This window comes from Marinobacter sp. ATCH36, from assembly GCF_023555055.1.
GTDB lineage: Bacteria > Pseudomonadota > Gammaproteobacteria > Pseudomonadales > Oleiphilaceae > Marinobacter.
Genome location: NZ_JAMJPL010000002.1, coordinates 343,342 through 398,266, shown reverse-complemented (window position 1 = coordinate 398,266; position 54,925 = coordinate 343,342). Strand labels below are relative to the sequence as shown.

At 57.1% G+C, this 54,925-nt stretch carries 63 protein-coding genes and 1 pseudogene (2 of these 64 running past the window's edge); 45 read left to right on the top strand and 19 right to left on the bottom strand.

Annotated features, from left to right (window positions below; genetic code table 11):
• The 4 genes from M8010_RS09595 to M8010_RS09580 form a co-directional block, all read right to left on the bottom strand.
• Positions 1–342 carry the 5' portion of an ABC transporter substrate-binding protein gene (locus tag M8010_RS09595; protein ID WP_250090731.1) on the bottom strand. It extends 591 nt beyond the left edge of the window, so the window shows 342 of its 933 coding nt (coding positions 1–342); it begins with the start codon at positions 340–342; its stop codon lies off the left edge, out of view.
• A complete protein-coding gene (locus tag M8010_RS09590; RefSeq protein ID WP_250090729.1) occupies positions 332–1,105 on the bottom strand; it encodes an ABC transporter ATP-binding protein in 774 nt (257 codons plus the stop codon). The genes M8010_RS09595 and M8010_RS09590 overlap by 11 nt, the downstream gene beginning before the upstream one ends.
• A 94-nt stretch (positions 1,106–1,199) precedes the next feature.
• On the bottom strand, positions 1,200–2,990 hold the full coding sequence (locus M8010_RS09585) for an ABC transporter ATP-binding protein (protein WP_250090727.1): 1,791 nt from the start codon (positions 2,988–2,990) through the stop codon (positions 1,200–1,202).
• Positions 2,991–3,061: 71 nt separating this feature from the next.
• Positions 3,062–3,514, bottom strand: a complete 453-nt coding sequence (locus M8010_RS09580) for a YaiI/YqxD family protein (RefSeq protein ID WP_250090726.1) — start codon at positions 3,512–3,514, stop codon at positions 3,062–3,064.
• A gap of 121 nt (positions 3,515–3,635) precedes the next feature.
• Between M8010_RS09580 and M8010_RS09575 the strand changes: the two genes are divergently transcribed.
• Positions 3,636–4,208, top strand: a complete 573-nt coding sequence (locus M8010_RS09575) for a histidine phosphatase family protein (protein ID WP_250090724.1) — start codon at positions 3,636–3,638, stop codon at positions 4,206–4,208.
• On the opposite strand, the gene M8010_RS09570 is transcribed toward M8010_RS09575, so the two are convergent.
• Together M8010_RS09570 and M8010_RS09565 are read right to left on the bottom strand one after the other, a co-directional pair.
• Positions 4,205–4,939 carry a tellurite resistance TerB family protein gene (locus M8010_RS09570; protein ID WP_250090722.1) on the bottom strand — a complete coding sequence of 245 codons (735 nt, stop codon included), beginning with the start codon at positions 4,937–4,939 and terminating at the stop codon, positions 4,205–4,207. The genes M8010_RS09575 and M8010_RS09570 overlap by 4 nt on opposite strands.
• 223 nt (positions 4,940–5,162) lie before the next feature.
• Entirely contained in the window at positions 5,163–5,627 is a 465-nt protein-coding gene (locus M8010_RS09565) for a PepSY domain-containing protein (RefSeq protein WP_250090720.1), read from the bottom strand.
• 169 nt (positions 5,628–5,796) lie between these two features.
• Here M8010_RS09565 and M8010_RS09560 point away from each other — a divergent pair, with 169 nt between their 5' ends.
• Genes M8010_RS09560 through M8010_RS09540 form a run of 5 tightly spaced genes read left to right on the top strand, consistent with a single transcriptional unit; the run spans position 5,797 to position 9,275 of the window.
• Positions 5,797–6,144: a PepSY domain-containing protein gene (locus tag M8010_RS09560; protein WP_250090719.1), complete on the top strand. Its 348-nt coding sequence runs from the start codon at positions 5,797–5,799 to the stop codon at positions 6,142–6,144.
• Positions 6,141–6,809 carry a winged helix-turn-helix domain-containing protein gene (locus M8010_RS09555; RefSeq protein ID WP_250090717.1) on the top strand — a complete coding sequence of 223 codons (669 nt, stop codon included), beginning with the start codon at positions 6,141–6,143 and terminating at the stop codon, positions 6,807–6,809. The genes M8010_RS09560 and M8010_RS09555 overlap by 4 nt, the downstream gene beginning before the upstream one ends.
• Positions 6,809–8,155 (top strand): sensor histidine kinase, encoded by a 1,347-nt coding sequence (locus tag M8010_RS09550; protein ID WP_250090715.1) that lies wholly within the window; start codon positions 6,809–6,811, stop codon positions 8,153–8,155. Before M8010_RS09555 ends, M8010_RS09550 begins: the two co-directional genes overlap by 1 nt.
• On the top strand, positions 8,142–8,729 hold the full coding sequence (locus tag M8010_RS09545; RefSeq protein ID WP_250090714.1) for a class I SAM-dependent methyltransferase: 588 nt from the start codon (positions 8,142–8,144) through the stop codon (positions 8,727–8,729). Before M8010_RS09550 ends, M8010_RS09545 begins: the two co-directional genes overlap by 14 nt.
• 36 nt (positions 8,730–8,765) lie before the next feature.
• Positions 8,766–9,275 (top strand): DUF2062 domain-containing protein, encoded by a 510-nt coding sequence (locus M8010_RS09540; protein WP_284048046.1) that lies wholly within the window; start codon positions 8,766–8,768, stop codon positions 9,273–9,275.
• 28 nt (positions 9,276–9,303) lie between these two features.
• Here M8010_RS09540 and M8010_RS09535 read toward each other — a convergent pair whose 3' ends face one another.
• The 3 genes from M8010_RS09535 to M8010_RS09525 are packed head-to-tail and all read right to left on the bottom strand — an operon-like array spanning position 9,304 to position 12,303.
• Complete coding sequence (locus tag M8010_RS09535) at positions 9,304–10,578, bottom strand: sensor histidine kinase (RefSeq protein WP_250090711.1); 1,275 nt, start codon at positions 10,576–10,578, stop codon at positions 9,304–9,306.
• Complete coding sequence (locus tag M8010_RS09530) at positions 10,575–11,282, bottom strand: response regulator transcription factor (protein WP_250090709.1); 708 nt, start codon at positions 11,280–11,282, stop codon at positions 10,575–10,577. The genes M8010_RS09535 and M8010_RS09530 overlap by 4 nt, the downstream gene beginning before the upstream one ends.
• A gap of 16 nt (positions 11,283–11,298) precedes the next feature.
• Complete coding sequence (locus tag M8010_RS09525) at positions 11,299–12,303, bottom strand: glycosyl transferase family 90 (protein ID WP_250090707.1); 1,005 nt, start codon at positions 12,301–12,303, stop codon at positions 11,299–11,301.
• Between the two features lie 105 nt (positions 12,304–12,408).
• Here M8010_RS09525 and M8010_RS09520 point away from each other — a divergent pair, with 105 nt between their 5' ends.
• The 11 genes and pseudogenes from M8010_RS09520 (at position 12,409) to sugE (ending at position 18,622) form a co-directional block, all read left to right on the top strand.
• Positions 12,409–14,367, top strand: coding sequence for an alkaline phosphatase D family protein (locus M8010_RS09520; protein ID WP_250090706.1), 1,959 nt, complete (start codon positions 12,409–12,411; stop codon positions 14,365–14,367).
• Positions 14,368–14,414: 47 nt separating this feature from the next.
• Positions 14,415–14,933, top strand: coding sequence for a phosphate-starvation-inducible PsiE family protein (locus M8010_RS09515; protein ID WP_250090704.1), 519 nt, complete (start codon positions 14,415–14,417; stop codon positions 14,931–14,933).
• A gap of 39 nt (positions 14,934–14,972) precedes the next feature.
• Positions 14,973–15,485 (top strand): copper chaperone PCu(A)C, encoded by a 513-nt coding sequence (locus tag M8010_RS09510; protein ID WP_250090702.1) that lies wholly within the window; start codon positions 14,973–14,975, stop codon positions 15,483–15,485.
• Between the two features lie 252 nt (positions 15,486–15,737).
• Positions 15,738–16,010 carry a CopG family ribbon-helix-helix protein gene (locus M8010_RS09505; RefSeq protein ID WP_250090700.1) on the top strand — a complete coding sequence of 91 codons (273 nt, stop codon included), beginning with the start codon at positions 15,738–15,740 and terminating at the stop codon, positions 16,008–16,010.
• Positions 16,007–16,288, top strand: coding sequence for a type II toxin-antitoxin system RelE/ParE family toxin (locus M8010_RS09500; protein WP_250090699.1), 282 nt, complete (start codon positions 16,007–16,009; stop codon positions 16,286–16,288). Before M8010_RS09505 ends, M8010_RS09500 begins: the two co-directional genes overlap by 4 nt.
• Before the next feature lie 119 nt (positions 16,289–16,407).
• A complete protein-coding gene (locus M8010_RS09495) occupies positions 16,408–16,686 on the top strand; it encodes a type II toxin-antitoxin system RelE/ParE family toxin (protein WP_250090698.1) in 279 nt (92 codons plus the stop codon).
• Positions 16,686–16,979, top strand: a complete 294-nt coding sequence (locus M8010_RS09490; protein ID WP_250090697.1) for a HigA family addiction module antitoxin — start codon at positions 16,686–16,688, stop codon at positions 16,977–16,979. Before M8010_RS09495 ends, M8010_RS09490 begins: the two co-directional genes overlap by 1 nt.
• Before the next feature lie 138 nt (positions 16,980–17,117).
• Entirely contained in the window at positions 17,118–17,360 is a 243-nt protein-coding gene (locus M8010_RS09485) for a type II toxin-antitoxin system Phd/YefM family antitoxin (protein ID WP_250090695.1), read from the top strand.
• Positions 17,357–17,621 (top strand): annotated as a pseudogene (locus tag M8010_RS09480) (Txe/YoeB family addiction module toxin). Before M8010_RS09485 ends, M8010_RS09480 begins: the two are co-directional and overlap by 4 nt.
• A 258-nt stretch (positions 17,622–17,879) precedes the next feature.
• Positions 17,880–18,149 carry a hypothetical protein gene (locus M8010_RS09475; RefSeq protein WP_250090694.1) on the top strand — a complete coding sequence of 90 codons (270 nt, stop codon included), beginning with the start codon at positions 17,880–17,882 and terminating at the stop codon, positions 18,147–18,149.
• A 155-nt stretch (positions 18,150–18,304) separates the two neighbouring features.
• Positions 18,305–18,622: a quaternary ammonium compound efflux SMR transporter SugE gene (gene sugE, locus M8010_RS09470; RefSeq protein ID WP_250090693.1), complete on the top strand. Its 318-nt coding sequence runs from the start codon at positions 18,305–18,307 to the stop codon at positions 18,620–18,622.
• Positions 18,623–18,721: 99 nt separating this feature from the next.
• Here sugE and M8010_RS09465 read toward each other — a convergent pair whose 3' ends face one another.
• Positions 18,722–19,054 (bottom strand): SMR family transporter, encoded by a 333-nt coding sequence (locus tag M8010_RS09465; RefSeq protein WP_250090692.1) that lies wholly within the window; start codon positions 19,052–19,054, stop codon positions 18,722–18,724.
• Positions 19,055–19,260: 206 nt separating this feature from the next.
• Between M8010_RS09465 and M8010_RS09460 the strand changes: the two genes are divergently transcribed.
• From M8010_RS09460 to M8010_RS09450, 3 genes are read left to right on the top strand one after another with little or no spacing between them, the layout of a single operon-like run.
• Entirely contained in the window at positions 19,261–20,271 is a 1,011-nt protein-coding gene (locus M8010_RS09460) for a DctP family TRAP transporter solute-binding subunit (protein ID WP_250090690.1), read from the top strand.
• A 60-nt stretch (positions 20,272–20,331) separates the two neighbouring features.
• A complete protein-coding gene (locus M8010_RS09455) occupies positions 20,332–20,826 on the top strand; it encodes a TRAP transporter small permease (RefSeq protein WP_250090689.1) in 495 nt (164 codons plus the stop codon).
• On the top strand, positions 20,816–22,120 hold the full coding sequence (locus M8010_RS09450) for a TRAP transporter large permease (RefSeq protein WP_250090687.1): 1,305 nt from the start codon (positions 20,816–20,818) through the stop codon (positions 22,118–22,120). Before M8010_RS09455 ends, M8010_RS09450 begins: the two co-directional genes overlap by 11 nt.
• A 71-nt stretch (positions 22,121–22,191) precedes the next feature.
• On the opposite strand, the gene M8010_RS09445 is transcribed toward M8010_RS09450, so the two are convergent.
• On the bottom strand, positions 22,192–22,674 hold the full coding sequence (locus M8010_RS09445) for a universal stress protein (protein WP_250090686.1): 483 nt from the start codon (positions 22,672–22,674) through the stop codon (positions 22,192–22,194).
• Positions 22,675–22,798: 124 nt separating this feature from the next.
• Here M8010_RS09445 and M8010_RS09440 point away from each other — a divergent pair, with 124 nt between their 5' ends.
• Positions 22,799–23,149, top strand: a complete 351-nt coding sequence (locus M8010_RS09440) for a DUF1622 domain-containing protein (RefSeq protein WP_250090684.1) — start codon at positions 22,799–22,801, stop codon at positions 23,147–23,149.
• A 35-nt stretch (positions 23,150–23,184) separates the two neighbouring features.
• On the opposite strand, the gene M8010_RS09435 is transcribed toward M8010_RS09440, so the two are convergent.
• Entirely contained in the window at positions 23,185–24,039 is an 855-nt protein-coding gene (locus M8010_RS09435; protein WP_250090683.1) for a M90 family metallopeptidase, read from the bottom strand.
• 141 nt (positions 24,040–24,180) lie between these two features.
• On the opposite strand from M8010_RS09435, the gene M8010_RS09430 reads away from it, so the two are divergent.
• From M8010_RS09430 to M8010_RS09415, 4 genes are all read left to right on the top strand, one after another.
• A complete protein-coding gene (locus M8010_RS09430) occupies positions 24,181–24,636 on the top strand; it encodes an MgtC/SapB family protein (protein ID WP_250090681.1) in 456 nt (151 codons plus the stop codon).
• 30 nt (positions 24,637–24,666) lie between these two features.
• Positions 24,667–25,338: an SDR family oxidoreductase gene (locus tag M8010_RS09425; RefSeq protein WP_250090680.1), complete on the top strand. Its 672-nt coding sequence runs from the start codon at positions 24,667–24,669 to the stop codon at positions 25,336–25,338.
• 47 nt (positions 25,339–25,385) lie between these two features.
• Positions 25,386–26,054 (top strand): thiaminase II, encoded by a 669-nt coding sequence (tenA, locus tag M8010_RS09420; protein WP_250090679.1) that lies wholly within the window; start codon positions 25,386–25,388, stop codon positions 26,052–26,054.
• A gap of 76 nt (positions 26,055–26,130) precedes the next feature.
• Positions 26,131–26,325 carry an SPOR domain-containing protein gene (locus tag M8010_RS09415; RefSeq protein ID WP_250090677.1) on the top strand — a complete coding sequence of 65 codons (195 nt, stop codon included), beginning with the start codon at positions 26,131–26,133 and terminating at the stop codon, positions 26,323–26,325.
• 73 nt (positions 26,326–26,398) lie between these two features.
• Here M8010_RS09415 and M8010_RS09410 read toward each other — a convergent pair whose 3' ends face one another.
• Positions 26,399–26,605, bottom strand: coding sequence for a cold-shock protein (locus M8010_RS09410; RefSeq protein WP_027831301.1), 207 nt, complete (start codon positions 26,603–26,605; stop codon positions 26,399–26,401).
• 260 nt (positions 26,606–26,865) lie between these two features.
• On the opposite strand from M8010_RS09410, the gene M8010_RS09405 reads away from it, so the two are divergent.
• The 8 genes from M8010_RS09405 (at position 26,866) to M8010_RS09370 (ending at position 31,567) form a co-directional block, all read left to right on the top strand.
• Positions 26,866–27,792, top strand: coding sequence for a M23 family metallopeptidase (locus M8010_RS09405; protein ID WP_250090676.1), 927 nt, complete (start codon positions 26,866–26,868; stop codon positions 27,790–27,792).
• A gap of 30 nt (positions 27,793–27,822) precedes the next feature.
• Positions 27,823–28,146: an antibiotic biosynthesis monooxygenase family protein gene (locus tag M8010_RS09400; protein ID WP_250090675.1), complete on the top strand. Its 324-nt coding sequence runs from the start codon at positions 27,823–27,825 to the stop codon at positions 28,144–28,146.
• Between the two features lie 6 nt (positions 28,147–28,152).
• A complete protein-coding gene (locus M8010_RS09395) occupies positions 28,153–28,737 on the top strand; it encodes a CPBP family intramembrane glutamic endopeptidase (RefSeq protein WP_250090674.1) in 585 nt (194 codons plus the stop codon).
• A complete protein-coding gene (gene thpR / locus M8010_RS09390) occupies positions 28,730–29,287 on the top strand; it encodes an RNA 2',3'-cyclic phosphodiesterase (protein WP_250090672.1) in 558 nt (185 codons plus the stop codon). Before M8010_RS09395 ends, thpR begins: the two co-directional genes overlap by 8 nt.
• 71 nt (positions 29,288–29,358) lie before the next feature.
• Positions 29,359–29,754, top strand: a complete 396-nt coding sequence (locus tag M8010_RS09385) for an acyl-CoA thioesterase (RefSeq protein WP_250090671.1) — start codon at positions 29,359–29,361, stop codon at positions 29,752–29,754.
• Positions 29,755–29,776: 22 nt separating this feature from the next.
• Positions 29,777–30,208, top strand: coding sequence for a PaaI family thioesterase (locus M8010_RS09380; RefSeq protein WP_250090669.1), 432 nt, complete (start codon positions 29,777–29,779; stop codon positions 30,206–30,208).
• Between the two features lie 10 nt (positions 30,209–30,218).
• Entirely contained in the window at positions 30,219–30,497 is a 279-nt protein-coding gene (locus M8010_RS09375; protein ID WP_250090668.1) for a hypothetical protein, read from the top strand.
• Complete coding sequence (locus M8010_RS09370; protein ID WP_250090666.1) at positions 30,482–31,567, top strand: serine hydrolase domain-containing protein; 1,086 nt, start codon at positions 30,482–30,484, stop codon at positions 31,565–31,567. Before M8010_RS09375 ends, M8010_RS09370 begins: the two co-directional genes overlap by 16 nt.
• Here the strand turns inward: M8010_RS09370 and M8010_RS09365 are convergent.
• A complete protein-coding gene (locus tag M8010_RS09365) occupies positions 31,506–31,919 on the bottom strand; it encodes a DUF2721 domain-containing protein (protein WP_250090664.1) in 414 nt (137 codons plus the stop codon). The two genes, M8010_RS09370 and M8010_RS09365, sit on opposite strands and share 62 nt — an antisense overlap.
• Positions 31,920–32,123: 204 nt before the next feature.
• Between M8010_RS09365 and M8010_RS09360 the strand changes: the two genes are divergently transcribed.
• From M8010_RS09360 to M8010_RS09345, 4 genes are all read left to right on the top strand, one after another.
• Positions 32,124–33,473: a hypothetical protein gene (locus M8010_RS09360; RefSeq protein WP_250090662.1), complete on the top strand. Its 1,350-nt coding sequence runs from the start codon at positions 32,124–32,126 to the stop codon at positions 33,471–33,473.
• A gap of 137 nt (positions 33,474–33,610) precedes the next feature.
• Complete coding sequence (locus tag M8010_RS09355; RefSeq protein WP_250090659.1) at positions 33,611–34,972, top strand: glycine cleavage T C-terminal barrel domain-containing protein; 1,362 nt, start codon at positions 33,611–33,613, stop codon at positions 34,970–34,972.
• A gap of 70 nt (positions 34,973–35,042) precedes the next feature.
• Entirely contained in the window at positions 35,043–35,972 is a 930-nt protein-coding gene (locus M8010_RS09350; protein WP_250090658.1) for a methylenetetrahydrofolate reductase, read from the top strand.
• Positions 35,953–37,689 (top strand): formate--tetrahydrofolate ligase, encoded by a 1,737-nt coding sequence (locus tag M8010_RS09345; protein WP_250090655.1) that lies wholly within the window; start codon positions 35,953–35,955, stop codon positions 37,687–37,689. The genes M8010_RS09350 and M8010_RS09345 overlap by 20 nt, the downstream gene beginning before the upstream one ends.
• On the opposite strand, the gene gbdR is transcribed toward M8010_RS09345, so the two are convergent.
• Positions 37,681–38,793, bottom strand: coding sequence for a choline metabolism transcriptional regulator GbdR (gene gbdR, locus M8010_RS09340; protein WP_250090654.1), 1,113 nt, complete (start codon positions 38,791–38,793; stop codon positions 37,681–37,683). The two genes, M8010_RS09345 and gbdR, sit on opposite strands and share 9 nt — an antisense overlap.
• 279 nt (positions 38,794–39,072) lie before the next feature.
• On the opposite strand from gbdR, the gene M8010_RS09335 reads away from it, so the two are divergent.
• Entirely contained in the window at positions 39,073–40,455 is a 1,383-nt protein-coding gene (locus M8010_RS09335; RefSeq protein ID WP_250090652.1) for an L-serine ammonia-lyase, read from the top strand.
• A gap of 30 nt (positions 40,456–40,485) precedes the next feature.
• Here the strand turns inward: M8010_RS09335 and M8010_RS09330 are convergent, their stop codons facing one another.
• Both M8010_RS09330 and M8010_RS09325 read right to left on the bottom strand, forming a co-directional pair.
• A complete protein-coding gene (locus tag M8010_RS09330; RefSeq protein WP_250090650.1) occupies positions 40,486–43,056 on the bottom strand; it encodes a GcvT family protein in 2,571 nt (856 codons plus the stop codon).
• A gap of 139 nt (positions 43,057–43,195) precedes the next feature.
• Positions 43,196–44,251, bottom strand: a complete 1,056-nt coding sequence (locus M8010_RS09325; protein ID WP_250090648.1) for an alpha/beta hydrolase — start codon at positions 44,249–44,251, stop codon at positions 43,196–43,198.
• 54 nt (positions 44,252–44,305) lie between these two features.
• On the opposite strand from M8010_RS09325, the gene M8010_RS09320 reads away from it, so the two are divergent.
• Both M8010_RS09320 and M8010_RS09315 read left to right on the top strand, forming a co-directional pair.
• Complete coding sequence (locus tag M8010_RS09320; protein WP_250090645.1) at positions 44,306–46,087, top strand: chloride channel protein; 1,782 nt, start codon at positions 44,306–44,308, stop codon at positions 46,085–46,087.
• Positions 46,074–47,183, top strand: coding sequence for an ABC transporter substrate-binding protein (locus M8010_RS09315; RefSeq protein ID WP_250090643.1), 1,110 nt, complete (start codon positions 46,074–46,076; stop codon positions 47,181–47,183). The genes M8010_RS09320 and M8010_RS09315 overlap by 14 nt, the downstream gene beginning before the upstream one ends.
• Positions 47,184–47,249: 66 nt before the next feature.
• On the opposite strand, the gene ftsH is transcribed toward M8010_RS09315, so the two are convergent.
• A complete protein-coding gene (gene ftsH, locus M8010_RS09310; RefSeq protein WP_250090642.1) occupies positions 47,250–49,136 on the bottom strand; it encodes an ATP-dependent zinc metalloprotease FtsH in 1,887 nt (628 codons plus the stop codon).
• Positions 49,137–49,217: 81 nt separating this feature from the next.
• Between ftsH and M8010_RS09305 the strand changes: the two genes are divergently transcribed.
• Entirely contained in the window at positions 49,218–50,258 is a 1,041-nt protein-coding gene (locus M8010_RS09305) for a sodium:calcium antiporter (protein ID WP_250090640.1), read from the top strand.
• Here the strand turns inward: M8010_RS09305 and M8010_RS09300 are convergent.
• Complete coding sequence (locus tag M8010_RS09300) at positions 50,255–50,734, bottom strand: C40 family peptidase (RefSeq protein ID WP_284048065.1); 480 nt, start codon at positions 50,732–50,734, stop codon at positions 50,255–50,257. The genes M8010_RS09305 and M8010_RS09300 overlap by 4 nt on opposite strands.
• 176 nt (positions 50,735–50,910) lie before the next feature.
• Between M8010_RS09300 and M8010_RS09295 the strand changes: the two genes are divergently transcribed.
• The 4 genes in view from M8010_RS09295 to M8010_RS09280 are tightly spaced (at most 60 nt apart) and all read left to right on the top strand, a layout consistent with a single transcriptional unit that may run on beyond the window.
• Entirely contained in the window at positions 50,911–52,479 is a 1,569-nt protein-coding gene (locus M8010_RS09295) for a bifunctional GNAT family N-acetyltransferase/carbon-nitrogen hydrolase family protein (RefSeq protein ID WP_250090637.1), read from the top strand.
• A 6-nt stretch (positions 52,480–52,485) separates the two neighbouring features.
• Positions 52,486–54,414, top strand: coding sequence for an intermembrane phospholipid transport YdbH family protein (locus M8010_RS09290; RefSeq protein WP_250090635.1), 1,929 nt, complete (start codon positions 52,486–52,488; stop codon positions 54,412–54,414).
• A 60-nt stretch (positions 54,415–54,474) separates the two neighbouring features.
• On the top strand, positions 54,475–54,648 hold the full coding sequence (locus tag M8010_RS09285) for a YnbE family lipoprotein (RefSeq protein ID WP_250091155.1): 174 nt from the start codon (positions 54,475–54,477) through the stop codon (positions 54,646–54,648).
• 29 nt (positions 54,649–54,677) lie between these two features.
• Positions 54,678–54,925: the 5' portion of a YdbL family probable chaperone protein gene (locus M8010_RS09280; RefSeq protein WP_250090633.1), read on the top strand. Its footprint extends 97 nt past the window's final position; only the first 248 of its 345 coding nucleotides appear in the window; it begins with the start codon at positions 54,678–54,680; the stop codon falls past the right edge of the window.

The window sequence follows — 54,925 nt, the reverse complement described above, 5'->3', positions numbered from 1 at the left end:
AGGCGCCATTTCCGAACTGGTGACGATCAGATCCGGCTGGAGCTCGGCAATGGCTTCCAGGCTCGGCGCTACCCGGGTTCCGATATTGGGAACGTCTGCTGGAAGCTTCGGCTCATTCACCCACACGTCGTATCCATCGCGGTCAGCCACTCCCACCGGCGTTACGCCGAGCAGCAGAAGGGCTTCGGTGGCAGCCCAGTTCAGCGCGATGATTCTTTTTGGGGGGGCATCCAGGTTGATGGTGCCGTACTCGTGTTGCCAGGTCTCGGCGCTGGCCGTTAACGCGACCAGGCCGGTGAACAGCAATGCCAGAAAGGTTCTGACGGAAACTTCAATGGACATAGGAGACCCATTGGCCTGGCGCACGCTCCATCACACCCATGGGGACGCCGTAGATGGTCTCCAGTATTCCGGAATCCATAATCTCCCGGGGGCTGCCGTCTGCAATCAGTTGTCCGGTTTTCAGTGCCACCAGCCGGTCGCAAAAGCGCGCCGCCAGGTCCACATCGTGCAGAACCACAATGACTGTCAGTTCCCTCTCTTCCGCCAGGCGATGTACCAGGCGCAGGGTTTCTACCTGGTGCTTTACATCCAGGGCGGAAATGGGCTCATCCAGCAGCAGGCAACGGGTCTGTTGCGCCAGTAACATGGCGATCCAGGCGCGCTGGCGTTCGCCCCCGGAGAGGGTGTCGACGGAACGATGTTGAAAATGATCAAGCCCGGTATCGGCAATGGCCTGGTCGATTAGTCGATGGTCCTCGTCGTTGTAGCGGCCAAGTGGCCCGCGCCAGGGGTATCGCCCAAGTGCGACGAGTTCCCGCACTGTCAGGCCGTCGGTACCTGGTGGATGCTGGGGCAGGTAGCCAACGGTACGGGCAAATTCACGCGCTCCGGTGGTTCGGAAGGAGCTGCCAAGCAGGCTGACATCGCCCGAGGAGGGTGACATCTGCCGCGCCAGAACTTTCAACAAGGTGGACTTGCCGGAGCCGTTGTGCCCGAGAAGAGCGGTAACCTCCCCCTCCCGGAACTCGAGGTTGATTTTCCGGAGGATAGAGGCCTCGCCAATGCTCACATCCAGGCTGGATACTTCGAAGAACGCAGACATGCAGGCTCCCATGGTTCTGAAGGCCTGCAGAATAATCTAAATGCGAATTACTATCAATGAGTCTCTTGTGTTTCTTCCGCGCTGATGCCTGGCTTTATGCCTGGCCGGTTTGTACCCGCCATTGGGCGGCATAGGCGCCGCCGGTTGCCAGCAGATCCTCGTGGCGACCGGACTCCACAATCCGACCTCCATCCACCACGGCGATGGTGTCGGCATCCACGATCGTGGACAGCCGGTGCGCAATCATGATGACGGTGCGATTGTGCCCGATGCGTTTCAGGGACCGCTGGATGGCGGCCTCGGTTTCATTGTCGACCGCGCTTGTAGCCTCGTCGAGTACCAGAATAGGCGGGTCTTTCAGCAATGCACGGGCCAGTGAAAGCCGCTGGCGCTGGCCACCGGAAAGCCTTACACCACGCTCGCCCACGGCCGTGGCAAGCCCTTCTGGCAACGCCTCGATGAACGACCAGGCTTCTGCCGTTTTGGCGGCTTCGATGATCTTTTCGTCGCTCGCCTCCGGGTAGCCATAGGCGAGATTGTCACGGATGCTACCCTCAAACAGGTAAACATCCTGGCTGACCAGCCCGATGGCTTGCCTCAGGGATTTGAGGCTGACCGACTGAATGGGTTGCCTGTCGATACGAATCTGGCCTCCGGTTGGGTCGTAGAAACGCAACAATAGCTTGATCAGTGTCGACTTGCCGGAGCCGGTGGCACCCACAAGCGCCAGGGTATTCCCGGCAGGGACCTGAACAGAGATGTCGTCGATACCGGCGCCGCTGGAGGGGTAGTGAAAGTTCACTCCCTCAAAAGTGACTTCACCTTTCACGGGTTGTTCCAGCGTGTCCTCCGAGTTGTCCCGAACATGCACCGGCTCGGCCAGCAGGTCCAGAATGCGGCGGGTGCTGGCCATGGCGCGCTCGAACAGATCGATCACTTCCGCAAGGCCGGTCAATGGCCAGAGCAGCCGTTGGGTGAGGAACACCAGGACACCGTAAGCGCCCACGTTCAGGGAACCTTCCAGCGCCATCATGCCGCCAACGGTAAAGGTGGCCAGGAAACCCGCCAGAATCGCCATGCGGATAACCGGGATAAACGCCGAACTGATACGAATGGCTTTGCGGTTGGCATCAACATAGGCTTCGCTACTGGCCTTGAGGCGTTCGGCTTCACGCTGTTCCGAGGTAAAGCTCTTGATAGTGGCAATGCCGCCCAGGTTGTTGGCCAGGCGGCTGGACAGGTCGCCGACCTTTTCCCGCACATCTGCGTACAGTGGGCCAGCCTTGCGCTGGAAATAGAAGGCGCCCCAGATAATCAGCGGAATGGGCGTGAATGCCAGCAGGGCGATCAGCGGTGACAGCACGAAGAACACCGCACCCACGGCGACGACGGTCACCACTACCTGGATCATGGCGTTAGCGCCGCCATCCAGGAAACGCTCAAGCTGATTGACATCGTCGTTCATGGTGGCGACCAGCTGGCCGGAACTGCGTGCTTCGAAAAAGCTCATATCCAGCTTCTGAGCGTGTTCGTAGGCGTCTTGCCGCAGATCGGATTGCAGCCGCTGGGCCAGATTGCGCCAGAGAATCTGGAACAGGTACTCGAATATGGATTCGCCAGCCCAGATGAAGAAGGTGAGGACGGCGAGAATGGTGATCTGTTCCTGGGCGGTCTCGAACCCCAGGCCAGCGACGAAGCTTTCTTCCTTGTTAACCACCACATCGATGGCGATACCGATCAGGATTTCCGGCGCAATGTCGAACAGCTTGTTGATAATGGAGCAGGTGGTTGCGGCAATGATCTGGCGCCGGTAGCCCCGGGCATACCTAAGCAGGCGGCCGAGCGCGGCAAAGCTGCTGGTGGTGTGAGGGGAAGACTCTGTCATGGTTCGCTCCGCTTGCGCCAGAAAAGCAGCAAGGGTAGCGGATTTGCCCGGCCATTAAAACAGAATCATTATCACCTGCGGGTGTTCCGTTGCAGCCAGCGGTCCAGTTTGTCGGCGAACTCCTTGCGGTCGGTCTGGCTGAAGGGGGCAGGGCCGCCGGTGACCTGGCCGGCATTTCGCATTTCTTCCATGAAGTTGCGCATGGCCAGGCGCTGACGAATATTTTCCTTGGTGAAGGCCTGGCCGCGGGGGTTAAAGACGTCTGCGCCTTTTTCGATGGCTTCGGCGGCCAGGGGGATGTCCTGAGTGATGACAAGGTCGCCTTTCTCCATCTGATCCATAATGTCGTTGTCGGCCACATCAAAACCCTGGGGGACCTGCCGGCGTTTGATGTAAGGGCTCGGGGGCAGGGTGATGGCGTGGTTGGCGATGAACGTGGTGTCGACCTGCCAGCGGGTGGCGGCGCGGCAGAGAATTTCCCGGATGGGAACGGGGCAGGCGTCGGCGTCGACCCAGATCGGCATGGTTTGGTTCCTTCGTTGGTTTGGCTCTGAGTGAAGTTTACCTTCTGTTGCGGTGAGCCCGGTAGGTGTCAATCACGTATGAATTAACATGTGACTGGATTGGATGGGGGAGTCATTGATCATGACCGGTCGGGTAATTCTGATAGCGATGCTGAGTGTGTTCCTGTCGTCATCGGCAATCGCTGCAGGTGGCGAGTCAGAGGCCTGGAATGCCCTCCGGGAGGGGCGGGCGGTTCTGATGTTGCGCCATGCCCTTGCTCCGGGCACGGGCGATCCCGCCAACTTTAAAGTCGACGATTGCAGCACTCAGCGAAACCTGAACGAAACCGGCCGCGAGCAGGCGAGGGCGTGGAGGCCGTTGTTAGCGGAGAACGGTATTGATGAGGCGAGGGTGTTCAGCAGCCAATGGTGTCGTTGCCTGGAGACGGCGCGGGAAATGGATGTGGGGCCGGTGAAGGAGATGGAATCACTGAACTCTTTTTTCCGTAATCGCGGCGACGGGCCGATGCAGACGCGGCAGACGATTGCGATTGCGAACGAACTGGAACCCGGCCCGCCGATTGTGCTGGTGTCTCATCAGGTCAATGTGACAGCGCTGGCGGATGTGTTCCCCTCGTCTAACGAGGGGGTGATTATGGCACTGCCGCTGTCTGACAACCCGACCGTGCTGGCGCGGGTTTTTCCCGAGAACTAGCGGGTTGCGTTCAGCACCTGGTGCTCCAATTCGGCAGCAAGAGGCGGCTCCAGTTTAAGGGCTTCGGCTAGCTGATTCAGCCAGGCACGTTCCATGGGGTTTTGTTCGTCGACCATCGCCACGCTGACCACATAGATTTCCCGGCTGGCCTGGGGTGAGTCGGCGCTTCGGGCCAGGGCATTGGCGTCCAGTGGGGCGTTAAACTGCTGCTGAATCCAGGCATGAAGCTCGTCGTCCGGGCCCAGGCTTTCGATTTCGCTGGTGAGCATGGCGCGTTCTTCACCATCAACATGGCCGTCGGCGCGGGCAGCCATAATCATGGCCTGAAGTATTTCCAGCCCGCGCTGTTCCTGGGCGCTGCCCTGAAGCTGTTCCAGGGGCTGACCTTCCTGAAGCTGGTTAGCCGGTGCTGCAGCCTGATTGGACGATTGCGATTGGTAATTCTGGTAGGCCTTCCAGGCCAACACACCTACACCGGCCAGGGCCCCATACTTCAGTGCGGTACCACCCATTTTCCGGCCGCGCTTGGAACCCACCATCATCCCCAGCGCGCCCCCGCCAAGAAGACTTTTGATATCAATGCCACCAGAACCACCGCCCTTGGAGCTGCCGCCCTTGAATTGGGATGCAAACTCTCCAACCATGCGATTTACGTCGGTTCCGCCACCCGTGCGGCTCTGGCTGCCAGAGGCCTGGTTCATCAGTTGGTTCAGTATTTTCATGGCATTCATCGGTTTGCTCCTGGTCCGTCATTGCGGGTTGGTAGCTGTGTGGCTGATGCAATAGGGCTTTGCGAGCCTGGCTATAGCCAGGCATCATTTTGCATATTATCATCACAACGACTCATCGCGTACGAGTCTCGCTCTAGAGTAGTATTCACCGCGGGTACCCTCGCATGACGGGCATGCTAAGTACCCGGAGATTGCGTTGATTTCCAGATCACTGATTCGAATCTCAGCTATCCTGCTCCACACTCACCGGCTGGGTGTTACCGCGGCGAAAATCCACTTCCAGCTCCAGGCCGTTTTTGTCATAGCCCTCAACTTCGATATAGCCGCTGGTATCAATCTTGATTTCTTCAACCCGGGTCATACCCTCCGAAAGCGATGCCTCCATAAACTGTCGGACTTCGTCTGCGGTCATTCCCCAGGGGCCGTCGATACGTCTGCGACGTTCCTCCTTGGTAATGGCGTTTTCCTGGCCGATGTTCAATTCAACCAGCCAGTCGCCGTCGACCCAACCTTCAACTTCGGCGCGTCCGTTATCGTCGGAGTCCCGCTCGATTTCAACGAAATGCGTTATGCCGTAGTTTGTACCATGATCAAGTACCTGGCTGAGACCGGTTCCATCGTCAGCCGCGTGAGCCGTTGGCGCCAGAGCCAAGCTGGTCACCAGAGTCGTCGTTAAGATCAGTTTCATGGCGTTTCTCCTTTGTACTGCTTTAATTGAATACAAGCTGGCGGTTAACGTCGGAACCTTTCCCGCCACTGCAATTTCAGACTAACGATAAGCGTATTGCCCGGGAGTGATCAGGTTGTTCATGAACCATTCATCTGGATTCGGGCAAACTGTACCTATGAAAAAATCAATGCTGCAAAGACGCGAACATGCGATTCCGTTGGCCGCGCTCCTGATGATGGGTATGCTGGTGCCGGCGTTTCTTCCGGCACTGGCGGATGATGATGACTGGCGAGGTCTGCACGAAGAAGTGCAGGCGGGTCGTATCACACCACTGACAGAGATTCTGGATCGCCTGTCCCGTGACTACCGGGGGCAGGTAGTCGATGTGGACCTCGAAGACGATGGCAGTGCCCGTTATTACGAAATCGAACTGTTGGGCCCTCAGGGACAGGTTGTGGAATTCGAGGTGGATGCCGTGACCGGTGAGTTGATCGGCATTGAGGGCAACAACATTGAAGAGATGAAGCGCCCATGAAGGTCCTGCTGGTGGAGGACGATCATACCCTGGCCAAGGCGCTGACCTCTTCGTTGGAGTCAGCCGGGGTGCTAGTTGAGGCGGTAGGAGAAGGCCAGGCTGCGGATCTTCTGCTATCGACCGAGCGCTACGATGCTGTGGTGCTGGATCTGGGGCTTCCGGACGGCAGCGGCACTCACTGGCTCTCCGGCTGGCGTGAGCGTGGCCTGGACGTGCCGGTGCTGATTCTTACAGCCAGGGAGCGCTGGTCCGACAAGGCAGCGGGGTTCACCGCCGGCGCCGATGACTATGTCACCAAGCCTTTCCACACCGCGGAAATCCTGTTCCGTCTGCGGGCCCTGGTCAGACGCAGTCATGGTCATGCCCATCCGGTGATTGCCGTCGGCGACATTTCGCTCGATACCCATAGCGGGCAGGTGACTCTGGCGGGAATGCCGGTTTCGCTGACTGCCCAGGAACTCAGGTTACTGTCCCATCTGGTGCAATCGGCTCCCAGGGTGGTGAGCCGGACCGAACTGTCCGAATATGTGTATGACCGTGATCAGGAACCGGACTCGAACGTGATTGATGTGCAGATCAGCCGATTGCGGCGCAAACTCGGCAGCGACTCTATTGAAACGGTCCGGGGCCAGGGTTATCGCATGTGGGAGGTTACGGGCAAGTGATGACCCGTTCTTCCCTGCGTCATCTGCCCATTGCCACCCGTTTACGGGTATCAGCCCTGGTATTGGTGCTGGTGGTGCTGCCTGTCGCCGGTTCCATACTCGCGTGGAATTTCCGTGAAGCGGTCAACAGCGCCTTTGAACAGCGCCTGGAATCCCTGCTGAACGTGGTGCTGGCAAGTGTTCGTTATGACCCGGAGACGGACACCCTGGTCAGCAACCGGCAGCTTGGCGATGCGCGCTTCGAGCAGGTGTTTTCCGGCTGGTACTGGCAGGTGCGCAGCGAGGGCTCCTACGCCATCACGTCGCGCTCCCTGTGGGATCAGAGGTTACCGGTCACCAAAACCAGGGGAATGGATGTGCGCACTATCGCCGGACCAAGAGATGAGTCGCTGCGGTTGGTTGAGCGGGACGTCACATTGCCCAACCTGGACGCCAGGCTCCATATAACTGTGGCGGCGGACCTGAGTGAGGTTCATACCGAAGTTGCCCGGTTCTGGGGACTGCTGGTGGCATCACTGGTTATCCTCGGCTTGCTGCTGGTCGGGCTCACCGCACTGCAGATACGCTGGGGGCTGGAGCCCCTGCGGCGATTGGAGCGCAGTCTAGACGCTGTCAAACAGGGCCGCCTGAGCGCTCTGGATACCGACCTGCCCGCCGAACTGGCGAGGTTATCGAAAGCCATCAACACGGTGCTGAAACGGGATCAGACGTTGATAGAGCGCGGCCGAAGTGCGGCCGGTAATCTCGCACATGCGATGAAAACGCCGGTGTCGGTACTGATGACCACGACCGAGCAACTGCCGGAACCGCAAAGATCCGACATGCAGGTGGAACTTCAGCGGCTGGATGAAGCTGTCAGGCACCACCTGGCCCGAGCATCCGCGGCCGGGCCGGTAACACTGGGTGCCGAACAGGACGTGGACAAGGTGCTGGTACCGGTAATCACTGGTATTGAGCAGCTCAGTCGCCGTCGCGGGCTTGCATTCAGTCACGATGTGAAGCCAGGAATTCGTGCGTGGATAGAACCCCAGGATCTGCAGGAGTTGGCGGGCAATCTTCTGGAAAATGCCACCCAGTGGGCACGAACCAGATTTTGGATGCAGGTTCGCTTTAATACCAATGGGCTTGAATTTTCCATTGACGACGATGGTCCTGGAATGTCTGAACAACAACGTAGCCAGGCACTGGAGCGCGGCGGACGTCTGGATCAGACCCGGCCGGGATCAGGCCTGGGTCTGGCCATCGTGCGGGAGCTGGTCGATCTCTACGGTGGCGAACTGGCGCTGTCCGAGTCACCGCTGGGAGGGCTCAAGGTTACTGTCACACTGCCCAATGACGGCCAATGATTATTTGCGAATGGGAGAAAAATGGATGTCGCAAACCTTACGATTTCTGAGGCGCTTTATCTCGGCGCCGCAAGCGATTGGCAGCATCGTGCCCAGCTCACCTGCCCTCGTCGACGCTATGCTGGAAAAAATCGTCTGGAGCAGAGTAAATACAGTGGCGGAGCTCGGTGGCGGAACCGGTGTGATAACAGCCCAGATTAATGGACTTAGATCGCAAGATTCACGATTTCTGTGTTTCGAGAATGATTCAGATATGCATCTGGACCTGCAGCAAAAATTTTCAGATGTGATTCTTGAGGAGGATGCGATTCAGTTAAAACATACGCTGGAAAGACACCGAATACCGGGCCTGGATTGTGTGGTGTCGGGGCTTCCATTGCTCAATTTTTCCTCGACAGTGCGGCGCCGCCTACTTTCGGATATTCACGAATCGTTGAATCCTGGCGGTCTTTTCGTTGCGTTCCAGTACACCCGGCAACTCCAGGCCTTTCTTCTGTCAACGTATGATCAGATCGAACGCCATTATGTATGGGCCAATGTGCCGCCGGCATTCGTCTTCCTTTGCCGGAAGTAATTCACTGGTGGGCGTTTGCGTTCTGGAAAGAATAACATGAAAAATTCGCTTACTCGGGTTCAGCCGTGGTTTCGCACCAGATTCAGGCAGTGGTTGCGGCAGAATCCCAAGTCCCTGAGGCTACTGCGCAGATTTCGATGTTTCGGCACGGATACGGAATCAATGAGTCGCGGCCTGGCAGTTGGTCTGTTTTTTGGACTGACCCCGACGGTCGGGTTCCAGACTCCGCTGGTACTGGCGTGTTGTCTGATGCTTCGTGCCAATTTTCTGATTGCCTTTGCCAGCACCTGGATCAGTAATCCTTTAACCGTTGCACCACTGTATCTGGCATTCAACTGGTTGGGGGACAGCATTATCGGGCCGATTACCCTGTCAGAAAGTACCACCAGCAGCTATCCGTGGCTCAATCTGTTTTTGGAAGAGGGGCTTCAGATGACCATTGGCAGTCTTGTGCTTGCAATACCTGCAGCCTTCCTGGGCTACTTGTTGGCAAAGTATTGGGGACCAAGAATCTCAAGCTCTTTCCCTACCGCTGAAAAGCCGTGAAACGGAAGCCGGAACCGCCAGGTTGCAGTCACCCAAGCTGGAACAGAATGTCGATCTGTGTGCCAGTTGCGCCACTGCGTTGAACGCGAGTTTGCCAATTCAGCCGCTCACAGATCAGGCGCACAATGAATAAGCCTAGCCCTTCCTCCGGTACTGTAAGCTCGTCTGCGTCACTGTCCAGCTTTGCCCGAACATGTGAGGGCAGGCCCTCTCCGGTGTCTGATACGCTCAGTCTGTCGTTATCAATACTGACGTAAACGCAGCCCCGGGTATGCCGCAGTGCGTTCTGGACAAGGTTTCGCAACAGCATGTGCACCAGTGTCTGATCTGCCTCAATAGTCGCTGGCTCCCTGGTAACTGTGTGCTCCACTCTTCCTGCATACTCCGGCGTACTGTTCTCCAGCTCTTGTTTCACTCGATGCACACAAAGCCCCAGGTCAACAACGCCGGGTTTGTCCTGGCCCGATGAACGATGCGCCAGTTTCAGCAAGGCATCGACATCTGCATGCATCTTATCTGTTGCCTGCCGAATCCTGTCCAGTGTTCTGCGGTTTGCCGGGTTGTCCGGGGCACGTTGATCAATGACATCCAGCGCGCCGGATATGACAGCAATGGGCGTACGTAGTTCATGGCTGGCCAGGCTTACCAGGGCTTTTTCCCGGCGCACATAGGTGTCAAGCTCCTTGAGCATCTCGTTCAGTACACGGGCAATTTCATTGAGTTCCTCATCGGCGTATTGCGCAGGGATGCGTTTTAACGAGCTGTCTGGCCGAATCGTCTTTATCTGCTCGGAGAGGGTTTGCAATGGACGGATGATGCGTGCAGAACCAAGCTTGGCGAGAGCCAGACTGATGGCAAGCATGCTCAGGGCGAACAGGATGAAAGTGACTTGCTGGAAGCTCTCTTCCTGTCTTTCCAATAATGTAATGTCCTGGGCCAGGTAAAGCACGCCCGGGGCGCTCTCGGTACGGGCAATGGAGATGAGATAGGTTTTATCCTCAATATCCACTTCGTCGGCATAGGGAATGGGTCTGCCACGGAACAGGCTGGGAATTTCCACGTCTGTCGCAGCCTCTGGCACGAAAAGCACGATTACAAGTGCCGATGTCCATGAGCTTACCTGGTCTCCGGCGATTCGTTCCTCAAAATAGGCGCGCTCAGCGGCCAAGCCAATGTTCAGGCTTGCCTCCTCGAGATCCTCATAGATGATTTCGCTGACGAACAGTGTGATGGCTACGTTAATGACGCCGATGAGTAGCATGGCGCGAAATAGTCGCCGGGACAGCGAGCTCTTACGGCTCATTTTGTCATTTCTCTGCCGTCTGATTCCCGTAACTCCAGACGGTACCCGCGGCCGTGGATGGATCGCACCATAGAGTGGCCAAACTCTCTCTGCAGAGTCTTGCGCAGGGTGTATACGTGAGTGCGTAACGTGTGTGTGTCGCCTTCGTCGATTCCCCAGATCACGTTACTCAATTCCTCATGGGAGACAAACTTCGGATAGCTCCGAATCAGTGCCTCTAGGATACGGCATGGGGCGCCTGACAGTTCAACGGCATGCAGGCCCCGGTAGCTGACCTGAAGCGTATCGGGATCAAAAGAAAGGTTTCCTGCAGTGAGTTCGGCGTTGCCACTGGCGGCGCGGCGGCGGGATAATGCGTCTATCCGCAGTTGCAGTTCACGAAGTGCAAAGGGTTTGACAAGGTAATCATCGCCCCCGAGCTCAAAGCCCTCCTCTTTGTCCGGCATTGCGCTTTTTGCGGTCATGAAAATGACCGGGGTGTCGCATCTCAGATCCTGGCGCATGCGTTTGCAAAGCTCGAAGCCGGACAAACCGGGCAGCATGACATCCAGGACAACCACGTCATAGCTCCGGCTGGAGAGCAGGTGCAAGGCAGTCAGCCCATCGGCCGCAAAATCGAGGGAGTAGCGGCTTTCGCCCAGAAACTCGAACAGGTTCTCCGCCAGGGCGGTTTGGTCTTCAACAATCAATAGTCGGGTTTGCACGCAACCGTTTACCTTTTCAACTGACCTTTAGACTGGGAAGGTTATAAACCTCCTGTCCGCTCAGTTGAAGGTATTTCTGTATCACCAACAGTGCAATGGTTTGTTCCATTTGCTGGTCAAAAAACTTCTCCACATAACGGTTGGCGTTGGCAATGATGGCTTCGGCCTCGTCGGGATGATCCTGGTAGTATCGGACTTTTTCCGGTAGGTCGGAATGGTCATCGGCCAGTTCCACGTAGTGGTAACCGGGCACCAGCGCACCCTCCATAAACCAGGTTTCAAAGCGCGGCCGGCGCATCAGGCACAGGGAATTGGAGGCCATAATCCACTTGAGGTTGGTGGCCACATCAATGCCCTCCACGCTGACCACGAACTGATACCGCAGCTGCTCCTCAACACTCAGGAAGTCCTTGTGGTAGGGCTGGGGCTCGGCTTCCTTGTGCTGGGTGCAGCCAATGTCGCAAAGGGGGTGGTCGATAAAGCGGGTGGCAAAATCGATGCGGTGCTGCCGGTTGGACTTGCCCCGCCATACCGCCAGAGGCTTTTTCTGGCGAAACGGCGTCGGGTCCTCAACAAACTGGTAATGCCGAACCGAGTTGAGTTTGAGTAATACTGAGTTACGGTTAGACCCATCCCGGCGAACGGGACGGCTTTTCACAAAACGCGGGCTGTTCGGGATTTCGGTAACGTCGCCGAACTGGTAATCCACTTTACGGTCCCGGGGGAAACATTGGATGAGGTTGCGAAAATCGTAGCAGTAAGCGCTACTCTTGCCGGCGAAGGTAAAGTCTCCGGTGGGTTCTGCACTTGAAGACAACGTGAACGTTGCCGACAGGCGATTGTAATAGGCAACCCTGGCGTCGATGGCTGCCTTGCGTTCTGGTGTTTCGGCTTCGTATGCTGCCATCAGCAGGTCACACTGCCGTTGCCAGTAAGCCCGGGGAACCAGGGAGCGTATCGCGTTACCGGAGTAGTAACCCAGTTTGTGAAAGTTCTTGGATAAATTGTCACCGAATCGCATTGTTGTCGCCAGACGTTGGTTGAGTCGCTTTCACCGTAACGGGCAACGCTCAAGGAAATGTCAGATAAACATCAATGAAACATCAAAGTGTGTCAGGAGTATTAAATGGTTGAGCGGTCTTCGAAGTCCCTGCCGCCAGTATTGGCCGGGCCGATTCTCCGGCACACCACATTCAACCGGCTGACGCTCTGGCTGGTCGGGTCCTGCTCGCTCACACTGAGGCTGCGCCTGCATCTGCCTCAATCCAGTGAACCGTGGTTGGACCGCGTACTGACGGAAGAAGATGTTGCAAGGGTGAGGTTTGGAGCCTTTGCCTACCTGTATCTGATCGACGTTAAACTCAGCGAGGCATTACCGGCAAACACCCGTATTGGCTACGACCTGGGTGTGTCGGTGGCCGATTCGGATTCCGATGGAAGCGGAGAATCCTGGATACGGGACTGGGCGCCCCACCTGTGCCTGCCGGAAGCGGACCGCCCCGATTTTACGATTCGTGAACGGCTGGACCGCCTGGCCCATGGCTCCTGCCGGCGGCCCCATTCCACCGCCGCCGATGGGCTGGTAAGGGTCGACCAATTGCTGATTGAAGCCCAGGGTGATATTGCAGAACGGCCAGGGTTGCTGATGATGACCGGCGACCAGATCTACGCCGATGATGTGGCTGGCCCCATGCTGCGGGCCATACACCACCTGATTGACCGCCTGGGCCTTTATGACGAAGCCCTCACCGGGGGTTCGATCAGCGACAGCAAGGCGTTGCGGGAGAACGCAGACACCTACTTCCACCGGGAAAAACTGCTCCCGGACGTGCGAAGCAACGAAGCACTGATCGAACGGTTCTTCGGCGGCGTGCGCAAACCGGTGTTCACCACCGCCAGTGCCCACAACCATCTGATCTCCCTGGGCGAAGTCATGGCCATGTACCTGCTAGTGTGGTCGCCGGTCTGCTGGGAACTGGTGGAGCAGGACCAACCCGAGCTGAGCTCAGAGGATGCAACGGCCTACCAGGGTCAGCAAGCCATCATAGACGATTTCGTGGCTGGTTTGCCTCGCGCGGCACGGGCACTGGCGCACCTGCCCACCTATATGATATTCGACGACCACGATGTGACCGACGACTGGAACCTGTCCGCCCTGTGGGAGACCACCACCTACGAGCATCCGTTCTCCCGGCGCATCGTCGGCAACGCCCTGGTGGCCTACCTGCTGTGCCAGGGCTGGGGCAACAACCCCGACGCGTTCGACGACATCATGCCCGCGATCAGGGAACTGGCTGCGTCGGCAGAGCAGGGTGGCGTGTACGATCAAACCGGGCAGGACCAGCTGATCGAAACCCTGCTGCAGTTCCAGCGATGGCACTACACGCTGCAGACCTCGCCCAGAATCGTGGTGCTGGACACCCGCACCCGCCGCTGGCGTAGCGAACTCAACCGCGCCCGGCCCTCCGGACTGCTCGATTGGGAAGGCCTGACCGAATTCCAGCAGGATGTGATGGGCGAAAAGGCGGTGATTGTGGTGTCGCCCGCGCCCATGTTCGGGGTGAAACTGATCGAAGCCATCCAGAACGTGTTCACCTTCTTCGGCAAACCATTGCTGGTGGACGCTGAAAACTGGATGGCCCACCGGGGTGCCGCCAGCGTGCTGCTGAACATCTTCCGCCACTCCCGTACCCCGGAAACCTTTGTGATTCTCTCAGGCGACGTTCACTACTCCTTCGCTTATGATGTTCGGCTTCGCCACAGGCCAGACCGGCCCAGAATCTGGCAGATCACCAGCAGCGGTATCAAGAACGAATTCCCCCATACTCTTATGGAGTGGCTGGACCGGATCAACCGCTGGCTCTACGCACCCTGGTCGCCATTAAACTGGTTTACCAAGCGCCGGCGCATGAGGGTAACCCCCCGGGAGCCTGAAGGCCGAGAAGCAGGGGAGCGGCTATGGAACAATGCTGGAATTGGTATGGTCGAGCTGGATGAAGAAGGGGCACCCACCAGCATTCGTCAGTTGAACTCACGTTCTGGTGGAACACGATTTTTAAAGTCTGAGCCCCCGAATGGCCGCTAGCAGATTCCTGTTTTCTGGTACCATCGCTGTCTCAAGGGAGAGATTGAATGGCCGATCACGATAAAGATGTAACTCCTGCTCAGTCACCACCGCCAGACAGGCGGCATGAACTGCACCAGGAGCTTCCGGTTGATTTTCCTGATCCGTTTTTCCGCAGCCTGCACCGGGTTATCCGCTTTGCGATCCGGGTGCTTGCAGTACTGATGGTCGCGGTCATTCTCTGGGGTGTTGGTGATGTTATTTACATCATTTACGACAGGCTGATCACACCACCTTTTCTGCTTTTGAATATCAACGATATTTTCTACACCTTCGGCGCCTTCATGGCGGTGCTGATCGCGGTGGAAATCTTCATTAACATACGGCTATACCTGGGTACCAATGTCTTCCCAGTGCAGTTGGTTGTTGCGACTGCCCTCATGGCCATCGCCCGGAAAGTCATCGTGCTGGATTTCGATACGCTGACGCCCATGTACCTGATCGGAATCGCTGCAACTACACTGGCGCTCGGAGTTACCTATTGGCTGCTGAGGCAGGGTAACCAGTACCACGAATGGGATGACTGATTTCACCCTACTGATCACAAACCTATAAAGAGAGACTCCATGAAAACACTATCTACGCTGGCCGCCAATGTACTGCTAGGCCTAAGCATCCTTGCAGGCACGCTTTCCACCAATGCGTTTGCCCGGGAGTACACCGAAGGCAAGGTCACCATTGATCACCCCTGGAGCCGCCCCACACCGCCCGGCGTACCCATGGGCGTTGGCTATATGAACATCACCAACGATGGCGACAGCGATATCACCCTCATCAGCGCAGCTACCGCCAGGGCGGAAAATGTATCCATCCACGAAAGCACCATGAAAGACGGCAACATGAGCATGCGTCCGTTAAAAGATGGCTTGGCCATTCCCGCTGGCGAAACCGTGGAGCTCAAACCCCACGGTTACCACCTGATGCTTGAAAAGCTGAAAGGCCCGTTGAAAGAAGGGGAAAGCATTCCGCTGACTGTGATCTTTGACGGCGCTGAAACCATGGAGGTGGAACTGGATGTTGAGCCATTGGATGGAGGGATGAAAATGGAAGGGCAGGGAATGGATCACTCCGGGCATTGATTGGTGTTGGCTGGGGTTATACGAACACGTTCGCAAAACCGCATATTCTGCATTCGGGGTGCGCGCTCTAACGTTATGAACTATATTGGTTTTTTGGTGCAGGATTCGTCAGGGTGCCTGGAGTTATACAAATGCTGGATATACGACCGGAGTTATACGAACGCGTTCGTATAATATGCTGTTAAATTTTTTGCCGCACCCTCATCGACTATGCTGTAATACATTGTAGTTATCCAATTTGAGGGTATGGTCATGAGTGTCACGACAGTTCGCCTTCAGGCAGAAGTTGAGCAGAACCTGGAAGCAATCGCCAGCAGGCTCCACCGGAGTAAAGGCTGGGTAATCAATCAGGCCTTGTCGGAATACATAGAAAAGCAGCAGCTTGAGCAAGAGCGGTGGAAGCAAACTTTGGAAGCAATGGAGTCCGCCGCCCAAGGCAAGGTGGTTGATTCCAGCGAGGTTCATAGCTGGCTTAATAGTTGGGGAACCGAAAATGAGCAGGATGCACCGAGGTCAGGTAAGTGAAACTGGTTTACACGGACGAAGCCATTGAAGACTTGAAGCGCCTCAGGGAGTTCATTGCCGTTCACAACCCGTCGGCGGCAACCAGGATCGCCACCGAACTGGTTGGCAAAATTGAACTGCTTCCAGATTTTCCCAAAATGGGCACACCGGTTGAAATGGCGCCGGTGCCTGATTCTGTTCGAGATATGGTGTTCGGAAAATACGTCGTTCGATATTCGGTTCATGCCAGTGCCATCATTATTCTCCGGGTATGGCATGGCCTTGAGGGTGAACGATAGCAATTTAACCAGGCGCGGCACTCGGATGCCTTTGTCTCCGCTTCGCTGCGTCAAAGTCACCGGTGCGCTCAGCGTTAAGCTTGGTTGTTGCGTGATGCGCAACATGCTAGCATCCTCTCATGATTAAATCAGTCCGTCACAAAGGACTGAAGCGGTTCTACTCGACCGGTAGCACGTCTGACATACAGCCGGATCATGCCAAGAAACTGCGCATGCAGCTGGCTGCTTTGGATACCGCCACTTCGGTGGAAGACATGGACATCCCTGGTTTTAGGCTTCATCCATTGAAGGGTAGAGATAAAGGTCGGTGGTCAATTCGGGTTAACGGAAATTGGCGCATGACGTTCGAATTTCAGGACGGCAACGCCTACATTCTTGATTATGAGGATTATCACTAATGACTATGCATAATCCGCCGCATCCAGGTGAATTCATTCGGGAGGTGTACCTGGAGCCTTTCGGTATCAGTTCCCGTCAGCTTGCGTCCAGTCTTGGGGTCTCACCCTCCACTTTGTCTCGGCTGCTCAAAGGGGATAGTGGTATTAGCCCGGAAATGGCGCTTCGGCTATCCAAGGTTCTCGGGCGTACTCCTGAGAGCTGGTTGGCGATGCAGGACATGTACGATCTTTGGGTGGCCCGCAACACGGTCAACCTGGATGGAATACATCCCCTGGACTTCGAAGCAGCTTAACCAGGGGCTGTTGTCGGACGCGCCTACGCTGGCGCTCCGGCACGCCGAAAAGCCAGGGCGTTATCCATAACGTTCGTCTTGACGTACGTACCTATAGGCGTACACTTGGTGGAAATTCGAACACGCAAGAGGTGCGTCATGACCCGAATCACAGCAACTGAGGCGCGCAGCAACCTTTATCGATTGATTGACGAGACCGCCGAGTCCCACCAACCAATCGTCATCATGGGTAAGCGGAACAAAGCCGTTCTAGTTTCCGAGGAAGACTGGTCTGCAATTCAGGAAACACTTTACCTGCTCTCCGTACCCGGTATGCGGGAGTCTATTCGTGAGGGGATGGATGCCCCCGTGGATGAATGCGATGAGGAGCTGGACTGGTGACATGGAAGTTGGTTTCCGCCAAGCAAGCCCAGAAGGATGCAAAGAAGTTGGCCTCCAGCGGCCTCAAACCAAAAGCCCAGGAACTGTTAGCGCTGATAGCGGAAGATCCATACCGCAAGCCGCCTCCGTTTGAGAAGCTCATTGGTGACCTTGGGGGGGGGCTATTCACGCCGCATCAATATTCAGCATCGTCTGGTTTACCAGGTGCTCGACGACGAGCGTATGGTGAAAGTTCTCAGGCTCTGGAGCCACTACGAATAATGCATGACCAGCCGCTGTTGCCGGACAATTTTTCCACCGCTTCAAGCACTACAACTACGATCATGACCCTTGTGTGTTAAAAGAGCCACCCGTTGATATTGCTGACTCATTGCGGCGACGTCATTTGGCAAGTGCCAAGGCCTTTGCTAGGTTAAAAAACGTTACGTAATTCACTGAATCAGTGAATTCGGACATTGATAGCGTCTAGCTAGATACCGCCCGTAGTGCATATTCGCCACGGGCGTTCACAGGAGTGACTTGATACAGGAGTCCGACAATGCAGGCTTCGACGGCGTTGAATACGAAGTTCACATGGAAATGACTCGGGACGAGTTGAAAAAACTGCCAGAGTACAACGAGGATTGGTGGAACGAGACTAGCCAGAGCTTGCAGCAGGCCTGGGAAAATACCAAGGAAGTCAGTGAGAGCGCCTGGGAGAATACAAAACAGGCCACTTCTTCAGCTTGGTATAACGCAAAGGAAGGCATGGAAGAGATGGGTGACGAGGTCGAGCAAGCGACGGAGTAAGCACGCTGCTCTTGTAAGCGCCCTTCGGGGCGCTTCCTGGGTCATTGATGCTCACGCTGTACAGTAAGTCAGAGCGCACCAGCATTCTGAAGTGAGGACGACCTCACCTCTCGGTTTCGTTAGGGGACGGCCCCAAAACAAATCGAGAGATGTGTATGAATTGGATCATTTTGTTTGTAGCCGGCCTTTTGGAGATTGGTTGGGCCATCGGGTTGAAGTACACGGATGGCTTTACGAAACTCTGGCCTACTGTCGGAACGGTATTTTCGTTGATTGCAAGTTTTCTGTTGCTAGGTTTGGCTCTGAAAACATTGCCCGTCGGTACAGCTTATGCAATATGGGTGGGTATTGGTGCTGTAGGTACGGCTCTTCTGGGCATATTATTGTTCGGCGAGTCAGCTGACATTTTTAAGCTAGTAAGTTTAGGTCTGATTTGCGCGGGTATTGTTGGTCTTAAATTGGCCCATGCCTAACATGTGGCTTTTGGCGGACGCGCCTCCTGCCTGCACGCTTCTCCCTATTACCACCAGAATGGGAGCTGTATCAGGAGGGGCTCCGGATTTGCCGACAGGTTAGTGAACGGTTGCCTTGGAAAACAGGTTGATTACCGCAACGCCGGCGATGATCAGCGCCATACCAAGCACACTGGCGGCATCCAGCGTTTGCCCGTAAACCAGCCAGCCGATAAACGCCACCAGCACAACACCCAACCCCGCCCAGATGGCATAGGCCAGGCCGACCGGGATTTCCTTCAGCGTTATTGAGAGGAAATAGAATGCAACCGCGTAGCCTGCAATAACCAGCAGACTGGGCCAGAGCCTGGTAAACCCTTCACTGGCTTTCAGGCCGCTGGTTGCAACCACTTCTGCAACAATGGCAATGCCAAGAAATAACCAACTTTTCACTGCGATTCTCCGATTCCATACGAGATGGGGGCAGACGATACCAGCCCTCGGCGCTGTCTGACAGACCGTTGGGAAAGGTATTTCAAGGTGTTTCGCCTCTGGCTGCGTTTATTGCCTTCCCGAAGCTCCATTCCTATACTCGCGTAGCGGGCCGCTGCCTGATCGCCGCAGCAATCCGTCTGATTCCAATAAAAAAGGAAAACACCATGTTGAAACGTTGCACATTTCTGGCTGCTGCGGCGGCAACGCTGCTGTTCAGTGCCACTTCTCATGCCCAGTACAAAGACGAATACACCGTCTCCACCGTTCTTCCGTCCGCCTTTCCCTGGGGCCAGGCCGCCGACAAATGGGTAGAGCTGGTGAAAGAGCGCTCAGACGGGCGCATCAACATGAAGATCTACAGCAATTCCCAGTTGGTCTCCGGCGACCAGACCAAGGAGTTTTCGGCCATGCGTTCCGGGCTGATTGATATGTCGGTGGGCTCCACCATTAACTGGTCGCCGCAGGTGCCTGAACTGAACCTGTTCTCCCTGCCTTTCCTGATGCCTGACTATGCAGCCATCGATGCAATCACTCAGGGTGAAGCCGGCGAGGCCATCTTCGCGGCGATCAAGAAGCGCGGTGTCACACCGCTGGCCTGGGGCGAGAACGGCTTCCGCGAACTGTCCAATTCCAAGCTGACCATCGACGAGCCGGCCGATCTGGATGGCCTGAAAATCCGCGTGGTCGGTTCGCCGCTGTTCCAGGATACCTTCACCGCCCTGGGCGCCAACCCGACCCAGATGAGTTGGGCCGATGCCAAGCCAGCGCTGACCACCGGCGCTGTTGATGGCCAGGAGAACCCGCTGTCGGTCTTCGATGTGGCCCGCATCGATCAGGTTGGTCAGCAATACCTGACGCGCTGGCACTATATGGCGGACCCACTGGTGTTCGCAGTCAGTAACTCTGTATGGGATCAGTTCAGCGAGGAGGATCAGGCATTGCTGAAGCAGGCGGCGATTGATGCTGGTCAGTGGGAGATCGAGAAATCCCGCAGCGAAATCGATGCGACCCTGGCGGCCATCAAGGAGCGCGGCGTGGAGGTCACTGAGCTGACCGATGAGCAGCGCGATGCCTTCATGGAAGCCACTCAGCCCGTATACGGGAAATGGACTCCGCGCATTGGCGAGGATCTGGTGAAGCAGGCACAGGACGCGGTCGCCAACCGTAACCAGTAACAGCGACCTGCCCAGGCGCCCGTCATGACCGGCGGGCGCTCTTTCCGAACCGGAGTCTCCATGCCGTCCCGTCCCCCCAAGTTCCGGCCCGACGCTTGGCTGGCCACCATTGCCCTCGTTGCCATCTGCGTGATCAGCCTGGGAAATGTGATTGTTCGCTACGCGACCGATGCTTCTTTCGCCTTTACTGAGGAATTTTCTGTATTCCTCCTGGTGGTGCTCACCTTTGCCGGCGCTGCCGTGGCCGCGCGACACAACCAGCACATCCGCATCGAGTTGATAGAGCACTACCTGCCGCCCTGGGGGCAAAAGGTGGTCTTTGTGTTGCAGTGGCTGGGCGGTGTGACGGTTCTGGGCATTATGACCTGGTACGGCAGTACCTTCGCCTTTCAGGAATACCAGTGGGAATCGTTGTCGCCGGGGCTGGGCCTGCCCAACTGGATCTATGTGATCTGGCTGCCGCTGTTGTCCCTCGTCATCATTATTCGCATGACTCAGAACCTCGCCGACCGTCTACGCGGCAAGCAGGACCCGGAGGTGATCCATGAGTCCTGACTTATTGATGATCGCGAGCTTCCTGCTGGCGTTACTGCTGGGGATACCGGTGGCGATTGCCCTTGGGCTGGGCGGAGTGGTCGGCATTGTCGCGGGGCTGCCTCCAGCCATGTTGGGTACGTTCGGCACCAACACGTACAACAGTGTGGCCAAGTATCCGCTAATTGCGATTCCCCTGTTTATCCTGACCGGCCTGATTTTCGAGCGTGCGGGTGTTGCCGCCGCCCTGGTGCGTTTTGCCCAGTCGATTATCGGCCCCCGCCATGGCGGGCTGACTGTTGTCGCGGTGCTTGTGTGCCTGATCATGGGTGGCATGAGTGGATCTGGCCCTGCCGATGCCGCAGCTGTCGCGATGGTGATGCTGCCGAGCATGCAGAAAGCCGGCTACCCGAAGCCGTTCTCGGCGTCACTCATTGCCGCTTCATCATCTACAGCGATCCTGATTCCGCCGTCGATTGCGCTGATTCTCTATTCCATCGTGGTACCGGGCGTGGACCTGCGGGCTCTGTTTGCGGCGGGCATTTTTCCCGGCATTCTGGCGGGCGTGTCCCTGCTGGCGCCGGCCTTATATTTTGCCAGGAAATACCGCTGGGAAGACCCGGAAGCGGTCGAGCGCCCGCCATTCTGGCCGAGCTTCAAGGCCGCTTTGCCGGCTTTGTTTGCGCCCGTGATCATCCTTGGTGGCCTGCGCTCAGGCCTGTTCACGCCCACCGAGGCTGCAGTGGTTGCTGTAGCCTACGGGGTGCTGGTCGGTTGCGTGCTTTATCGCAATCTGAGCCTGCGTAACCTGTGGGGCCTGATGACAGACGCCGCCGTTACCTCCGGCGTGGTGATGTTCATCATCGCGCTGGCTGGTATCTTTGCCTGGGCCGGCACCACGCTCGGGACCTTCCAGCATCTTGCCGATGCCCTGCTGTCCCTCTCCGAAAATGGCTGGGTCCTGCTAGGTCTGGTAATGGTGCTGGTGCTGATTGCCGGGATGCTGCTGGATGCGATTTCTATCTACCTGATCCTGATCCCGATTGTGCTGCCATTGATGAACCATTTTGGCTGGAACCCGATCTGGTTTGGCATCCTGTTGGCAATGAACATCGCCATCGGCCAATTCACACCGCCGGTCGCCGTTAACCTGATGGTCACCACCCGGATCGCCAATATCCGCCTGGAACACACCATTGGCTGGGCAATGGTTTTTGTGGCCGCCATGGCTCTCAGTTTGGTGTTGGTGATGCTGATGCCGGGTATTGCGCTGTGGTTGCCGGAGAAGCTGGGATATGTGGTGGGGCCCTGGTAGGTGGGTCGGGGGCGGACGAAGACCAAAAAACCGCGAACAAAGTCGCGGTTTTTCGGGGTACTGATTTTGCGTTACTCGCTGACAACGGTAACCGGCCCGGTAGCGTGCCTGACGACCCTCTCGCTGATGCTGCCCAGAGTAAGACTACGCAAGGTTGAATGACCGCGCCTACCCAAAACCATGTGAGAGCCCGGATGTTCTTGCAAGTATTCAATAATTTCGTGGGCCGGGTCGCCTTTTAGCAGGATCTCCTCGCTTGGATCAGCGATGCCACTCACGGCTTCTTTTGCGGCATCAAAAACTTTGCGCCCGTAGTTCTTTTGCTCTTCCTCAAGGTCGCTAGGCCACACGCCACTGATGATCAGCCGCTCTGCCTTTGAGCCGGGAAACACGGTTAGCAGTTTTAGAGGGTGACCGGTGGCTTTCGCCAGGTCGGCCGCCATTTTTGCCGCATGAGAGGACTGCTCTGAACCGTCGCAAGCGACCACGATGTTTTTAGTAACGTTGGTCATGATGCTTTTTCCTTCCTGTTGGATGTGTTCCCAACGTAACATTGACCGGTGCACCCTGTGGTTGACTCAGGTCATGCCGACGAACGGTTTGCCTTCGCTGGCTCGAAGAAGACAAGAGCCGTAAACAAAAGTTTTCGGTTCATTGCGTGATTAACAAGGAGTGAGCGTGAATGACTTCATTGCACCCATAGCAGCCTGGTGCGCCGTAATTATTGAAACCATCGGCATTGCCACAATTACATGGTTTGCGTTGTATGCCCTCTACAACGCGTTGTCCAGATTGCTGAAAAAAGAGGATAAGGATTCCGTTTTCCAGGAGTTACGCCAATCGCTTGGTCGGGGCATCTTGGTCGGGCTGGAGTTTCTTATTGCCTCGGATATTATTTATACCGTTGCGGTTGAGCTGACGTTTGAGACGATAGGCGTTCTGGCTATCGTCGTGCTTATCCGTACGTTCCTGAGTTTTACGCTTGAAGTAGAGATGTATGGTAAATGGCCCTGGCAGCATAAACCCTAGTTTCTGAGTTTGGGCGGGAGTTGGATACGTCAATATCAGCGAGGCGGAGCTGCATGTTTATCTGGATCGTTTGGGTGTGAGAGGAGATTGATTGGGTCAAACCTGTAGAACCCGCGAAGCGCCTCAAACACTTCTGGCTGTTCCTCTTGCAGATGGCCCGGTTGCTGAAAGAAGGCCTCCGTCAGCACGGCAAAAAACTCGGCCGGTTCCGTTGCACCGTAAGGATCAAGCCAGGGTTTCTGGTGATGGCGAAGAGACTGGCGCAGGTGTTCGTAGGCTCGGGTCATGGTTTGCTGCCAGTGGCGGGCCTGTTCTCCGCTGAGCGGCGGCGCGCCATCGGCAGTGCCGTCCAGGTAATCAAGTTGGTGGGCGAACTCGTGAAGGATCACGTTGTGGTGTCCCGCAGGATTGACCGCACCTTCCTCGCATTCGGCCCACGCCAGAACTACCTGGCCGCGGCTGGAGGCTTCGCCCGCGCGGATCTGATTGCTCTCGCTCACTACTATGCCGTCGCTTTCCACTTCCCTGACATGATAGGCGTCCGGATATACCAGAATGCTGCTTACGTCGTCGAAGTCGGAGAAGTTGCGAGCAACAATTAACAGACACGCGTGGCCTGCAATAGTAAGGCGCACGGTGTCGTCCACCTCAAAACCGTCGCAGCCGTAAAAAGACTTTTCTGCCAGAAATAACTGCACGTGCTGTTCAAGCTGGTGCCTGAGCTCAGAGGGAAGCTTGCTATAAACAGGTACCTGGGCCTGGAGCTTCTCTTGCCAATACTCTGGGAACGGCTTCTGAAGCCGCTTTTCCCGCCGCCAGCCACGATAGAAAAACAGGTAGAAAACAGAAGCGCCGATAACGGCCAACGCGCAGAGGGTGTAGGTCAGCATTGGCGGGGCTCCGGTACCTGTTAATGGCCTGACAGTGTAATTCGTATCCATTGCCTTCACCAGATTCTGCAATGGCGCTACGATGTTTTCCCTGAGTTTGACTGGTATCGTTTATTAACTACATCTTCTGCAGGGCAAATTATGGAAACTGAAATTGCTCCCCTGGATATGCTACTGCGGCTCTCCGTTGCAGCCGGCCTGGCGTTGTTTCTGGGACTTGAGCGGGAACTGCGAGGTAAACCAGCGGGGCTGCGCTCTCACATGCTTGTATCACTGGGGTCGGCTACGTTCATTATCATCGGTATGAGCGTTCTTTTTGCCACAGCCGAGGGCGACCCTTCTGCCCGTATCGATCCTACCCGGGTGGTGCAGGGCGTCGTTGGCGGTATCGGATTCCTGGGTGCTGGCAGCATTATCCGTAGTGGCGGGCAGATCCAGGGAATAACCACAGGCGCCTCAATCTGGCTTGCAGGGGCCATTGGGGTTGCTGCCGGTATCAATAACTTCTACCTGGCGGGGATGGTGACTGTTCTGGCTTTGGTGATCATGGTTGCGCTGGGCCGCTTCGAACGTGAGCTGGTTTCCGAGGACAAGTAGTAAATCTTTCATAAAGTTCAGGAGTATTTCATGTCTGCTAGCAAAACCGCCGTTATCACCGGCGCCAATCGTGGTATCGGCCTTGAACTTGCCCGTCATTATGCCGGTGAGGGTTGTGATGTAATTGGAGTCTGCCGAGAAGCCTCCGCAGAATTGAAGGAAGTGGCGACCCGGGTCATTGAAGGGGTGGATGTAACCACCAATAGCGGTATCCAGAAAATGACGGACGAGTTGAAGGGCCAGCCGATCGATTTGCTGATCAACAACGCCGGGCTGCTGCAGGATGAGAAGCTGGGCAGTATCGACTTTGATTCCATCCGCACCCAGATGGAAATCAATGCCTACGCGCCGCTTCGCGTGGCAGAGGCGTTGGTCTCCCAGATTCCTTCCGGCGGCAAGATCGCCAACATCACCAGCCGCATGGGCTCGATTGCCGATAACGATTCTGGCGGTCGCTATGGTTACCGCGCTTCCAAGGCTGCGTTGAACGCCTTTGGCAAGTCTCTGGCCATGGACCTGAAGCCGAAGGGTATAGCAGTAGCTCAGCTGCATCCGGGCTATGTGCAAACCCGCATGGTGAACTTTGGCGGGCTGATTACGCCTGAGGAGTCCGCGAAGGGCCTTGCGGCGAGAATCGAGGGGCTTAACCTGGAGAATACGGGGTCGTTCTGGCATAGCAATGGGGAAGAGTTGCCCTGGTAAATTTTTCCTCGCCCACACCCGGCTCATTGTCAGACCACGGAGTTTTAATGAACTATAGATTTGAAGACCTGAAAAACAGCTGCCAGAAGGAGTGGCAAGCCTACATTGAGCACAGTTTTGTGCGTCAGTTGGGGGAAGCGACCCTTGCTCCCGAGGCTTTTCGTCACTATCTGAAGCAGGACTATCTGTTCCTGATCCAGTTCGCCCGTGCGTTTGCACTTGCCGCCTACAAAAGCCCGACGCTGCAAGACTTGAAGCAGGCAAAAGCCGGGCTCGAAGCCATTGTGGATGTGGAGCTGGGGTTGCACGTGAGCTATTGCCGGGAGTGGGGCATCAGCGAGGAAGAACTGTCGGACCTGCCGGAAGCACGCGCGACCCTGGCGTATACTCGTTATGTGCTCGACACTGGAAACCGGGGCGATCTGCTCGATCTGCATGTAGCCTTGTCACCCTGCATGGTGGGCTACGGCGAAATTGCCAACTGGCTGAACGCCAGGGCGGAAACGGTTCGCGGCGACAGCAATCCATATGACGCCTGGATTGCCATGTACGAGAGCGAAGAGTTCCAGGAAGCCATGCAGGTGGAGATCGACTGGCTGAATGACAGGCTGGCGGATGTAACGCCAGCTCGCTTCAGCCAGTTGGCCCGGATATTTAGTGAGGCCACCCGGCTGGAAATTGATTTCTGGGAAATGGGGCTAGAGCAGCGGCTTTAATCGCAGACAATTTACACGCGCTAGTCCGTCAACTAATCTTTTAGATGAGTAGGTGAACTATCTGGAGGATAGTCTCATGAGCAAAGCACTGAACGGAAACTTCACTACAAAAGAACAGGCCAGAAATGTAAAAGACGACCTGATTGCGATGGGTTTTCCCCAGGAAAATATTTATATCGAGGAGCAGGAAAACATCATCAGGGTTATGATCCCGTCAGAAGAGCGGCGGGAGGTAGAGGAAGTCTTTGATCGTCACCGTGTGACGTATTAGCGGGGCGGGCTTTTTCTCATAGCAATAAAAAAGGCAGCCGAGGCTGCCTTTTCTGAAACGTGCTGACTGTTATTTAAACAGCAACTACGTTTTCTGCCTGCGGGCCTTTCTGGCCTTCAGTAACGGTGAAGTCGACTTGCTGGCCTTCAGCCAGAGTCTTGAAACCGCCACCTTGAATTGCGCTGTAGTGAACGAAGACGTCCGGGCCGCTTTCGCGAGTGATAAAGCCGAAACCTTTTGCTTCGTTGAAAAACTTAACAGTACCGGTAGTTGTAGACATAATCATAATCCTGAATTCGATAATTTAATGTGCTGTCAGACCATCTGAAACGATGACTGATCAGCGTTGTGCGGAAACAAAAAACGCGCGGAATCAAAAACAGGACGGGCAACTACCAAAACAACTGAGATGCGTCTTATTCGTGAACTGCTGTGCTAAATCTTTCCTACGAAGCGCACTGTACGCTATCTTCCACGGATTACCAAATTTATTTTGCGATTTGTAACCGGGTGCGGATATGACCGCGGGCGATACCACCCATGACCTTACTTCTCCTTGTTCTTTCACATATTTTTGTTCCTCTGGTGTTTATTTTCACCGTTGGTTTCGGAGCGGCCGCATCCAGAATTCACTGGCTGAGTCATCTGGCACTGGCTGCCGTTTATCTCTTGCTGATCCATTACGCCGGTGCCTGGGCCTGGCTTGGCGGGTTCTGGCCCTGGCTGTTCTGGGTGGGCCTGCTGCTGAGCGCGGCCCGGTTTCTGGTGCGTCGTATGCCGGCGTTACCGCTAAAGCCGGTATGGCGGCCGTTGGTGATTGTGTCGCTGGGCTTTAACCTGGCTGTGCTGGCGGCCATAGCCGTGCCGGCCTGGTCGGCACTGGGTGCCGGGATTGTTCGCGAGGAGCCGGTCGTCCTGGAGTGGCCACTTGTGCAGGGCCAGTACCGCGTTGGGCAGGGAGGGAACTCTCACGTGATGAATCATCATTACGGAATCGACGCTCAGCATCATGCGATCGATGTGGTGCGCATCGGTCGCCTGGGTCTCCGTGCTCATCGGGTATTTCCACAGGCGCTCGAGGATTATGGAATCTGGAATAGTCCCGTGACGGCGCCCTGTAGCGGTGAGGTAACCAATGCCGCTGTTAATCTTCCCGACCAGAACCCGCCTGTAAGTGATCGGGATAACCCTGCCGGCAACTTTGTAGCCATATACTGTCGAGATGTAACGGTGGTTCTTGCCCACCTGCGCAATGGATCGGTTTCTCTGCAACCGGGCGACTGGCTGGAAGCTGGAGAGATGATCGGGCAAGTAGGCAATTCAGGAAATACCAGTGAGCCACACCTGCATATGCATGCAGTAAAGGGCAGGGTTTCGGGCCATGATGCGCTTATGTGGGAGGCCAACGGCCTGCCCATGAGCTTTGGTGGACGTTACCTGGTTCGTAATGATGTGGTAGGACACTGACGGCCATTGAACCGAAATGAGGGGTTATTGATGAAATACATTTTTGAGGTGCGTATCAGGGAAGGGCACACGGCAGAGGAATACGCGGACGCCTGGGTCCGGGCCAGCGAGATCATCCAGCAGGCACCGGGTGCACGGGGTACAGAGCTGCACCGGAAGATTGGTGATCCGAATGTATTGATTGCCATCGCCAGCTGGGAAAGCAAGGCGGACCGGGACGCTATGGAAGGGCAGCACAACCCGGAAGTAGCTGGCATAATCCGCAGTGCCGCGCCGTTTTGCGAGATCACTCCTCTGGGGGAGTTTGAAGATCCGGAATGGGTTGTGATGCCACCAGACAGGCGCAGTAGCTGAGCCCTTATGTCACAGAAACGTCCGAAAATTTCGTCCCGGGCCGCGCTGCTGTTTCAGGGAGGCATCGGTGTCGTCGGCCTTGTGGCGATCCTGTTGTTCGGAATTCCCGTGCAGAATGGCGGAATGAGCCTGAGTGTTGCTGTTTTCTGGGGGCTGGTCGGTAGTGTAGCGACCTACGCGGTGATTACGACACTGACCCGGATTCCGGGCTTGCTCAGTGATTCAATGGAAGCCCAGCTTGAGAAGTTGTACCGGTTCGCCTGCGATTACTCCTGGCCAATACTCGTTACCCTGTCGGTGTTTGCCGGTGTCGGGGAAGAGTTGCTGTTCCGCGGTGCCATTCAGGGCTGGCTGGCCCAGCATTTCCATGAGGCAGTGGCGATTATTGCAGCCTCGGTGCTGTTCGGGCTGGTTCACTACCTGTCCTTTACCTACTTCATGCTGGCAACCGGGCTGGGGCTGGTTTTGGGAGCGGCCTATGCGTATACAGATAGCCTGGTTCTGGTCATGGTCTGGCATGGCGTGTACGACATGATTGCGCTTTACTGTCTTCGCAGATTTCCACACCTCTTCGGAGTGCAGAATGGATAAGCCGGTCAAGCACCGCCTGTTCTTCGGGCTGGATTTACCGGAATCCGTCAAACAGCAGTTGCTGTCGATTCAGCGGCCGTTAGCCGGTGCCCGCTGGCAGCGGGCGGACCAGTTGCACCTTACGCTGGCATTTCTGGGCAGTGTGGAAGAGCAGCATTTACCGGTGCTTCGCGAGGTAGTCCGGAACCTGCCGGTACTGCCGTTCGATCTTGCCATCAGTGGCGTCGGATGCTTTGGTAAGCCGGACCGCCCGAAAAATCTCTGGGCCGGGGTCCGGCCTGTTCAAAAACTGGAGGAACTCCAGGCTGGACTGAACCAGAGGCTGGCATCCGTTGGGTTTGCTCAGGAAAAGCGCAGCTTCCAGCCGCATGTCACGCTGTGCCGCTTCAAAAAGGAGGCCGGGTCGGTCGCTGAGTTACTGCAGGATTATGACGAGCTGCTCATCGAGCCGTTTCAGGTTGACCGCTTTGCGTTGTTTGAGAGCGTGCAGGGAGAGCGTGGATCTGTATACCACGTGGTTGAGACTTATCCGTTGTCTGGTGCCCGATAACATTCATTGGCCCCGCGGATCGGAATTTCGGTAAGATTTCGGTTTAATCACCTAAAACTTGGGTAGCACACATGTTTTTTTATGAAGTTGAGCCGCGATTCAGTGATACCGATGCCCTGGGCCATATTAACAATACCGTCTATCCGGTCTGGTTCGAGCAGGCACGAACGTCGATTTTCCGGATTTTCCACCCCGCACTCACCCCGAAAGGGTGGCCGCTGATCCTGGCAAGAATGGAGATAGACCTGAAGGCCCAGTGTTACTGGCTCACCCCCGTGGAGATACATTCCGGAATCGGCACTATCGGCAATTCATCGGTTCAGGTCATTCAGGAAGCCTGGCAGAACGGCGTGGTGGTCGCCCGTGGTGTGACGGTACTGATTCATTTTGACTACGAGACGCAAAAGTCCGTTCCGATACCCGACGCCATCCGTGAGAGGCTGGCGGAGCATGCTTTTGAAGCCTAGGGCCAATTAATGGGGAGTTGCAGTGGACAATCTCAACAAAAAAGAAGTGGAACGGATTTTTTCATCAGCGCCATTTATTGCCGATCTTGGCCTGGAGCTGACGTCCATTGAACCTGGTGAGTGCCGTACACGGCTTGTGCTGGCCAACAGGCATTTGCAGCAGGATGGTTTCGTTCATTTCGGGGTTCAGGCCACCGTGGCCGATCATACTGCTGGAGCGGCGGGGGCTTCCGTGGCAGGGCCGGGGCAGATCGTTCTGACGTCGGATTTTTCACTGAAGCTGTTGAGGTCGGCAAAAGGCACTCACATCGAATGTATCGCCACCGTGCTCAAAGCAGGCTCCTCTCTGACCGTGGTAGAGTCCGAGGTGTATTGTGGCACCACTGGGGACATGCGGCTGGTTTCCAAGGCGACGGTGACCCTGGCTGTTGTAAGCCCCCGGGAAAAAATATGAGGTTTATTCAGTGAAAGATGTTTTGCGAAAGGTCTTCTGGCCTATTCTGTTCTTCTTCGAAAAAGGCAGCCATGCCGAGGGCTATCGCCCATCTCACCGCAAGATACTGCTGGTGGTGGGGTTGCTGTTTCTTGTTCTTTCCGGTGTATCGCTTTTCTTCTCGATCTTCGCGCAAACGTTGAGTGCGCTGCTGCCCATCGTTCTGTTTTTCGTGATCAGTCTGGTCTGCTTTGTGGTTGGTCTTTTGGGCAGTGACAGCGCCGTGGCCAGGATATGGGGCACACGATAGCGTTTGTCCGGTTCGTCTGCTTGCAGGCGCGGGCATTGCTAATCCTGGCGTTCATGCTTTTGCCTGCAAAAGCATGGGCAGAGAGCCCTGGCGACGAGCCTGCCGGTAACGCGGGTACATTCCCCGGTTTGGCGGAGCGCGCGGCAGCTCTTGATCGCCTGCATAGTCTTGTTGTTGCGGTGAACGGCCAAACGGTATTTTCACGGGCATTCCGTGGACCGGAACTGGACGAGCCGGCCAACATCAAGTCCCTCTCCAAAACAGTACTTTCCGCAGTAGTCGGCATGGCCATTGATCGCGGCGTGTTCGAGAGTGTGGATCAATCCATCGCCGAAATCCTGGATGTGCCCGACGATGCCAGTGCCCGGGTCAGCGAGGTGACCATCAGCCACCTGTTATCAATGCAGGCCGGGCTGCAGCGAACCTCAGGGCGATATTACGGCGAGTGGGTCAACAGTGATAACTGGGTGGACTATGCGCTTAACCGTTCCTTCGTGGCGGAACCGGGCGGTGACATGCTGTATTCCACAGGCAGCTATCATCTGCTTTCCGCGGCGCTGACCAAAAGCACGGGGCGCAGCACTCTGTATGTTACCCGTAATTGGCTGGGCGAGCCGCTGGGGATCCGCGTTCGTGCCTGGCTGAGGGATCCCCAGGGGATTTATTTCGGCGGCAACGATATGCACTTGTCTCCTATGGCATTGCTCAAGATTGGAGAACTTTACCGCAACAACGGTGTGTATAACGGCGAACGGCTGCTTTCAAAAGCCTGGATAGACCTGTCCTGGACACAGCGTGGCGTTTCCCGATACACCGATGACCGTTATGGCTATGGCTGGTTTGTGACGGATCTTGGAGGGCAGCGCGCTTATTACGGCCGTGGTTACGGTGGGCAGATGCTGTATGTATTTCCCGAACTGGCGATGACCGTGGTAATGACCTCTGACCCGCAACCTCCGGCCTCACCTTCGTTCATGCAACAGCAGAACGCGCTTCTGGAGGAGTTTGTTATTCCCGCTTTCCCGCTTCCCCCTGCTTCCTCGCCTCAAAGCTCTCAAGCTCAACGTTGATGGCGTTGGTCGAAATCACGATCTCATAAAGCGAATACAACAGAGATATCGAGAGCAGAATCAGGCTGATTCCGAATGCAATCGCGCCGGTAAGCTGGGCTCCTACAAACAGAACGAACATGGACACGGTGCATACGAAAAAACTGAGAACGCCATAAGCTTGCATGCGCTTGGTCAGCAGAATGCGTTTGCGCAGCATGCTGATTTGCCGAGCGATCAGAGCATGATCTTCTTCTGTGTCCATTTGCTTGAGCTGGCGGATCAATTGGGCCAGAACCAGAAACCGATTGGTGTATGCGAGCAACAGTAATGAGATGGCTGGAAACAGAAGGGCGGGGGTGGTCAGTGTCAACGTCGGCTCCTCAATGTGTTGGGCGCTAGGGAATGGTCTGTCGGTCAGTTTATAGTGGGGCCGGGGCGTTAGCCAGCCAGCATTATGGGGTGCTGGATATCAATGGCGTTTATCAGTGCCAATCAGAAAAATTCATTCGCGGAATACCCGAACCCTTTCCATACTCAGGTCACTACAAATATAACGATATGCGGGTAATCCAAAATGGCAGAAAGACAAGAGCTGGCGGGCTGGCGATGGGGCCCGTTTACCTTCCGTGTTCCTTTTTATCACACCAAGCTTTGCTGGTCGGAGTTCCTTCAGGGACTAATGGTGTCTGCGGCAACGGGGTTGGCGCTGATTCCGATCATGACGGCTTACTTTGGCCTCAGCTTTGACGAAGCCATTGCCTTGTCCATGGTCCATGCCTTCCTGATTGCGTCGGCGGTTATTGTTTTTGGCGAACCCTACGCCGGGGGCTGGATAACCCCTGCGTTGCCATTAATTCTGGCCTTTGTGGTTGGTGGTTACGAAGACCCCTCCAGCCGCTTTCAGGCCATGACAGCGCTTTCCCTGGTATTTGCCTCGCTAGTGTTTATTCTGGGGATTACCGGATTGGGGCGACGGTTCGTCATCTGGCTACCGGATACCCTCAAGGCCGGCATTATTCTTGGCGCCGCGATTGCCGCCCTGAAACGGGTGTTTATTGACGACGCTGATCGTTTCCTGCTGGAGCAGCCCATTGCCACCACTCTGGCCTGCGCCATCTGCCTGATTTTTACTTTCTCCGTGCCGATGCAGAAACTGAAGGCGCGTAACCGGTTCTTCTTCATGGTCGGTGCGTTGGGGCTACTGCCGGGCTTTATGATCGCTGCGATGGTGGGGCCGTTTGTAGGTGAGGTCAGTTTTGATATCCAATGGGGCTTTATGGTGCCGCCGCTGACGGAAGCGGTTGCCAAGGCGTCGCCATTGGTCAATGGCTGGCCGTCGTTTGAAATGATCGCCCAGAGTGTGCCGCTGGCGTTGATTGCCTACATCATTCTGTTTGGTGACCTGGTAACGGGAAATGAAGTCCTGCGCGACGGCATGAAAGTCCGTACCGACGAGCACATCGATATCAACCTCAACCGCACGCATTTTTCGCTGTCGATCCGCAATGCGCTGATGGGCATCTTCGCCCCGTTTTTCCCCACCCAGGGTGCGGTCTGGACCGGTGTCCACGTGATTGTGGTGCAGCGCTGGAAACAGGGCCCCAGAGCAATGGGTAGCCTGCACAGCGGCCTGGCGTCTTACTACCTGATGGGGCTGCCGTTTATTTATTTCCTGTTGCCGCTGATGACGGGCCTGAAGCCATTGCTGGGCATTGCACTCTCGCTCACTCTGGTGCTCACCGGCTTTGCCTGTGCCTACATTGCCATGTCCATTCCCAGGGATAATGCCTCCCGGGGAACGGTGGTGCTGATCGGCGCGGCGCTGGCGTTCTTCGAGCCCTGGATTGGCCTGCTGATCGGTGTGGTGGCCACGCTTGCAATGGTCGGCTGGGACCGCAGCCCGGACCCGATACCCCACGATTGACTGTCTGCAAACCAGAGGGATGGCCAAGGCCATCCCTCTGACGTTTTTGGTTATGCCAGTGTCGTATTGGTTCCATCCGCAAAACTCAAACAGGGTCACATTAAGGCTATCAACAACCCGGTAAGGGGGAGATAGCAATGGCCGTTCAATTCGAAAAAGCACTGATAGATTACCCACAACAACGCGCGGGTGCCGCCCGCCAACCTGGCAGCGTCGACCAGTCTGATCGTCGCGTTCCCGTCAATCTGCGACAGTCTGGCCCCACGCCGGTGGAAATGCTGATTTCCACCAGAGTTCGCAAGTCGCCGTACTGGCATCTGGCTTTCGAGGCTGGCTGCTGGCGCGCGACAGTCTATAACCGGATGTACCATCCCCGCGGATATGTGCGCCCGGAAGACGGTGGCGCGATGGTGGAATATGAGTCGCTGATCCATGACGTCACCATGTGGAACGTGGCGGTCGAGCGCCAGATCCAGGTCAAAGGCCCGGACGCCGAGCGTTTCGTGAACTATGTGATTACCCGGGACGCCAGCAAGATCAAGCCCATGCGTGGCAAGTACGTCATCCTCTGCAACGAGGAGGGCGGCATCATCAATGACCCGGTATTGCTGCGCGTCGCTGAAGATGAATTCTGGTTCTCACTCTCCGACAGTGATTTGGAACTCTGGATGCGGGGTGTGAACATCGGCATGGGCTTTAATGTCAGCATTGCGGAAATTGATGTGGCTCCGGTACAGATCCAGGGCCCGAAATCCGAAGCGCTGATGACCGATCTTTTTGGTGAAGCGGTCAAGGAGCTTCCCTACTACGGCCTGATGGAAGGTCAGGTAGCGGGGCATGACGTGATCGTATCCCAGACCGGCTTTACCGGCGAGAAGGGCTACGAGATTTACCTCAAGGAGGCCACCAAATACGCTGAGGATCTCTGGTACACCGTGCTTGCAGCCGGTGAGCCCCATAACCTGAGGGTGATTGCCCCCGCGCACCATCGCCGCATTGCCGCAGGCATCCTGTCCTGGGGTCAGGATGTGGACGCCGAAACCCTGCCATTCCAGTGTGCACTGGCGTACCAGGTACCGCGCAACAAGGAAGCGGATTACATCGGCAAGCAGGCCCTCGAAAAAGCGCGCGAACAGCTCGATGCCGGTCGCCCGCCTTTCACCCATATCATGGTGGGTATACGCTTCGGCGGCGGCCAGGTGACCGACTACGCGAATGATTTCTGGCTAGTCAGCGGTCCGGATGGTGGCGAGCCGGAAGGCTATGTGACCTCGCCCTGGTACTCCCCGGAGCTGGAAACCAACATTGCGCTGGCGTACGTGCCGTTTGATTTGCGCAGTATCGGTACCCGCCTGACCGTGCACCTGCCTGTCGAGTACGCTGCAGCGGATGGTTCCACCGATGTGGAAGCCGAAGTGGTGGAAATTCCCTTCCGCCCGTCAGTGAACGCCAATGCCCGCGAACGGGCCCGGGCCAAGGGAATCGACTTCGCTGACTAGCGGGGTTGGTTGGGGAGGCGAATGCCGCCTCCCCATATGAAGTCCACACTTGGCAGGGGGTAGCTGGTTTATGAAACTGGTGAACGAAAAGCGGGCACCCGGTGTTCCGGGTGCCGAAGCAGAGGCACGGCTGCGATCCCTGGTACGTTCAGCGTCGATTGAGGCGACACCGCGCCAGATATTGGCAGCGGAGGACCTTCAGGAGCTTTTGCCAAAGGGCACCTGCGTGTACGTGCCTTTCCTGCCCAAAGGGCAGTTCGGCGATACCCTGGCCGCTTGCCGGCATCTTCTGGATATAGGTATGCAGCCAATACCCCACGTGCCCGCCCGGATGGCCCAGAGCCGCGAACAGCTGCGTGACTGGCTGGTACAGCTGGACGAAAGCCGGGTAGACCGATTGCTGCTGATTGCCGGCGACAGCGACTCTGTTGCCGGCCCGTTCCCGGATACGTTAGCGGTGCTCGAGTCCGGGCTTCTGGCCCAGTTCCGGTTTCACGGTATTGGTGTTGCCGCCCATCCGGACGGGCATCCCATGGCGGACCGGGCAACCCTGACCCAGGCTCTGGGCATCAAGCGCGAATATGCCCGCACGACCGATACGCGGCTATGGGTGGTAACCCAGTTTACCTTCGATGCCAACGTGGTCATCGACTGGCTGCAAAGCCTCGGAAATATTCTGGAAGAGGTGCCCGTCGACATTGGCCTGGCAGGCCCTACACGGGTAAAAACCCTCATTGCCTACGCTGCCCAGTGTGGCGTCGGCGCCTCCGCCCGGGCAATGCTGCGCCGGCCGGGTAGCGCCAGGCTGTTAAGGGCGTGGACGCCGGACACCATGGTGCGAACACTGGTCCAGTATTGCCTGGACAATCCGGACACCCTGCTACGGGGTATCCATCTCTTTCCATTCGGTGGGTTGCGCCAGTCGGCGCAGTGGATTCAAGAACACAGCGGGTCCATTGAGGACCAGAGGGGACAGTTTCATGAGTCTTCAGTACAGTAACCTGAAATCCGCTACACCTGTGCCGGCTGCCTTTCCACCGCCGGGAACGCCGGACATCGAGATTGCCCGTTCGGTGCAGCCCCTTTCCATGCTGCTGCTGGCCCAGCAGCGTTTTGGCCTGCCGGCGGAAAGCCTGGTGCCTTTCGGGCATTACAAGGCCAAGCTGGATATGGCGTACGTGGATACCTCCGATACTGCACCCAGGGGCAAGCTGGTGCTGGTAACGGCCATTACGCCAACCCCGGCGGGTGAGGGTAAAACCACCACCAGCGTGGGGCTGAACGATGGCTTTAACCGTCTCGGCGTGCGCTCGTCGGTGTGCCTGCGTGAACCCTCCCTGGGCCCATGCTTTGGCATGAAGGGCGGTGCGGCTGGCGGTGGCCGCGCCCAGGTGATTCCAATGGAGGATATCAACCTGCATTTCAATGGCGACTTCCACGCCATCACCAGTGCCCATAACCTGCTGGCGTCACTGATCGATAATCACATTCACTGGGGTAACGAAGCCGGGCTGGACCCTCGCTATATAAGCTGGCGCAGAGTCATGGATATAACCGACCGGTCCCTGAGAAACATGGTCTGTGGTCTGGGCGGAGCGGCACACGGCGTGCCTCGGGAGACCGGATTCGATATCACGGTTTCATCGGAAATCATGGCCATACTTTGCCTGGCGGATGGCAGGGCGGACCTGAAGCAGCGATTGGGCAATATTATCGTTGGCAGGCGCACCGACATGACGCCCGTTACTGTGCGTGACCTTGGCGTAGAGGGCTCGCTGCTGGTGCTGTTAAAAGAGGCGCTGCAGCCGAACCTGGTGCAGAGCCTGGAGCACAATCCGGTGTTCATCCATGGCGGCCCCTTTGCCAATATCGCTCACGGCTGCAATTCCGTGACTGCAACGCGGGCGGCGCTGGCACTGAACGACGTGGTGGTGACAGAAGCCGGATTCGGCGCTGACCTGGGCGCGGAAAAATTCATCGATATCAAATGCCGACACAGCGGCTTGCGGCCCGATGCCGCTGTGGTGGTCTGCACTATCAGGGCGCTGAAAATGCAGGGCGGTGTTCCCCGCAGCCGCCTGGGCATTCCCGACCTTCCGGCCCTGCGTGAGGGCGCTGCCAATCTCGAGCGCCATATTCGCAACCTGCAGCAGTTTGGCCTGAACCCGGTGGTCTGTATCAATCGCTTTCCGGACGACACCGAAGATGAATTGGCACTTGTGCAATCTCTCAGTGAAGATCTCGGCGTGAGGGCGGTGCCGGCGGACCACTGGGCAACCGGAGGTGAGGGGGCTACAGAACTTGCCCAGGCGGTGCTCGATCAGATGGACGAGGGCACGCCAGACGTGAAATTCCTTTATGAGGACAGCCTTCCACTGGCGGAGAAAATTCGTACCATTGCAACTCGCATATATCACGCGGGGAGTGTTGAGTTTACAACTGTGGCAAAGCGGCAGCTTGAGGAATACGAGGCCCTGGGCTTTGGTCATCTGCCGGTGTGTATCGCCAAGACCCAATACAGCTTCTCGGCGGATTCAGCGCTGAAAGGCGCACCGTCTGGTCATATGCTGCCGGTCAGGGAAGTGCGCCTTGCTGCAGGGGCCGGATTTGTGGTGGCAGTGTGTGGCGACATCATGACCATGCCGGGCCTGCCACGGCGACCGGCAGCCCTGGATATTGCGCTTGATGAGAATGGCCTGGTGATGGGGCTAACCTGATCCGGTACCTTCAAAAATGCCATAGGTGGGCTCGGTTCGGGCCCGCCTGAGGGCCTGCAGAGACGAAGACGGCAGGCTAGCCATAGTATTGGCCAGGGCGCTTCCAACTGCTCCTTCGGTGTAAACCTCCATGCGCTCGTGTTTTGGCGCCCGCCCCATGGTTTTACGGTAACACCGGCTGAAGTGAGTGGCGGAGACAAAGCCGCACATGGATGCAATTTCCACTATAGAGCAGGAAGTCTGCTTGAGTAGCCGGCGGGCCCGGTTCAGGCGCACCCGCAGGTAATAGCGTGAGGGAGTACACCCCAGATGCTTGAGGAACAGCCGCTCGAGCTGGCGGCGGGAGATGCCCGCCAGGCTGGCCAGTTCCTGCAATTCAATGGGCTCTTCAATGTTGGCCTCCATCAACTGGGCAGCTTCGGTCAGCTTCGGCTGGGCACAGGCCAGTGATGGATGTATCGGCATGGGCTGTTGCTCGCTCTCTTCGCGTACCCGGTCACAGACAAACATATGGGAAACCGCATTACTGAGTTCCTTGCCATGGCGACGGGCCAGGAAGCTGAGCATCATGTGCATGGGCACGGTGCCACCGGTGCAGGTCATCCGTTCGCGCTCCACGGTGAACAGGCGATTATTGGTCTGGACCCGCGGAAAACCTTCCTGCATGGCTTCCAGGCATTCCCAGTGGGCGCTGCAGGCATGCCCGTCCAGCAGACCGGCACTGGCCAGTACGTAAGCCCCGGTGCAAACGGCACCCAGCAGCACATGGCGGCGTGCCATCTGTTTTAGCCAGTTAACCTCTTTGCGGGAGAAACTCCGGGTGACATTAATGCCGGCAACAACAATGACCAGGTCGAATTTGTGGTCCTCATGAATGGACGCGTCCGGCAGCAGGGTGATGCCATCGCTGGCACGGGCGGCTTCGCCCTCGGCAGTCAGCAGTTTCCAGGAGTAGAGTTCGGTACCGGCCAGTTGATTAGCCATACGCAAAGGCTCAACGGCAGTGGCCAGAGCAATCAGGGTGAAGTTGTCAATCAGCAGGAAGCCGACCCGGTAGGGCTCGGGGCTGGGCCGATCTGTCAATGAGCCTTGGTCAGCGGTCATGGTGAACCCCCTTGCCCCGCCTGGGCCGTTTGCAGCGACCCGCACCCGGTGGAATCTGTCGGGGTAGGGTGCCTTTCCTTGAACATTAGCTGTTGCACTCTGATAGTGCAATCAGTTAGTGAGATTGGATTGCACAATAAGTGATCAGTTCCGATGTGGCTTCATTCTAAGTCGGAGCCAGGGTTGTCGTAAATCATCGCGTCGGTGTCGCCGGCAAGCACGCGATGGTTTGCCGGCAGGATTACCGTTGAAGTATATCCCCTGACAGGAGTCAGTGAATTGGCCGTCAGTCTGTTTGAACTGTTCAAGGTCGGTATTGGCCCCTCAAGCTCTCACACTGTCGGGCCCATGGAGGCGGCGCGCCGGTTCGCGGAGGCGTTGGAGTGCGAGCATTTGCTGACATCGGTACACCGGCTGAAAGTTTCCCTGTATGGCTCGCTGGGTGCGACCGGAAAGGGGCACGGAACCGGCCCTGCGGTGATGATGGGGCTGGAAGGCGAGCGGCCGGACCAGATCGACCCGGATGAAATGCCGGCTCGTCTTGAGGGACTTCGCAGCACCCGTACGCTTTCCCTCGCGGGCCGCTATCCGGTTCGTTTCTGCGAGCCGAAAGATCTGGTGTATTACCGTCGAAAATCCCTCCCGGAACACCCCAATGGGATGATCTTCCAGGCCTTTGGTTCAGAGGGCCAGTGCCTGCATGAGAAAACCTATTATTCCGTGGGTGGAGGCTTTGTGGTGGATGGGAACACAGGCAGCAGTCCGCGTATCCAGGAAGACGATACGCCGCTGCCGTACCCGTTCCACAGCGGTAAGGCATTGCTGGCTCAGTGCCGTGAGCATGACCTGAGTATTGCCGATGTGATGCTTGCCAATGAGCAGGCGTGGCGCACTCCGGAGGAGATCTGCAGCGGTATCCTGGGGCTATGGGAGGTCATGCGTGAATGCGTGCGAAATGGCATTCGTCATCAGGGCGAGTTGCCTGGCGGGCTCCGGGTTCGGCGCCGGGCCGCATCGTTGTATCGCTCATTGATGGACAAGCAACGGGTGGACTTGATTTCGCCCTCCCTGAGCGCGCTGGACTGGGTCAACCTCTACGCCCTGGCGGTTAATGAGGAAAACGCTGCCGGTGGCCGGATCGTAACGGCACCTACTAATGGCGCTGCCGGCATTATTCCGGCGGTGCTTCACTACTATTGGGAGTTCTGCCCCCAGGCCAGAGAGGACGGCATTATTCGTTTCATGCTGACCGCGGGAGCGATTGGTGTGTTGTTCAAGGAAAACGCCTCCATCTCCGGGGCGGAAGTAGGGTGCCAGGGTGAGGTGGGTTCAGCCTGTGCCATGGCCGCCGCGGGCTTGGCTGCGGCTACGGGTGGCTACCCTGAGCAGGTGGAAAATGCCGCTGAAATCGGCATGGAGCATCACCTGGGTATGACGTGTGACCCCATTGGCGGGCTGGTTCAGATTCCCTGCATCGAGCGCAATGCCATGGCCTCGGTCAAGGCCATCGACGCCGCCATTATGGCCCTGCGGGGCGACGGCAAGCACTACGTATCGCTGGACAAGGTGCTGCACACCATGAGGGAAACCGGCCGCGACATGCTGGACAAGTACAAGGAAACCGCCAGGGGCGGGCTGGCGGTCAACATCATCGAATGTTGACCGCCGCCGGGTCGTATTGCTGAAACCCGGTCAGGATTTGACGCGCTCGTTGTCCGGATCAAACAGTGCGCGATAACCCACGGCCTCGATACGGATGGGATAATGCTCCTGGAAGTATTCCAGGGTCAGTTCCCGACCTTCTTGCGCGTACTCCGCCGGAATGTAGCCCAGCAGTATGATTTTGCCTACCGATGGCCCCCAGGCAACGCTGGAGTTGTAAGACCGGCGTCCGTGGCTGTCCACCAGAACTTCGCCGGTTTGCGGATCCAGAATGGGCCATTGGCCCACTGGATAGCGCAGCACGCCATTGGCATCCTTGTGGTCCGTCATGGTCATGGTGCAGAGGTGCGCCACCTGGCTGGACCGTTCGCGCTGTTCCAGATAGGCCGCCTTGCCATGGAAATCCGCTTCCTTGACCTTGGGCCGCTGCAGGCCGGCTTCGTACAGGTTGTATTCGGTTTCCAGATCCACATTCTGCAGCCGCAGGCTTTTCTCCAGCCGGCGGGTGTTGGCGTAGGTTTCGATGCCCACCGGGGTAACGCCGGCCTCGTAGAGCAGGTCCCAGATTTTCAGGCCATAACTGAACGGGAAGTACAGCTCCCAACCCTGCTCGCCCACGTAGGATATGCGGAAAGCCCACACCGGAACGCCCTGGACGTTCAGTTCCCGTGCCGTGGCAAAGGGGAAATTCTCCGCCGACAGTTCGTCCGGATTGGTGACGAACCGCGCCAGGGTTTCTCGGGCCTTCGGGCCCCAGAGCCCCAGTGTCGCCAGTTCGTCCGTGCGATCCTGCACGCGGATGTTGGCGAGCCCTTTCTCCCGTGCAATGCGGGTCATCCAGCAATAATCCCGGTGACCGGTGTCGCCACCACAGACCACCCGGTAGTCGTTGTCGCCCCGGCGGATGATGGTCAGGTCCGAACGGATACCGCCACGGGCATCAAGGAAGTGGGTGTAAACCCCCTTGCCAACGGGCGTGGTGCCCCCCACTTTGGCAACGGACAGGTATTCCAGCAGCGCTTCCGCGTCGCCGCCGGATATATCGAAGATGGCGAAGTGGGACAGGTTGATCATGCCCACGGATTCACTCATTTCCAGTTGCTCGGCGTTGGATACTTCCCAGAAATGCCGCGCGTCCCACTCATTCTCCCGCACCGGAATTCGGTCGCGGTATTTCTCGAGCAGGGTGGCCTCGTTGGCGGCATAGCCGTGGGCCCGCTCCCAACCGGCGGCTTCCATGAAGTAGGCTCCCAGTTCCACCTCCCGCAGATAGAACGGGCTGGTGCGCATCCTGCGGCCGGTCATGTAGGGCTCGCGGGGATGAACCGCCGGCGTATAGATTTTCTTGGCGGTTTCATAGCATCGGTTGTACACGTAGTCCGGTGTTTTCTGCAGTGGATAGTGGCGCGCGATGTCGATGCTGTGGGGGTCCATCTCCGGCGAGCCGTTGGTCATCCAGTCCGCCAGGACCTTGCCGGCTCCCGGCCCGTCCTTGACCCAGACGGCTTCGCAGAACCATAGGTTACGCACTTCCGGGGACTCGCCCATCAGGGAACCGCCATCTGGCGTTACCGACAACAGGCCGTTGAATGAGTGTTTTTCCTCCCAGCCCAGTTCGCCCAGGATCGGCGTCATTTCGATGGCTTTTTCGTATGCGTTCATGACCTGGTCCAGGGAAAGGTCCCGCATGGACGGCGACAGCCTTGCTTCTCCGGGCTCCGCGATGGCGCCAGGGTAGACCAGTCGCGGGTTTTCCGACTCGTAATAACCCCACTCAATACGCCCACCTTCAGTGGTAGTAGGGTCACCGGTATCCCGCACGTACGCGGAGTTACCCTGGTCGCGGAACAGCGGGTAGACAATCTGCTTTCCGGTGCCGTTGAGTTCTTCGTAGGGGCCGAAAAATAGCAGTGGGTGCTCCAGCGGCATCAGCGGCAGGGGTGAGTTTGCCGTGTTGGCCATCAAGGGGCCCCAGATACCCATGGACAGCACCACGTATTCGGTTTCAATGTAGCCCTTGTGGGTTTCAACGCCCCGTACCTGGCCGTCCTGGACATCAATACGCAGGGCCGGTGTATAGGCAAAGGCCTGCAGCTTGCCGGTGGCCACTGCCTCTTCCACCAGGTCGCCGGCCACTTTCTGGGAGCGGGGCACCACCAGGCCGGCATCCGGGTCCCACATGGCGCCCTGGATCTGGTTTTCGTCCACCAGCGGGAACAGCTCTTTTGCCTGTTTTGGTGAAATCATGCAGACGTTGGTGCCGAAAGCTTTTCCGGAGCCTACCTTGCGGCGGAGCTCATCCATGCGTTCGTCATCACCAATGCGGGCCACCTCCATGCCGCCGCATTTCACATAGTTGCCGCGCTTCTCGTAAAACGCCTGGCTGTATTTGGTGGTGTAGATGTTCAGCTTGTCGTGGGAGGTGGTGAAGCAGAAGTCGGAGGCGTGGGAGGTGGAGCCGATATCCGAGGGAATCGCCGACTTTTCCAGCCCTACGATGTCGTCCCAGCCCAGTTCAATCAGGTGGTGGGCCACCGAGGACCCTACGATACCGCCCTGGCCAATAATGACGACTTTTGCACGTTTCGGTAGTTGTGCCATCTGGAACCCCCCTTTAACCGCAATGAACACCGGCGTGCGCCGCGGCACGGCCCTGATTCAATGTGGCCCTGAATGATCGGGGGCGATAAATCCAATACGACACCAAGCCGTCCAAAAACGGCAAGCGTCAGGGCCGGTTTCAGCCTTTTTCAATTCTGTTCAGAAATTCTCCAATATGATCAAAGGCTTCTTCCGCTTCTGGCAAAATATCCGGGAATATGTGCCATACGTGCACCATCCCCGGCCAGGTTTTCAGCTCTACCGGAGAGCCCGAGTCCCGTGCTTTGTTGACGTAACGGCGGGCGTTGTCCAGCAGCATTTCTGAATCGCTGGCATGGATCAGGGTAGGTGGCAGGTTTTCCAGGTTGCCTCTCAACGGAGACGCCAGCGGGCTGGAGGGAGACAGGCGCATACCGAAAAAGCTCAGCCACCAGAGCACTGGCAATGGCACTCGCATCAGGCTGCCAAAGGTAGGGCCGAGCAACGGGTCGGTCTTGATATTCAGGCGATTACTGGGTGCTGTCAGCGTCAGATCCGTGGAGGGTGACAGGGCAACGGCGGCATCTGCCTGGCGCAGGCCCTGGTCACGAATCCAGGCGATCAATACCAGGGTATGGCTGCCGCCGGCGGAGTCTCCTGCCACCACCACAAAATCCTCAGGTTCCGGGCCGTCAGGGCCATTTTTCAGCATCCACTGGTAGGCTTCCTGACAGTCCCGTAGTCCTGCCCGGTAGCGATGCTCCGGTAGCAGCCGATAATCCACGGCAAATACGGCGGCATTGGCCACCCGGGAAAGCCGCTCGGTGATGGTGCGATGGCTGCGCGGGCTGCCGGCCACCCAGGCACCGCCATGGATATAAAGTACCCGCCGCCGGGTGTCCACTCCGGGTGCTAATACCCATTCTCCTTTCGGTGCATTTGCGCCGGCTGGCCGGAATTCTGCAACGAATTCCCGCCCCTCGCTGAGGCTGTCCATATGCTTGCGCAGGGCAATGAGCCGGGCCCTCCCCCGCAGCCCCCTGGCGGAACGACTCATGTCCCTGATGGTTTCCAGCACCTGGTTATGGCCCGGGCTGGGGGTATAGTCCTGTCTGGGGGTGTCGTCCCGGTCAAGGTGAGCAAGGTTTTCACCGCGGAGCAGAAGCACCGTTATAAGTACAACAGATAACAGTAATGCCAGTACAAACCAGATCATGAATCAGCCTTTGGGCAATCGAAGTCGTTGGATACCGGTGTTTTCGCTTATTTGGTGCACAAAGTAAACATTGAGCGTATGGCCAATCGGGACTTTACTTGCAGTATGGACAGGGGCGGCGTTGAGCGGATTGTATATCAGATCAGTGTGGTGACGGTGGTGGCGATCCTTGTGGGGGCTGCTGCATCGCTTGCAGCGATTGGCTTCGTGGATGCGGTGCATTACCTCAATGATCGCCTGTTGATATCCCCTTACGCCCGTATCCAGGCGGACCACAGGTCAGGGTTGGTTACGGCAGCAACGCTGATTGTTCCAGCTACGGGAGGCCTCATCGTTGGCCTGGTTGTCCATTTTCTGGTGCGGGAGAAACGGGGGCTGGCGCCCCCGGACGCCATCCTTGCGGCACAAACCAGTGGGCCCGCACCAGGGATCAGGAGCGGCCTTGCCTCAACGTTTGCCGCCCTGGTGTCGCTCGGCAGCGGGGCGTCAGTGGGGCAGTACGGCCCGCTGGTGTATCTGGGGGCAATGTTCGGCAACCTTGTGGGGCACCTGCGGCTTAATCTGCGACACCAGCGCTCCATTGCCATTGCCTGCGGTGTGGCTGCAGCCATATCCACTGCTTTCAACGCACCTATCGCAGGGTTGGTGTTCGCCCATGAAGTCATCCTGCGTCACTACTCGTTGCGCGCATTTGCGCCGGTGACAGTTGCAGCGGCGACAGGTTATATCATCGCCAATGTGATATTTGATCGCCCCGCACTGTTCCTGGTGAATTTTGACCGCGTGGAACATAGCTACGAGTTCGTGTTCTTTGCATTGGAAGGAGTAATGTGCGCCGGTCTGGCCTGGGTGTTCATGGTTTTGTTGAGGCTCAGTGCCAACGTTGCCCGGCGTTACATTGCGCCGCCCTGGGCTCGCCCGGCGGTGGCAGGATTGATAGTAGGACTGGTGGCCCTGTGGATACCAGAGGTGCTTGGTATCGGGCAGGAGACGCTGCGTTTCGCGACCATCGAGGGGGCTTTTGGAATTGGCGAGCTGGCGCTGATCATCGTCGCAAAACTGGTATTGACAGCATTGTGTGTGGGTTTCGGTTTCGTAGGCGGTGTTTTCAGCCCGGCGTTGTTGATCGGAATTCTCTTTGGCGCGTTTTATGGCCTGGTTTTACCCTATGTCGCGCCGGTACCCCATTCCGGGCTGGTGGTATACGCCATTTGCGGGATGATGGCCCTGGCCAGTTCGGTCATCGGTGCACCGCTGACAACCATCCTGATCGTGTTCGAGTTGACCCGCAGTTATGACCTGACGATTGCGGCCATGGTGGCCGTGGTTTTTGCCAACCTTATTTCCTACCGGGTGATCGGACGCTCGCTGTTCGATCTGCAATTACGGGCCCGGGGATTTGACCTGTCTCTGGGACGCGACAAGGCAATACTGGAAACCCACAGGATCCGCGACTATCTGTCCCGTGAATTTACCAGTGCAAGCGACCGGGAAACCGTCGGTGATGTTCGTCAGCGTCTTGTGGAAGATCACCGGTCAGAGGCCATGATTCTGAATCAGGACGGAGAACTGCTAGGAGTAGTCAGGCTGCAGGGGATTGTTAACAGCCACGCTGACGCACCAGTGCTGCAAGCGGCTATTCAGTCGTTTACCACCTTCGATGAGGACACCTCCGTGTGGCAATCAATGGAAATGCTTCGGGGTTTCCTGGGTGAAGCGGTTCCGTTGGTGGACCGGAGCGGCCGCCTGCAGGGGGTGGTTCCAGAAGAGGCGGTGATACGGGCGTATCTGGAAATCGTGCACGACCTTCGTGAGGAAGAGAATGAAGCGGCCTAGCCTAAGGGTTTTCCCATTGATCGTAATCGGCCTTCTGGCGTTCTTCGCTGTTTCGTCGGCGCAAGGTGAGAGTGAGGCGCCAGAGGTTCTTACTGTCGTAACCTGGGGTGGTTCTTACGAGGATAGCCAGCGACGGGCCTATTTCGAACCCTTTACCAATGCAACCGGAATAGAAATTGAAACAGTCCATTACGATGGCGGTGTGAAAGTATTGCGGGAGCACCTCGCCAGTGGCGACGTACAATGGGATGTCATCGACATGATCCAGTCCGACGCCAGCGCCGCTTGTGAAGAGGGCCTCCTGGCGCTCATTGATCCCGCCATTCTGGCGCCGGCACCCGATGGCACACCAGCGCAGGAGGACTTCATGGCAGAGGCCATCCATCGCTGCTTCATCACCCAGATCGTGTTTTCCACTGTCATCGCCTTCGATGACCGGGCGTTTCCGGGGGTAAAGCCTGACAGCGTGGAAGATTTCTTCGACCTTGAGGCCTTTCCCGGCAAGCGCGCCCTCCGCAAATCACCGGTAGGGCTGTTCGAATGGGCGCTGCTCTCACTGTCCGTGCCCCGGGAGCAGCTCTACGACCTGCTCAGCACCCGGCGAGGGTTGGAACTGGCTTCCCGGCGGCTGGACGATATCCGCGACGCCATCATCTGGTGGACACGTGGCGACGAATCGGTGGAACTTCTGACCAGCGGCCAGGCAGTCATGGCTACGGGCTACAACGGCCGCTTTTTCCATGCCAGGGCCATGGAAGGCGCCCCCATTTCGGTGATCTGGGACGGGCAGCTGATCGGCTTTAACAGCTGGGCCATTCCTCGCGGTTCGGGTCAGGCCGACCTGGCTGCGGATTTTATCGCCTTTGCCACCCGCAGCGAGAACATGGCTGCTCAGGCCAACCTGATCAGCTATGGGCCAGCCAGGAAATCGGCGCAGCAAAGAGTAGGGCTGCATACCGATGCGGGTGTACCCATGCGGCCCTACATGCCAACGGCGCCATCCCACATGGCCAACGCCGTGATCCGTGATCATCAGTGGTATTCGCAAACGGTGGAGCTTCGGGAGCAATGGTTTCGGGAGTGGCTGGCGCATTGAGGGTTTGGTGATAGCCTGCGTCGTTCTGGGGCTGTTGCTGGCAGTGGCTGTAAGTCTGGAATTTGCTCAGGCGTGCTGCGACTCACGGCCTTCCAGGATATCGTGGATCTCCGTCGCTGAAAGTGTTTCTTTCACCAGAACTGCTTCAGCCAGGGCTTCCAGCTGCTTTCGGTGGTCTGAAAGGAAACTCACAGTTACCTTTTCAAGCTCGATCAGTCTTGCCTGAACCTCGGTGTCGATCAGCTCCGCCATATGCTCGCTGTACTCCCGCGGCTGCCCCATTTCCCGGCCCAGGAAAACGTGCTCCTCACCAACACCCAGACCCAGCGGGCCAATTTTTTCGCTCATGCCCCACTGACCGAACATGCGCCTTAAAAGTTTGGTCGCTTCCTTGAGGTCGTTCTGCGCGCCCGTGCTGACCTCACCGTAAATGAGTTTTTCCGATGAGCGGCCACCCAGCATGACCTTGATACGGTCGGTCAGATAACTTTCGGTGTAGTTATAGCGGTCTTCCTTGGGCGTCTGCTCGGTAACGCCCATTGCCATACCGTGGGGGATGATGGTTACCCTGGTAAGCGGGTCAGCCTTGGGCATGTAATAGGCCATGATGGCATGCCCGCACTCATGGTAAGCCACCACTTCCTTTTCTTCCCGGGTCAGTTCGGCGTCGCGCTCTTCACCCAGAACAATGCGGTCGCGTGCGTGCTCAAAGCACTCGTTGTTGACCTTCTGCAGGTTCAGCCTGGCGGCTGTGAGGGCAGCCTCGTTGACCAGGTTTTTCAGGTCGGCACCGGCAAAGCCAATGGTGCGTGCAGCAATTTCCCCGAGCTCAACATCGCTGTCCAGAGGGACTTTCCGGACATGAACCTCAAGAATGGCTTTGCGGGCCTCCTTGTGAGGCAGTTCCAGCGTCACTTTGCGATCAAAACGGCCCGGGCGCAGCAGGGCACTGTCGAGCACGTCCGGGCGGTTGGTGGCGGCCAGGACCACCACATTTTCGTGGCCTTCGAAACCATCCATCTCGGTCAGGATCTGGTTGAGAGTCTGCTCCCGTTCATCGTGGCCGCCACCGAATCCGGCCCCCCGGGAGCGGCCAATGGCATCGAGCTCATCAATAAAGATCAACGCGGGCGCCTCTTTCCTGGCGGTGTCGAACATGTCCCGAACCCGAGCCGCGCCAACGCCAACGAACATCTCGATAAATTCGGACGCACTGACGCTGAAAAAGGGTACATCAGCCTCCCCGGCAATGGCTTTCGCCAGCAGGGTTTTGCCGGTTCCCGGCGGGCCAACCAGAAGGATGCCCGTTGGCATATCCGCGCCCAGCGCCTTGTATTTCTCCGGGGTGGTCAGGAAATCAATGATCTCGGTGATGTCGCGTTTTGCGGATTCGATGCCCGCCACATCGGACAGCCTGGTTTTGGAAAATTGTTTCTCTACCCGGTGGGCTTTGGAGCGACTGAAGCCCAACGCACCACCACCCTGCATCATGCGGCGCTGGGCATACGACCAGAACCAGAACATCAAGGCAAGAAACAGTAGCCATGGCAGAACGTTGGTCAGCACCTGTTGCCATGCCGGAGGGTCTGCCGGCCGGGCGCTGATGATGACAGCATGAGATTCCAGAAGCGGGAGCAGGTCCGGGTCGTCAATCGGGGGGCGAATACTGTGGAAGCGAAGGGAATCGCTGTTTTCGGCCCAGGCTCTGCCACCCTCTTCGGTCAGTTGACCGTCAATATGGTCGGACCGCAGGGTGACTTCTTCCACATGGTCACTCGCAACAGCTTCCTTGAACTGTGAGTAGGGCAGTTCGGCGACCGTAGGCTGCTGGCCATCCTGAAGCCAGAGAAACATCAGAAAAATGGCAGCGCTGAGCCACAGAAACGAGTATTGAGCAGGTACCTGAGGTGTTTGCGGTTGCTCCGGCTGCTGGGGCTTTTGTGTCTGGGTCATGGCGTTCCGTCTTCAGGGCTGTAAAATCTCCTGCCAATGGTGTTTTACACCGCGACTGTTCAGGTGGCAAGGGATAGAACCATGATTCCATTGGAGCCGGAAAACTGGAGTCTGCTGCAGGGTAGCCTCGTTTTTTGTGTATGCGCTGCGGTTATTGCCCTGGCAGGCACCCGCATTACTCGGATTGTGGACCAGCTGGCTGATCGCACCGGTATCGGCGAAGCGGCTGCAGGGGCGGTGCTGTTGGGTGCATCCACGTCACTGGGTGGGTCCGTGCTTTCGGTTACGGCAGCCTGGAACGGCCATGCTGAACTTGCGGTCAGTAACGCGCTGGGCGGTATTGCCGTTCAGACGTTTTTCCTGGCTGTAGCAGATATGGTGTATCGCCGCGCGAATCTTGAGCATGCTGCCGCGTCGGTGCCAAACATGATGCAGAACGGGTTGCTGATCTGCCTGCTGTCGCTGATCCTGTTCGCGCCCTACCTGCCAGAGTACACGATAGCGGGCGTGCATCCGGTAACGCCGGTGTTGCTGGGTGTCTATATCTACGGTATCCAGCTGGTGCGGCGTGCAAACGAGTCACCAATGTGGCGACCTTCAATTACCAGGGATACGCGGGAGGACAAGCCGGATGACCTGACCACCATGCCGCCGCTGTCCCGGCTATGGATTGAGTTTCTGTTGCTGATGTCGGTGCTTGGCCTCGCAGGTTGGACGCTGGAGCCGGCTGCAACGGTCATCGCGGACAAGACCAACCTGACGCAAACTGTTGTCGGGGTCATGTTGACGGCTATAAGCACGTCGATTCCCGAGCTGGTCACATCGATTGCCGCTGTGAGGCGCGGTGCCCTGACTCTGGCGGTCGGGGGCATTATCGGAGGCAATGCCTTTGATACCCTGTTTACTGCGGCTTCTGACATCGCCTATCGCGAAGGCTCGATTTACCATGCCATGCCGGAGGATTCGAAATTCTGGGCGGTTCTGACGCTACTGATGTCCGGTGTGCTGATGATGGGGCTGATTCGCCGTGAACGCCACGGCATCGGCCAGATCGGGATGGAAAGCGTGGTTATTATGGTGCTCTATGTGCTGGGTGTGGTGTTGTTGTTGGCGGGCGGCTAGTCAAATCGTCTTGCCTGGCTGAACCGGTCGCGCCAGTAGTAACCGTTGAGGGACGAGTGGGTGACGCCAATCGATGTTGATGAGTGAATGAAACGGTCACCACCCATATAGATCCCCGCATGCTGGTCCTTGCCCTTAATGCGGAAAAACACCAGGTCGCCGGCCTGCAGGTTATCGCGTGCTACGATATCGCCCGCGGATAGCATCTGGGAAGTTGTGCGTGGTAACTGGTGCCCCAGAGCTTCATCGAAGGCAGTGGCGATAAACCCGGAGCAGTCGAATCCGCTGGCGGACGTGCCACCGTATCGATAGGGCGTACCCTCGTAGCGCTCAAACACCTGCCATAACCGATCCGCCTTTGCTGAGTCGACTTTACTGGACGGTTCCCAGTCAGAATCAGTGGCTGAACGCATACTCTGGTTGCTGGCACAGCCAGCCAGGCTGAGGGCAATCAGGATGGCGAAAAGCGGAAGCATTGGGCGTTGATTCACTGGGTATAACCTCAAACTGAACGGCATCCTCCTACTTTAAAAGCCGGAACGCACGTTTGTCAGGTTAAAGTTTGCTTCATTTTGTGATCCTGAAAACGCCACTTGACGGCTTGAGGCTGTTTCGCAAACTATGGATAGACGCTTTCAGCCCCGAGGTTGCAATGAGTCCTCCCTTCTCAGACCAGACCCAGCGCCTATACGTCAGAAACGCTGCCATAAGTGATATTCCCGGAATCATTGCCCTGAGCCGGCGGGTATACGAAGGAACCGGCATGTACGGGTATACTGCCGGACCGCTGACAGGGCAGATCAACACGTTTCCGGAGGGACAGTTTGTCGCCATGCTTGGTGATCGGGTGGTGGGCTACTGCGCCACTTTTCGTATTGGTGAGGACACAGCGCTTGCGCCCCATGACTGGACGGAGATTACCGGTAATGGCTACGCCTCACGGCACGATCCAGAAGGGGACTGGCTGTATGGCATGGAGGTCTGCGTGGACCCGGAGTGCCGAGGCTACCGGGTTGGCGAGCGTTTATACAACGAGCGTAAGGATCTGTGTCAGGCGTTGGAGCTACAGGGGGTGGTCTTTGCGGGCAGGTTGCCGACACTGGCCAAGCGCCTGAAAAAGTTTGAGTCGGTCGAAGCCTACGTAGACGCGATCAAATCCAAAAAGCATCGCGACCCTGTGCTGTCGTTCCAGTTGCACAATGGGTTTGAAGTTCATGGCATTATCCCCCACTACCTGGATGCAGATCATGCGTCCCTCGGCTATGGCATTCACCTGGTCTGGCGCAATCCGAAAGTGGCCCGAAATGGCGACAACGGCAAGGCCAAGCGCTATGGCAGGCGCGTGCCGGATACCGTGCGAATCGGCACCGTTCAATACCAGCAGCGGCGGGTGGCTTCGTTTGAGGAATTCAGCGATATCGTCAGATACTTTGTCGACGTAGTGTCCACTTACAAGGGTGATTTCGTGGTGTTCCCGGAGCTGTTCACGTTGCAGTTACTGTCCATCGAAAGCCGCGAGGGCAGCCCGGCGGAAGCGATCGAGGCAGTAACTGAATACGCCGAGCCCTTCCGCACCCTGATGCGGGACCTGGCCCTGAGGTACAACATCAACATCATTGGTGGTTCCACCCCGATCAAGGATGAAGATGGCCGGATTCGCAATATGGCCTACGTGTTCCTGCGCGACGGACAGGTGTTTTCACAACCCAAGATCCACCCCACGCCGAACGAGGCCTACTGGTGGAATATCGCCGGCGGCAACCGCGTCACCGCCATCGAGACGGATTGCGGGCCCATAGGCGTTCTGGTCTGTTACGACGCGGAATTTCCTGAACTGACCCGGCATCTGGTCGACCAGGGTATCCAGATACTGTTTGTGCCCTTCTGCACCGATGAGCGCCAGAGTTACCTGAGAGTCCGTTATTGCTGCCAGGCCCGTGCCGTGGAAAACCAGCTGTTCGTGATCATGTCCGGCAATGTGGGTAATCTGCCCAAGGTCCCCAACATGGAATTGCAGTACGGCCAGAGCTGCATTCTGACACCCTGTGACTTCCCGTTTGCCCGTGACGGTATTGCGGCGGATACCACCCCCAATGTGGAGACGGTCGCTTTTGCCGACCTTAGACCGCAAACACTGATTACCGCTCGCAACAGTGGCACGGTCAAGAACCTCAAGGATCGACGGCATGATCTGTACACAGTGAACTGGCGCGGACAGTAAACCGATATGGCCCGTGCGATGACGCTACGTCGAGTTCTGTTTTGGCTGCTGATCCTGCTTCTGGCGCTTTTGATCGCGGGGGGCTGGTATGCCCGTGTTGCCTGGGACGAGTGGCGGCAGTCAAACAACATCCGACACATTGAATGGCAGGGTGTCGATGTGTCGCTGGCGGGGCTCGGAATAGAACGTTTTTCCATTACCCAGGTTCGGGGTGAGCAGCCCTATTCCGTTGAGGGCGAGGAACTGTCACTGGGTTGGAGCTGGCACTGGCACGGTCCGGTGCCAGCCGTGTTTCGGTTGCGACGGTTGACGGTAAGTGTCCCGGCATGGCCCGGCTCCGGCGAGCAGGAGGGGACAGCCTCGGATGGTTCCGGCGCACTTCCCCGCCATTTGCCGGCCTGGCTGCCTGACACCATTGATGTTGGCGAGCTTGTGCTGATGCTTCCGGACGGTATACGGGCGACCGGCGACGTGACCGTCTCACGGCTCTCGGTTCCTGACGAAAGGGAAGTTGTCACCAACGCTATGAAGATAGAGGCACCACTTTCAGGAATGCCCCTGAAGGGGTGGAGGCTCCACGAAGGGCTGGCGGTAATGGTATTCGCCGGCAAGGCCAACGAACAATCGGCTGCTCTGGACTTTAAAGAGGACACTCAACTTGAATTCGCGGGGGTTGATGCTCCGGAAAACGCGGCGCAATTGGATAAAGTCAGGATCAATCTGGCGGGGACCAGACTGGCTGCCGGATATGACATTCACCAGCCAATGGCGCTGGAAAGTCTGACTTTTGAGGGGCCTGCGGTAGCAACGGCTGCCGCTATCCATCATCCGCAACTGCGATCACGATCCTGGCGCCTTGAAGGCCAGTTGGAAGGTAGTCTTAAAGCTTTCAGGCTTGATGGCAGGCTTTCCTCAGACGCCGGGGCCGAAGCCGATATGGTTTTCCGCTTTCCGTTCGATGGGATTCCGGATGTTGATGCTGAAATGACAGCAACCGGCCCAAAGGGACATCGGGCATTGGCGTCGACCTTCACCGCCTGGCCGGAAGAGCTTGAGATCGGGGAGGGCAGTCTCAAGGCCAGCCTGGGGTTGCGGTTGCCATCCGAAGGCACTGAAATCCAGGGAAAAATCAGTTTCAATGGCCTCGGAGGGCTGTTTGCCAGAACGGCCTGGGCCGGTCTTGATGGCGGGGTCGCCATCGCTCTCTCAGGAGGTCAACTGGCTGTCAGCACCTCCGGCCTGACGGTCGATACGGTCAATCCTGGCATCTCCCTGGGTAACGTCCAGGTTGCGGGGCGTTATCGATCGACGACGGAACGTGTTGCTGCAGGGACCCTGGTGTTGGACGGGGCTACTGCAGAGCTTCTGGGAGGCAATGTCAGGATCGAGGCAGGGACGTGGCAGCTTTCTGAAATGCCCCTCCTGTTCCCACTGGAACTCAGCGGCATTGAGTTATCGCAGCTGATGCAGGTATATCCCACTGAAGGGCTTGCCGGCACCGGTATACTTGAGGGTACGGTTCCATTGCGTATCAGCGGGGAGAGCGTCAGTATCGATGCCGGAAAGATCAAAGCGCAAGCACCCGGAGGCACACTGAAGCTGCCGGCAGATCGGTTGCGAGGCATGGCGCAGAATAATGAGGCCATGGCTTTGGTGGTGCAGGCCATGGAAAACTTTAACTACAGCGTTCTGAACAGCACGGTAGACTATGATCAGGACGGAAAGCTGATCCTGGGGTTGCGTCTCGAAGGCAGCAGCCCCGACGTGCGTGATGGGCACCCGATTGTGCTGAACATCAACCTGGAAGAAGACATCCCGGCTTTGCTGACCAGCCTGCAGCTCAGCGGCCGGGTTAATGAGGCGGTAACAGAGAAAGTGCGCAACCTGATTCAGAAGCGAGATGCTCACGGCGAATCAACAGGATCGGGGAACTAATCAGGAGTGAGGTATATGGGTAGATACAGGCCGGGCATTTTGCCCGGGAAGACTCGCAAAATGCTGGTGATGCTGGCACTTATCCTGGGTGTGGCGGCATGCACACCCACCGTACAAATGCAGGCACCCAAGGAGCCCATCACCGTGAATCTGAACGTCAAGATCCAGCACGAAATTTATGTAAAGGTGGATAAAGACGTGGATGAACTATTCGGCGAAAAGGGCTTGTTCTGATGATCAATTCTGAACCCAGGGAGTCACTCATGAAACGGTTTGTTCAACTCGGCGCATTCATCCTCGCGCTTTGCCTCGCTGTACCTGCATTTTCGATGGGGCTGGAAGAGGCCAAAAACCAGCTGGATGCCGCCAAGCAGCAGGGCATGGTGGGTGAAACACCAACCGGTTATCTGGATGTGGTTAAGGCGGAAGGTAACGCACACGGCATTGTAGAAGCTATCAACAAGGCCCGTCGGGATGAATATGCCCGCATTGCGGAGAAACACGATATTCC

Bases quoted from the DNA above. Each gene is read 5' to 3' on its own strand.
- M8010_RS09590 (WP_250090729.1), bottom strand. From the start codon at position 1,105: ATGTCTGCGTTCTTCGAAGTATCCAGCCTGGATGTGAGCATTGGCGAG.
- M8010_RS09585 (WP_250090727.1), bottom strand. From the start codon at position 2,990: ATGACAGAGTCTTCCCCTCACACCACCAGCAGCTTTGCCGCGCTCGGC.
- M8010_RS09580 (WP_250090726.1), bottom strand. From the start codon at position 3,514: ATGCCGATCTGGGTCGACGCCGACGCCTGCCCCGTTCCCATCCGGGAA.
- M8010_RS09575 (WP_250090724.1), top strand. From the start codon at position 3,636: ATGACCGGTCGGGTAATTCTGATAGCGATGCTGAGTGTGTTCCTGTCG.
- M8010_RS09570 (WP_250090722.1), bottom strand. From the start codon at position 4,939: ATGAATGCCATGAAAATACTGAACCAACTGATGAACCAGGCCTCTGGC.
- M8010_RS09565 (WP_250090720.1), bottom strand. From the start codon at position 5,627: ATGAAACTGATCTTAACGACGACTCTGGTGACCAGCTTGGCTCTGGCG.
- M8010_RS09560 (WP_250090719.1), top strand. From the start codon at position 5,797: ATGCTGCAAAGACGCGAACATGCGATTCCGTTGGCCGCGCTCCTGATG.
- M8010_RS09555 (WP_250090717.1), top strand. From the start codon at position 6,141: ATGAAGGTCCTGCTGGTGGAGGACGATCATACCCTGGCCAAGGCGCTG.
- M8010_RS09550 (WP_250090715.1), top strand. From the start codon at position 6,809: ATGACCCGTTCTTCCCTGCGTCATCTGCCCATTGCCACCCGTTTACGG.
- M8010_RS09545 (WP_250090714.1), top strand. From the start codon at position 8,142: ATGACGGCCAATGATTATTTGCGAATGGGAGAAAAATGGATGTCGCAA.
- M8010_RS09540 (WP_284048046.1), top strand. From the start codon at position 8,766: ATGAAAAATTCGCTTACTCGGGTTCAGCCGTGGTTTCGCACCAGATTC.
- M8010_RS09535 (WP_250090711.1), bottom strand. From the start codon at position 10,578: ATGAGCCGTAAGAGCTCGCTGTCCCGGCGACTATTTCGCGCCATGCTA.
- M8010_RS09525 (WP_250090707.1), bottom strand. From the start codon at position 12,303: ATGCGATTCGGTGACAATTTATCCAAGAACTTTCACAAACTGGGTTAC.
- M8010_RS09520 (WP_250090706.1), top strand. From the start codon at position 12,409: ATGGTTGAGCGGTCTTCGAAGTCCCTGCCGCCAGTATTGGCCGGGCCG.
- M8010_RS09515 (WP_250090704.1), top strand. From the start codon at position 14,415: ATGGCCGATCACGATAAAGATGTAACTCCTGCTCAGTCACCACCGCCA.
- M8010_RS09510 (WP_250090702.1), top strand. From the start codon at position 14,973: ATGAAAACACTATCTACGCTGGCCGCCAATGTACTGCTAGGCCTAAGC.
- M8010_RS09505 (WP_250090700.1), top strand. From the start codon at position 15,738: ATGAGTGTCACGACAGTTCGCCTTCAGGCAGAAGTTGAGCAGAACCTG.
- M8010_RS09495 (WP_250090698.1), top strand. From the start codon at position 16,408: ATGATTAAATCAGTCCGTCACAAAGGACTGAAGCGGTTCTACTCGACC.
- M8010_RS09490 (WP_250090697.1), top strand. From the start codon at position 16,686: ATGACTATGCATAATCCGCCGCATCCAGGTGAATTCATTCGGGAGGTG.
- M8010_RS09485 (WP_250090695.1), top strand. From the start codon at position 17,118: ATGACCCGAATCACAGCAACTGAGGCGCGCAGCAACCTTTATCGATTG.
- sugE (WP_250090693.1), top strand. From the start codon at position 18,305: ATGAATTGGATCATTTTGTTTGTAGCCGGCCTTTTGGAGATTGGTTGG.
- M8010_RS09460 (WP_250090690.1), top strand. From the start codon at position 19,261: ATGTTGAAACGTTGCACATTTCTGGCTGCTGCGGCGGCAACGCTGCTG.
- M8010_RS09455 (WP_250090689.1), top strand. From the start codon at position 20,332: ATGCCGTCCCGTCCCCCCAAGTTCCGGCCCGACGCTTGGCTGGCCACC.
- M8010_RS09450 (WP_250090687.1), top strand. From the start codon at position 20,816: ATGAGTCCTGACTTATTGATGATCGCGAGCTTCCTGCTGGCGTTACTG.
- M8010_RS09445 (WP_250090686.1), bottom strand. From the start codon at position 22,674: ATGTTACGTTGGGAACACATCCAACAGGAAGGAAAAAGCATCATGACC.
- M8010_RS09435 (WP_250090683.1), bottom strand. From the start codon at position 24,039: ATGCTGACCTACACCCTCTGCGCGTTGGCCGTTATCGGCGCTTCTGTT.
- M8010_RS09430 (WP_250090681.1), top strand. From the start codon at position 24,181: ATGGAAACTGAAATTGCTCCCCTGGATATGCTACTGCGGCTCTCCGTT.
- M8010_RS09425 (WP_250090680.1), top strand. From the start codon at position 24,667: ATGTCTGCTAGCAAAACCGCCGTTATCACCGGCGCCAATCGTGGTATC.
- tenA (WP_250090679.1), top strand. From the start codon at position 25,386: ATGAACTATAGATTTGAAGACCTGAAAAACAGCTGCCAGAAGGAGTGG.
- M8010_RS09415 (WP_250090677.1), top strand. From the start codon at position 26,131: ATGAGCAAAGCACTGAACGGAAACTTCACTACAAAAGAACAGGCCAGA.
- M8010_RS09410 (WP_027831301.1), bottom strand. From the start codon at position 26,605: ATGTCTACAACTACCGGTACTGTTAAGTTTTTCAACGAAGCAAAAGGT.
- M8010_RS09405 (WP_250090676.1), top strand. From the start codon at position 26,866: ATGACCTTACTTCTCCTTGTTCTTTCACATATTTTTGTTCCTCTGGTG.
- M8010_RS09400 (WP_250090675.1), top strand. From the start codon at position 27,823: ATGAAATACATTTTTGAGGTGCGTATCAGGGAAGGGCACACGGCAGAG.
- M8010_RS09395 (WP_250090674.1), top strand. From the start codon at position 28,153: ATGTCACAGAAACGTCCGAAAATTTCGTCCCGGGCCGCGCTGCTGTTT.
- thpR (WP_250090672.1), top strand. From the start codon at position 28,730: ATGGATAAGCCGGTCAAGCACCGCCTGTTCTTCGGGCTGGATTTACCG.
- M8010_RS09385 (WP_250090671.1), top strand. From the start codon at position 29,359: ATGTTTTTTTATGAAGTTGAGCCGCGATTCAGTGATACCGATGCCCTG.
- M8010_RS09370 (WP_250090666.1), top strand. From the start codon at position 30,482: ATGGGGCACACGATAGCGTTTGTCCGGTTCGTCTGCTTGCAGGCGCGG.
- M8010_RS09360 (WP_250090662.1), top strand. From the start codon at position 32,124: ATGGCAGAAAGACAAGAGCTGGCGGGCTGGCGATGGGGCCCGTTTACC.
- M8010_RS09355 (WP_250090659.1), top strand. From the start codon at position 33,611: ATGGCCGTTCAATTCGAAAAAGCACTGATAGATTACCCACAACAACGC.
- M8010_RS09350 (WP_250090658.1), top strand. From the start codon at position 35,043: ATGAAACTGGTGAACGAAAAGCGGGCACCCGGTGTTCCGGGTGCCGAA.
- M8010_RS09345 (WP_250090655.1), top strand. From the start codon at position 35,953: ATGAGTCTTCAGTACAGTAACCTGAAATCCGCTACACCTGTGCCGGCT.
- gbdR (WP_250090654.1), bottom strand. From the start codon at position 38,793: ATGACCGCTGACCAAGGCTCATTGACAGATCGGCCCAGCCCCGAGCCC.
- M8010_RS09330 (WP_250090650.1), bottom strand. From the start codon at position 43,056: ATGGCACAACTACCGAAACGTGCAAAAGTCGTCATTATTGGCCAGGGC.
- M8010_RS09325 (WP_250090648.1), bottom strand. From the start codon at position 44,251: ATGATCTGGTTTGTACTGGCATTACTGTTATCTGTTGTACTTATAACG.
- M8010_RS09315 (WP_250090643.1), top strand. From the start codon at position 46,074: ATGAAGCGGCCTAGCCTAAGGGTTTTCCCATTGATCGTAATCGGCCTT.
- ftsH (WP_250090642.1), bottom strand. From the start codon at position 49,136: ATGACCCAGACACAAAAGCCCCAGCAGCCGGAGCAACCGCAAACACCT.
- M8010_RS09305 (WP_250090640.1), top strand. From the start codon at position 49,218: ATGATTCCATTGGAGCCGGAAAACTGGAGTCTGCTGCAGGGTAGCCTC.
- M8010_RS09300 (WP_284048065.1), bottom strand. From the start codon at position 50,734: ATGCTTCCGCTTTTCGCCATCCTGATTGCCCTCAGCCTGGCTGGCTGT.
- M8010_RS09295 (WP_250090637.1), top strand. From the start codon at position 50,911: ATGAGTCCTCCCTTCTCAGACCAGACCCAGCGCCTATACGTCAGAAAC.
- M8010_RS09290 (WP_250090635.1), top strand. From the start codon at position 52,486: ATGGCCCGTGCGATGACGCTACGTCGAGTTCTGTTTTGGCTGCTGATC.
- M8010_RS09285 (WP_250091155.1), top strand. From the start codon at position 54,475: ATGCTGGTGATGCTGGCACTTATCCTGGGTGTGGCGGCATGCACACCC.